At 72.0% G+C, this 57,143-nt stretch carries 48 protein-coding genes, 8 tRNA genes, 1 other RNA gene and 1 pseudogene; 35 read left to right on the plus strand and 23 right to left on the minus strand.

The features are described from left to right. Window positions 1-262 precede the first annotated feature (262 nt). Window positions 263-613 carry a metallopeptidase family protein gene (locus ACTT8P_RS18010; protein ID WP_442832676.1) on the plus strand — a complete coding sequence of 117 codons (351 nt, stop codon included), beginning with the start codon at window positions 263-265 and terminating at the stop codon, window positions 611-613. A gap of 58 nt (window positions 614-671) precedes the next feature. Here ACTT8P_RS18010 and ACTT8P_RS18015 read toward each other — a convergent pair whose 3' ends face one another. Next, complete coding sequence (locus ACTT8P_RS18015; protein ID WP_442832677.1) at window positions 672-1,022, minus strand: metallopeptidase family protein; 351 nt, start codon at window positions 1,020-1,022, stop codon at window positions 672-674. 97 nt (window positions 1,023-1,119) lie between these two features. On the opposite strand from ACTT8P_RS18015, the gene ACTT8P_RS18020 reads away from it, so the two are divergent. From ACTT8P_RS18020 to ACTT8P_RS18035, 4 genes are all read left to right on the plus strand, one after another. Next, window positions 1,120-2,658 (plus strand): metallophosphoesterase family protein, encoded by a 1,539-nt coding sequence (locus ACTT8P_RS18020; RefSeq protein ID WP_442832678.1) that lies wholly within the window; start codon window positions 1,120-1,122, stop codon window positions 2,656-2,658. Between the two features lie 80 nt (window positions 2,659-2,738). After that, window positions 2,739-2,811: transfer RNA gene (locus ACTT8P_RS18025), tRNA-Glu, on the plus strand. Window positions 2,812-2,847: 36 nt separating this feature from the next. Beyond that, window positions 2,848-2,922: transfer RNA gene (locus ACTT8P_RS18030), tRNA-Asp, on the plus strand. 36 nt (window positions 2,923-2,958) lie between these two features. Next, a tRNA-Phe gene (locus tag ACTT8P_RS18035) sits at window positions 2,959-3,032 on the plus strand. An 89-nt stretch (window positions 3,033-3,121) separates the two neighbouring features. Here the strand turns inward: ACTT8P_RS18035 and ACTT8P_RS18040 are convergent. Then, entirely contained in the window at window positions 3,122-3,973 is an 852-nt protein-coding gene (locus ACTT8P_RS18040; protein WP_442832679.1) for a helix-turn-helix transcriptional regulator, read from the minus strand. 87 nt (window positions 3,974-4,060) lie between these two features. Between ACTT8P_RS18040 and ACTT8P_RS18045 the strand changes: the two genes are divergently transcribed. From ACTT8P_RS18045 to ACTT8P_RS18065, 5 genes are all read left to right on the plus strand, one after another. After that, window positions 4,061-4,873 (plus strand): SDR family NAD(P)-dependent oxidoreductase, encoded by an 813-nt coding sequence (locus ACTT8P_RS18045; RefSeq protein ID WP_442832680.1) that lies wholly within the window; start codon window positions 4,061-4,063, stop codon window positions 4,871-4,873. A gap of 26 nt (window positions 4,874-4,899) precedes the next feature. Continuing rightward, complete coding sequence (locus ACTT8P_RS18050) at window positions 4,900-5,574, plus strand: histone deacetylase (protein WP_442832681.1); 675 nt, start codon at window positions 4,900-4,902, stop codon at window positions 5,572-5,574. Window positions 5,575-5,628: 54 nt separating this feature from the next. After that, window positions 5,629-9,582, plus strand: a complete 3,954-nt coding sequence (gene hrpA, locus ACTT8P_RS18055) for an ATP-dependent RNA helicase HrpA (protein WP_442832682.1) — start codon at window positions 5,629-5,631, stop codon at window positions 9,580-9,582. 106 nt (window positions 9,583-9,688) lie between these two features. Further along, a tRNA-Asp gene (locus ACTT8P_RS18060) sits at window positions 9,689-9,763 on the plus strand. 264 nt (window positions 9,764-10,027) lie between these two features. After that, window positions 10,028-10,219, plus strand: a complete 192-nt coding sequence (locus tag ACTT8P_RS18065) for a DUF6274 family protein (RefSeq protein WP_442832683.1) — start codon at window positions 10,028-10,030, stop codon at window positions 10,217-10,219. Window positions 10,220-10,661: 442 nt separating this feature from the next. On the opposite strand, the gene bldC is transcribed toward ACTT8P_RS18065, so the two are convergent. Together bldC and ACTT8P_RS18075 are read right to left on the minus strand one after the other, a co-directional pair. After that, window positions 10,662-10,868: a developmental transcriptional regulator BldC gene (gene bldC / locus ACTT8P_RS18070; protein WP_003949541.1), complete on the minus strand. Its 207-nt coding sequence runs from the start codon at window positions 10,866-10,868 to the stop codon at window positions 10,662-10,664. Between the two features lie 533 nt (window positions 10,869-11,401). Then, window positions 11,402-12,253, minus strand: a complete 852-nt coding sequence (locus tag ACTT8P_RS18075; protein ID WP_442832684.1) for a hypothetical protein — start codon at window positions 12,251-12,253, stop codon at window positions 11,402-11,404. Between the two features lie 220 nt (window positions 12,254-12,473). Here ACTT8P_RS18075 and ACTT8P_RS18080 point away from each other — a divergent pair, with 220 nt between their 5' ends. Both ACTT8P_RS18080 and ACTT8P_RS18085 read left to right on the plus strand, forming a co-directional pair. Then, window positions 12,474-13,568 carry a Leu/Phe/Val dehydrogenase gene (locus ACTT8P_RS18080; RefSeq protein ID WP_442832685.1) on the plus strand — a complete coding sequence of 365 codons (1,095 nt, stop codon included), beginning with the start codon at window positions 12,474-12,476 and terminating at the stop codon, window positions 13,566-13,568. Window positions 13,569-13,866: 298 nt separating this feature from the next. Then, on the plus strand, window positions 13,867-14,124 hold the full coding sequence (locus tag ACTT8P_RS18085; protein WP_361166265.1) for a DUF3073 domain-containing protein: 258 nt from the start codon (window positions 13,867-13,869) through the stop codon (window positions 14,122-14,124). Between the two features lie 102 nt (window positions 14,125-14,226). Here the strand turns inward: ACTT8P_RS18085 and purM are convergent, their stop codons facing one another. The 9 genes from purM to purS form a co-directional block, all read right to left on the minus strand. After that, entirely contained in the window at window positions 14,227-15,294 is a 1,068-nt protein-coding gene (gene purM, locus ACTT8P_RS18090; RefSeq protein ID WP_442832686.1) for a phosphoribosylformylglycinamidine cyclo-ligase, read from the minus strand. A gap of 47 nt (window positions 15,295-15,341) precedes the next feature. Next, entirely contained in the window at window positions 15,342-16,868 is a 1,527-nt protein-coding gene (gene purF / locus ACTT8P_RS18095; protein ID WP_442832687.1) for an amidophosphoribosyltransferase, read from the minus strand. A 62-nt stretch (window positions 16,869-16,930) separates the two neighbouring features. Then, window positions 16,931-17,716, minus strand: coding sequence for an META domain-containing protein (locus tag ACTT8P_RS18100; protein ID WP_442832688.1), 786 nt, complete (start codon window positions 17,714-17,716; stop codon window positions 16,931-16,933). A 36-nt stretch (window positions 17,717-17,752) separates the two neighbouring features. Further along, on the minus strand, window positions 17,753-18,553 hold the full coding sequence (locus ACTT8P_RS18105; RefSeq protein WP_442832689.1) for a sterol carrier family protein: 801 nt from the start codon (window positions 18,551-18,553) through the stop codon (window positions 17,753-17,755). 35 nt (window positions 18,554-18,588) lie between these two features. Next, entirely contained in the window at window positions 18,589-20,586 is a 1,998-nt protein-coding gene (locus ACTT8P_RS18110; RefSeq protein WP_442832690.1) for a caspase, EACC1-associated type, read from the minus strand. Continuing rightward, on the minus strand, window positions 20,583-20,948 hold the full coding sequence (locus tag ACTT8P_RS18115; protein WP_442832691.1) for an effector-associated constant component EACC1: 366 nt from the start codon (window positions 20,946-20,948) through the stop codon (window positions 20,583-20,585). Before ACTT8P_RS18115 ends, ACTT8P_RS18110 begins: the two co-directional genes overlap by 4 nt. Before the next feature lie 161 nt (window positions 20,949-21,109). Next, entirely contained in the window at window positions 21,110-23,446 is a 2,337-nt protein-coding gene (gene purL, locus ACTT8P_RS18120; RefSeq protein WP_442832692.1) for a phosphoribosylformylglycinamidine synthase subunit PurL, read from the minus strand. Further along, window positions 23,443-24,147 (minus strand): phosphoribosylformylglycinamidine synthase subunit PurQ, encoded by a 705-nt coding sequence (gene purQ, locus ACTT8P_RS18125; protein ID WP_442832693.1) that lies wholly within the window; start codon window positions 24,145-24,147, stop codon window positions 23,443-23,445. Before purQ ends, purL begins: the two co-directional genes overlap by 4 nt. Then, window positions 24,144-24,416, minus strand: a complete 273-nt coding sequence (purS, locus tag ACTT8P_RS18130; protein WP_361166293.1) for a phosphoribosylformylglycinamidine synthase subunit PurS — start codon at window positions 24,414-24,416, stop codon at window positions 24,144-24,146. Before purS ends, purQ begins: the two co-directional genes overlap by 4 nt. 348 nt (window positions 24,417-24,764) lie before the next feature. On the opposite strand from purS, the gene ACTT8P_RS18135 reads away from it, so the two are divergent. The 8 genes from ACTT8P_RS18135 to ACTT8P_RS18170 all read left to right on the plus strand — a co-directional run bounded on the left by ACTT8P_RS18135 (window position 24,765) and on the right by ACTT8P_RS18170 (window position 29,449). After that, window positions 24,765-25,082, plus strand: coding sequence for a histone-like nucleoid-structuring protein Lsr2 (locus ACTT8P_RS18135; RefSeq protein WP_442832694.1), 318 nt, complete (start codon window positions 24,765-24,767; stop codon window positions 25,080-25,082). 135 nt (window positions 25,083-25,217) lie between these two features. Next, window positions 25,218-25,289: transfer RNA gene (locus ACTT8P_RS18140), tRNA-Gly, on the plus strand. A gap of 80 nt (window positions 25,290-25,369) precedes the next feature. Further along, window positions 25,370-25,442 (plus strand) — tRNA-Gly (locus ACTT8P_RS18145). Window positions 25,443-25,595: 153 nt separating this feature from the next. Continuing rightward, a complete protein-coding gene (locus ACTT8P_RS18150) occupies window positions 25,596-26,567 on the plus strand; it encodes an ABC transporter ATP-binding protein (RefSeq protein ID WP_442832695.1) in 972 nt (323 codons plus the stop codon). Next, window positions 26,564-27,352 (plus strand): ABC transporter permease, encoded by a 789-nt coding sequence (locus ACTT8P_RS18155; RefSeq protein WP_442832696.1) that lies wholly within the window; start codon window positions 26,564-26,566, stop codon window positions 27,350-27,352. Before ACTT8P_RS18150 ends, ACTT8P_RS18155 begins: the two co-directional genes overlap by 4 nt. An 85-nt stretch (window positions 27,353-27,437) precedes the next feature. Then, entirely contained in the window at window positions 27,438-28,727 is a 1,290-nt protein-coding gene (locus ACTT8P_RS18160) for a sensor histidine kinase (protein ID WP_442832697.1), read from the plus strand. A gap of 14 nt (window positions 28,728-28,741) precedes the next feature. Then, complete coding sequence (locus tag ACTT8P_RS18165) at window positions 28,742-29,344, plus strand: response regulator (protein ID WP_442832723.1); 603 nt, start codon at window positions 28,742-28,744, stop codon at window positions 29,342-29,344. A 29-nt stretch (window positions 29,345-29,373) separates the two neighbouring features. Next, window positions 29,374-29,449 (plus strand) — tRNA-Gly (locus ACTT8P_RS18170). A gap of 95 nt (window positions 29,450-29,544) precedes the next feature. On the opposite strand, the gene ACTT8P_RS18175 is transcribed toward ACTT8P_RS18170, so the two are convergent. The 6 genes from ACTT8P_RS18175 to ffs all read right to left on the minus strand — a co-directional run bounded on the left by ACTT8P_RS18175 (window position 29,545) and on the right by ffs (window position 38,459). Beyond that, window positions 29,545-30,444, minus strand: coding sequence for a phosphoribosylaminoimidazolesuccinocarboxamide synthase (locus ACTT8P_RS18175; RefSeq protein ID WP_442832698.1), 900 nt, complete (start codon window positions 30,442-30,444; stop codon window positions 29,545-29,547). 89 nt (window positions 30,445-30,533) lie between these two features. Then, window positions 30,534-32,087 carry a N,N-dimethylformamidase beta subunit family domain-containing protein gene (locus ACTT8P_RS18180; RefSeq protein ID WP_442832699.1) on the minus strand — a complete coding sequence of 518 codons (1,554 nt, stop codon included), beginning with the start codon at window positions 32,085-32,087 and terminating at the stop codon, window positions 30,534-30,536. 267 nt (window positions 32,088-32,354) lie between these two features. Further along, window positions 32,355-34,229 (minus strand): hypothetical protein, encoded by a 1,875-nt coding sequence (locus ACTT8P_RS18185; RefSeq protein ID WP_442832700.1) that lies wholly within the window; start codon window positions 34,227-34,229, stop codon window positions 32,355-32,357. A 290-nt stretch (window positions 34,230-34,519) separates the two neighbouring features. Further along, window positions 34,520-35,773, minus strand: coding sequence for a phosphoribosylamine--glycine ligase (gene purD, locus ACTT8P_RS18190; protein WP_442832701.1), 1,254 nt, complete (start codon window positions 35,771-35,773; stop codon window positions 34,520-34,522). A 194-nt stretch (window positions 35,774-35,967) separates the two neighbouring features. Beyond that, a complete protein-coding gene (locus ACTT8P_RS18195; RefSeq protein WP_442832702.1) occupies window positions 35,968-38,295 on the minus strand; it encodes a DNA polymerase III subunit gamma and tau in 2,328 nt (775 codons plus the stop codon). Window positions 38,296-38,364: 69 nt separating this feature from the next. Beyond that, an RNA gene (ffs, locus tag ACTT8P_RS18200) (signal recognition particle sRNA small type) lies at window positions 38,365-38,459 on the minus strand. A gap of 73 nt (window positions 38,460-38,532) precedes the next feature. Here ffs and ACTT8P_RS18205 point away from each other — a divergent pair. From ACTT8P_RS18205 to ACTT8P_RS18250, 10 genes and pseudogenes are all read left to right on the plus strand, one after another. Further along, window positions 38,533-38,620, plus strand: a tRNA-Ser gene (locus ACTT8P_RS18205). A gap of 619 nt (window positions 38,621-39,239) precedes the next feature. Continuing rightward, window positions 39,240-39,518, plus strand: coding sequence for a type II toxin-antitoxin system Phd/YefM family antitoxin (locus tag ACTT8P_RS18210; RefSeq protein WP_442832703.1), 279 nt, complete (start codon window positions 39,240-39,242; stop codon window positions 39,516-39,518). Continuing rightward, complete coding sequence (locus ACTT8P_RS18215) at window positions 39,515-39,781, plus strand: Txe/YoeB family addiction module toxin (RefSeq protein ID WP_442832704.1); 267 nt, start codon at window positions 39,515-39,517, stop codon at window positions 39,779-39,781. Before ACTT8P_RS18210 ends, ACTT8P_RS18215 begins: the two co-directional genes overlap by 4 nt. A gap of 661 nt (window positions 39,782-40,442) precedes the next feature. Next, window positions 40,443-40,768 (plus strand): annotated as a pseudogene (locus ACTT8P_RS18220) (IS5/IS1182 family transposase); the annotation flags it as partial. Window positions 40,769-41,244: 476 nt separating this feature from the next. Continuing rightward, window positions 41,245-41,694, plus strand: coding sequence for a hypothetical protein (locus tag ACTT8P_RS18225; RefSeq protein ID WP_442832705.1), 450 nt, complete (start codon window positions 41,245-41,247; stop codon window positions 41,692-41,694). Window positions 41,695-41,769: 75 nt separating this feature from the next. Continuing rightward, window positions 41,770-43,278 carry an ABC1 kinase family protein gene (locus ACTT8P_RS18230; RefSeq protein WP_442832706.1) on the plus strand — a complete coding sequence of 503 codons (1,509 nt, stop codon included), beginning with the start codon at window positions 41,770-41,772 and terminating at the stop codon, window positions 43,276-43,278. A 53-nt stretch (window positions 43,279-43,331) separates the two neighbouring features. Beyond that, complete coding sequence (locus tag ACTT8P_RS18235; RefSeq protein ID WP_442832707.1) at window positions 43,332-44,411, plus strand: polyprenyl synthetase family protein; 1,080 nt, start codon at window positions 43,332-43,334, stop codon at window positions 44,409-44,411. Between the two features lie 62 nt (window positions 44,412-44,473). Then, window positions 44,474-45,562 (plus strand): terpene synthase family protein, encoded by a 1,089-nt coding sequence (locus ACTT8P_RS18240; protein ID WP_442832708.1) that lies wholly within the window; start codon window positions 44,474-44,476, stop codon window positions 45,560-45,562. Window positions 45,563-45,865: 303 nt separating this feature from the next. After that, window positions 45,866-48,292, plus strand: a complete 2,427-nt coding sequence (locus ACTT8P_RS18245) for a helicase-associated domain-containing protein (RefSeq protein WP_442832724.1) — start codon at window positions 45,866-45,868, stop codon at window positions 48,290-48,292. Window positions 48,293-48,543: 251 nt separating this feature from the next. After that, the gene (locus ACTT8P_RS18250; RefSeq protein WP_442832709.1) at window positions 48,544-49,284 is read left to right on the plus strand and encodes an ANTAR domain-containing response regulator; all 741 of its coding nucleotides are present in this window, start codon (window positions 48,544-48,546) and stop codon (window positions 49,282-49,284) included. 38 nt (window positions 49,285-49,322) lie between these two features. Here ACTT8P_RS18250 and ACTT8P_RS18255 read toward each other — a convergent pair whose 3' ends face one another. From ACTT8P_RS18255 to ACTT8P_RS18265, 3 genes are all read right to left on the minus strand, one after another. Beyond that, on the minus strand, window positions 49,323-51,185 hold the full coding sequence (locus tag ACTT8P_RS18255) for a copper resistance CopC/CopD family protein (protein ID WP_442832710.1): 1,863 nt from the start codon (window positions 51,183-51,185) through the stop codon (window positions 49,323-49,325). A 185-nt stretch (window positions 51,186-51,370) separates the two neighbouring features. Beyond that, window positions 51,371-52,135 carry an SDR family NAD(P)-dependent oxidoreductase gene (locus ACTT8P_RS18260; protein WP_442832711.1) on the minus strand — a complete coding sequence of 255 codons (765 nt, stop codon included), beginning with the start codon at window positions 52,133-52,135 and terminating at the stop codon, window positions 51,371-51,373. Further along, window positions 52,132-52,623 carry a cupin domain-containing protein gene (locus ACTT8P_RS18265; RefSeq protein ID WP_442832712.1) on the minus strand — a complete coding sequence of 164 codons (492 nt, stop codon included), beginning with the start codon at window positions 52,621-52,623 and terminating at the stop codon, window positions 52,132-52,134. The genes ACTT8P_RS18260 and ACTT8P_RS18265 overlap by 4 nt, the downstream gene beginning before the upstream one ends. Before the next feature lie 500 nt (window positions 52,624-53,123). On the opposite strand from ACTT8P_RS18265, the gene ACTT8P_RS18270 reads away from it, so the two are divergent. The 5 genes from ACTT8P_RS18270 (at window position 53,124) to ACTT8P_RS18290 (ending at window position 55,755) form a co-directional block, all read left to right on the plus strand. Beyond that, a complete protein-coding gene (locus tag ACTT8P_RS18270; protein ID WP_442832713.1) occupies window positions 53,124-53,735 on the plus strand; it encodes an HhH-GPD-type base excision DNA repair protein in 612 nt (203 codons plus the stop codon). Window positions 53,736-53,838: 103 nt separating this feature from the next. Then, window positions 53,839-54,204, plus strand: coding sequence for a hypothetical protein (locus ACTT8P_RS18275; protein ID WP_442832714.1), 366 nt, complete (start codon window positions 53,839-53,841; stop codon window positions 54,202-54,204). A gap of 71 nt (window positions 54,205-54,275) precedes the next feature. Beyond that, window positions 54,276-54,416: a hypothetical protein gene (locus ACTT8P_RS18280; protein WP_442832715.1), complete on the plus strand. Its 141-nt coding sequence runs from the start codon at window positions 54,276-54,278 to the stop codon at window positions 54,414-54,416. Between the two features lie 202 nt (window positions 54,417-54,618). Beyond that, window positions 54,619-54,915, plus strand: coding sequence for a type II toxin-antitoxin system VapB family antitoxin (locus ACTT8P_RS18285; RefSeq protein WP_003999914.1), 297 nt, complete (start codon window positions 54,619-54,621; stop codon window positions 54,913-54,915). A gap of 177 nt (window positions 54,916-55,092) precedes the next feature. Next, entirely contained in the window at window positions 55,093-55,755 is a 663-nt protein-coding gene (locus tag ACTT8P_RS18290) for a LytR C-terminal domain-containing protein (protein ID WP_442832725.1), read from the plus strand. Between the two features lie 22 nt (window positions 55,756-55,777). Here the strand turns inward: ACTT8P_RS18290 and upp are convergent, their stop codons facing one another. After that, entirely contained in the window at window positions 55,778-56,413 is a 636-nt protein-coding gene (gene upp / locus ACTT8P_RS18295) for a uracil phosphoribosyltransferase (RefSeq protein WP_442832716.1), read from the minus strand. Window positions 56,414-57,143 lie beyond the last annotated feature (730 nt).

A 57,143-nucleotide genomic window follows, 5' to 3' on the forward strand; every position in this document is an offset into this window, starting at 1 on the left:
CACCGCACGACGGCGGAGTTCAAGCGGGTAACGGGAAGGTCGTGCCATGACCCGATCCTTTCATGGAATCGAGTCTCTATCGAACCCGGAACGGTTCAAGTACGAGCCAGGACACGGCCAGGGACCTACCGGCCATCCGGGCCAACTGGTACTCACCAGCGGCCGGGACGGCTAGGACGGCTGAGCCCTGTCTGTGGGCACGGCGGAAGGCCAGGACTCCGTAAGTCCTCCGATTGCGTGACCTCTCACGGACAATGGCCCTGTGCTGGAGATGACGCGTGACAGGTTCGAAGAACTGGTGAGTGAGGCCCTGGACCAGATCCCGCCGGAGCTGGCGCGGGTGATGGACAACGTGGCCGTGTTCGTCGAGGACGAACCGCCCGCCGACGACCCGGAGCTACTGGGCCTGTACGAGGGGACCCCGCTCACGGAACGCGGGGAGTGGTACGCGGGGGTCCTCCCGGACCGGATCACGATCTACCGGGGCCCGACATTGCGCTACTGCGAAACGCCGGAAGCAGTGGTGCACGAGGTGGCCGTGACGGTCGTCCACGAGGTGGCCCACCACTTCGGAATTGAGGACGCGCGGCTCCACGAACTGGGCTGGGGCTGACTTCTGGGCGTCCCCAGACGCCCACCAACCCACCCCTGACCTGCGGCGATACCAGGCCCTACGGGCGCGTCGCTCCGACTAGCTGAAGATCAGCAAAAGAGGTGTACGACGAGGTATCCTGCACGACGGTCACCTCGGTCTCCGCGACCACGTCCTCCCGGTTCTCGCACATCCGCAGCGTCGGCCCCCGGTAGACGGTGATCCGGTCCGGCAGCACCCCCGCGTACCACTCCCCCCGCTCGGTCAGCGGCGTCCCCTCGTAGAGCCCGAGCAGCTCGGGATCGTCCGCCGGCGGCTCGTCCTCCACGAACACCGCGACGTTGTCCATCAGCCGCGTCAGCTCCGGCGGGATCCGGTCCAGCGCCTCGGCGACCAGTTCCTCGAACTCCTCGCGCGTCATCTCCAGCACAGCCCCATTGTCCGGTACGGCTGTCGCGTACGACACAGCCGCGCGCGAGCCGCGCGGCGTCCGCATATCCCCCGGCGGGCCTGGGCATACGCGACCAATGGCCCGCGTCACCGCCGCTGTCCTGCACCTCGTCCACCGCGCCCGCCCCGTCAGGAAACCCGTCCGGGGACCCACCACCGTCGAGCTGACGCCCCGGCCGCACCCCTGGACCCGCGCGCTGGGCCTGGTCGCCGTCGTGCTGCTCGGCGCCTGGCTCGGCCTGCTGGTCGTGGGCAACGTCCGCACGCCGGTCGGGCCGATGAACACGACGATGACCCTGCGCCCCTCCCTCACCGGCGGCACGAAGATCAACATCTCGCCGCTGGGCGCCCTGGAGCTCGACAGCCACGTCGCCCCGGCCCGCCTGGACGTCAACGTCGACCAGCTCGACCCGGAGCGCGCCCAGGCCCTGGTCGACCACCCCGAACGGCTCTCCGGCCTCCAGGACGAGGTGGCCGACGACGTCGCGCACGGCACCCTCGACCTGGCCGTGCGCTCCGGCGTCGCGGTCGTCTCCGGCGCCACCGCCCTCGGCCTCGCCGTCTACCGCCGTCCGCGCCGCGCGCTGACCGCCGGCGGCCTCGCCCTCGCCCTGCTGCTGGCGTCCGGCGGCACCGCGTACGCGACCTGGAAACCGGACTCCGTCCTGGAACCGAGGTTCTCCGGCCTGCTCTCCTCGGCCCCGTCCCTGGTCGGCGACGCGCGCTCGATCGTCACCGAGTTCGACATCTACCAGAAGGAGCTGGCCCGCCTGGTGACGAACGTGACCAAGCTCTACGACGTCACCTCCACGCTCCCCGCCTACCAGCCGGACCCGACCACGATCCGCGTCCTGCACGTCTCCGACATCCACCTCAACCCGGCGAGCTGGAAGATCATCGCCTCGCTGGTGGAGCAGTACCGGGTGAATGTGATCGTCGACTCGGGCGACACGATGGACCACGGCACGGCCGCGGAGAACGGCTTCCTGGACCCGGTCGAGGACCTCGGCGCCCCCTACGTCTGGGTGCGCGGCAACCACGACTCGATGGAGACCCAGCGCTATCTGGCGGGCCTGAAGAACGTGCACGTCCTGGACGACGGCCGGGCCCGGACCGTGGCGGGCCTGCGCTTCGCCGGCATCGGCGACCCCCAGTTCACCCCGGACCGCTCGACCCGGCCCGGCGCCGAGGCGTCCCAGGAACTGGCCGGCGCCCGGCTCGCCTCCGCCCTGCGCGACCAGCGCACGGCCGGCACCCCGGTGGACATCGCCCTCGCCCATGAACCGTCCGCCGCCCGCGAGGTGGACGGCGAGGTGCCGCTGGTGCTGGCCGGGCACGTGCACCACGAGGAGATGGAGGTCATGAAGTACGGCACCCGGCTGCGCATCGAGGGCTCCACGGGCGGCAGCGGCCTGCGCGCGGTGGAGGGCACGTACCCCGACCCGATCCAGGCGTCGATCCTCTACTTCGACCGCGACTCCCGCCGCCTCCAGGCCTGGGACGAGATCAAGCTGGGCGGCCTGGGCCTGACCACGGCCGAGGTCAGCCGCCACCTCCCGAAGGAGAACCAGCCGGGCGCCTCGCCCTCACCCGCCCCCGCGACCCCCTCCCCGTAAACCGTTTTGGCGATCCCTCCCGCCATCACCTATGCTTCTCACGTCCCCGACGCGCTGAGAAGCGCCCAGGCGGGCCGATAGCCCTCATCGTCTAGCGGCCTAGGACGCCGCCCTTTCAAGGCGGTAGCACGGGTTCGAATCCCGTTGGGGGCACGCAAGATCGTGTGCGACACTGTCGTACACACGCTTGGTCCTGTGGAGCAGTTTGGAGTGCTCGCCACCCTGTCAAGGTGGAGGCCGCGGGTTCAAATCCCGTCAGGACCGCCGAGGTACATGTGGATGTTTCACGTGAAACCTCGTGGCTGGGTAGCTCAGTTGGTACGAGCGTCCGCCTGAAAAGCGGAAGGTCGCCGGTTCGACCCCGGCCCCAGCCACCGCCGCCCTGACCAGGGCAGGAGCCTCTCTCCCCGCACTGCGGGAGAGAGGCTCCTTCGTGTTCAGTGCGCGTGTTCTACGCGCATGTTCAACGCGGTACGTCCATCCGCTGTGTCCCCACCACCGACAGCAGCCGCAGGGTCTCCTCCGCCGGGGAGCCGGGGTCGGCCGTGTAGAGGACGACGTGCTGGTCGTGGTCGGTGATGTCCAAGACGTCGCAGTTGACGGTGACGGGGCCGACCAGCGGGTGGTTGATGGTCTTGCGCAGGGTCGGGATGGCGCGTACCTCGTGATCGGCCCAGAGGCGGGCGAACTCCGGGCTGCCGGCGAGCAGATCGTCCACCAGCGCGGCCACCTCGGGGTCGTCCGGGTAGCGGGCGGACACGGCGCGCAGGTGGCGGGCGGCGGCGTGCGAGAACGCCTCCGGGTCGGACAGGCTGTACCGCTCCCGGCTCCCGTCCGCAGGGCCGAGGAAGGCGCGGCGGACCAGGTTGCGCTCCGGGCGGGGCACGGCGGAGAAGTCCTCCAGCAGGGCGGCCGCCAGGTCGTTCCAGGCGATCACCTCGTAGGTCGCGGACAGCACCAGCGCCGCGGACCCGGGCAGCCGCCGGATGAGGTCGAGGATGCTCTGCCGCACCTCGCGGGAGGGCCCCGGCGGCGGGCCGGGCGGGGCGCCGGCCAGGTGGTGGAGGTGGTCACGCTCGGCGTCCGACAGCCGCAGCGCACGGGCCAGGCCGGCCAGCACCTCGCGCGAGGGCCGCGGGCCGCGGGCCTGTTCCAGCCGGGTGTAGTACTCGGTCGAGATGTACGCCAGCTGCGCCACCTCCTCGCGGCGCAGCCCCGGGGTGCGGCGGCGCGGCCCGGCGGGCAGTCCCACGTCGGCCGGGGCGATCCGCTCGCGTCTGCCGCGCAGGAAGTCGGCCAGCTCTCGTCGGTCCATGCCCCCAGTGTGCGCGGCTGCCGGGCGGCCGAGCCAGGTACCGCCGGTGCCTGGATGGGCTCCGCCGACCGGCGCAGGCTCGTCCCCATGGACAACTCACCCAGCACAGCCGGCACCGTCAACACCGACCACCAGGGCCAGGGCCTGCTGCGCGGCAAGGTCGCCCTCGTCACCGGCGCCGGACGCGGCATCGGGGCCGCCGCGGCGCGGCTGTTCGCCCGGGAGGGCGCCCGGGTGCTGCTCGCGGCCCGGACCGAGGCGCAGCTCAAGGCGGTGACCGAGGAGATCCGGGCGGCCGGCGGCACCGCCGGCCACGTGGTGTGCGACCTGGCCGACGCGACGAGCGTGCGGGCCGCCGTGGACCGCGCCGTCGACCTGTACGGCCGGCTCGACGTGGCCTTCAACAACGGCGCGACCGCCACCCCGCCCGGGCCGATGGACCAGGCCACCGAGGCCGACTTCGACCAGCTCTACGCGGTGAATCTCAGGGGCGTCTGGCTCGCCATGGCCGCCGAGGTCGCCGCCATCCGGGCCACCGCCGGTACCGGCGCCCTCGTCAACACCTCCTCCGTCGGCAGCCTGCGCGGCAACCCCGCGCTGCCCGCCTACGGCGCGATGAAGCGCGCGGTCAACAGCCTCACCGAGTCCGCGGCCGTCACGTACGGCCCGGAGGGCATCCGGGTCAACGCCATCGCCCCCGGCACCACGCTCACCGAGATGATCCGGGACTGGGACGAGCGGTCCCCCGGCATCGTCGACCAGCTCAACGCGCGCACCCCGCTGCGCCGCGCCGCCTCCTCCGACGAGGTCGCCGAGGCCGCCGCCTGGCTGCTCAGCGACCGCGCCTCCTACGTCACCGGCACGGTCCTCCCGGTGGACGGCGGCATGCACGCGGCCTGAGCGGGCCGGCCGGGTAGGCACCCGGCATGACGAAAGCCCTGCGCAGCATCGACCCGGCCCTGCCGCGCGACCGGCGTCCGGAGCTGGTCTGGTACACGTCGTACGGGTCCAACACCCACCTCGGCCGGCTCTCCGCCTACCTCGAGGGCGGGTGCCCGCCCGGTGCGGGCCGGTCCTACCCGGGCTGCCGGAACCCGGCGCCGCCCGCCCGCTCCCTGCCCGTCGAGCTGACCGGCGCGATGTACTTCGCCACCCGGTCGCCGGTGTGGCGGGGCGGCCGGGCCTTCTACGACCCCGGCGCGGACGGCCGGGTGCTGGCCCGGGCGCATCTGGTCACCGTCGAGCAGTTCGCCGACATCGCCGCCCAGGAGATGTACCGGGAGCCCGGCGGGGACGCCCTCGACCTGACCGAGGTGCTGACCCGGGGGCGGGCCGTGCTCGGGGACGGGCGGTACGAGACGCTGGTCTGCGCCGGGCAGCTCGACGGCCTGCCCGCCCTGACCTTCACCGCTCCCTGGGGTCTGCACGACGTGCCGTGGCTCGCCCCCTCCCTGCCCTACCTGCGGTTTCTCACCGCCGGGCTGCTCTGTGCCGGGGCCTGGGACGTGCCGGCCGTCGCCGGGTACGTCGCCGCCTGCCCCGGCGCGCGGGGCCACTGGTCGGCGGCGGAGCTGACCGCGCTGCTGGGGGCGCGGCCGTGACGGCGACAAATACGTTCGCCACTCTTTTGGCCGGGATGAGATCCTGGACTCCGTATGTCTACGCACCCCGCCCCCGCCCTCGGCGCCCTCGCCCCCCGTCTGACCGAGCTGTCGCTGCGCGACGCGCACCGGCTCGGCCGCAGGCTGGAAGGCGCGCGGAAGATCCGCAAGCCGGAGGCCCGCGCCGCCGTCCTCGCCGAGATCGAGGCGGAGGTCGACCGGGCCGAGCAGCGCATCGCCACCCGCCGCGCCCACCTGCCCACCGTCACCTATCCCGAGCAACTGCCCGTCAGCCGGCGACGGGACGCGATCGCGGACGCCATCCGGGATCACCAGGTCGTCATCGTCGCCGGTGAGACCGGGTCCGGGAAGACCACCCAGATCCCGAAGATCTGTCTCGACCTCGGCCGCGGGGTCAAGGGCATGATCGGGCACACCCAGCCACGCCGGCTCGCCGCCCGCACGGTCGCCGAGCGGGTCGCCGACGAGCTGGACACCCCGCTCGGCGAGGCCGTCGGCTGGAAGGTCCGCTTCACCGACCAGGTGAACCCGGACGCCACCTTCGTCAAGCTGATGACGGACGGCATCCTGCTCGCCGAGATCCAGACCGACCGCGAGCTGCGCGCCTACGACACGATCATCATCGACGAGGCGCACGAGCGGTCCCTCAACATCGACTTCCTGCTGGGGTACCTGGCGCAGCTGCTGCCCAAGCGGCCCGACCTCAAGGTCGTCATCACCTCCGCGACCATCGACCCGGAGCGCTTCTCCCGGCACTTCGGCAACGCGCCGATCATCGAGGTCAGCGGGCGTACGTACCCGGTCGAGGTGCGCTACCGCCCGCTGCTGGAGGAGGAGTCCGAGGACGCCGACCGGGACCAGATCACCGCGATCACCGACGCCGTCGAGGAGCTGATGGGCGAGGGGAAGGGCGACATCCTCGTCTTCCTCTCCGGCGAGCGGGAGATCCGGGACACCGCCGACGCGCTGGAAAAGAAGAAGTACCGCTTCACCGAAGTACTCCCGCTCTACGCCCGGCTCTCGCACGCCGAGCAGCACCGGGTGTTCCAGCGGCCCGCGGCAGGCACAGCGCGCAGGATCGTGCTGGCGACCAACGTCGCCGAGACCTCGCTGACCGTCCCCGGCATCAAGTACGTCATCGACCCCGGCTTCGCCCGGATCTCCCGCTACAGCCACCGCACCAAGGTCCAGCGGCTGCCCATCGAGCCGGTCTCGCAGGCCAGCGCCAACCAGCGCAAGGGGCGCTGCGGGCGGACCAGCGACGGCATCTGCATCCGGCTGTACAGCGAGGACGACTTCCTGGCCCGGCCGGAGTTCACCGACGCGGAGATCCTGCGGACCAATCTCGCCTCCGTCATCCTGCAGATGACCGCGGCGGACCTCGGCGACATCGAGAAGTTCCCCTTCATCGACCCGCCGGACCACCGCAACATCCGCGACGGTGTGCAGCTGCTCCAGGAGCTGGGCGCGCTCGACCCGGCGCAGAAGGACCCGCGCAAGCGGCTCACCGACACCGGCCGCAAGCTGGCCCAGCTCCCGGTCGACCCGCGGCTGGCCCGGATGGTCCTGGAGGCCGACAAGAACGGCTGTGCCCGCGAGGTCATGGTGATAGCCGCCGCGCTCTCCATCCAGGACCCGCGCGAGCGCCCCTCCGACAAGCAGACCCAGGCCGACCAGCAGCACGCCCGCTTCCGCGACGAGACCAGCGACTTCCTGGCCTTCCTCAACCTCTGGCGCTACCTGCGCGAACAGCAGAAGGAGCGCGGTTCCTCGGCCTTCCGCCGGATGTGCAAGCAGGAGTTCCTCAACTTCCTGCGCATCCGCGAATGGCAGGACATCTACACGCAGTTGCGCACGGTCGCCAAGCAGATGGGCATCCACCTCAACGAGGACGACGCGCCCGGCGACCGCGTCCATGTCTCCCTCCTCGCGGGCCTGCTCTCCCACGTCGGCATGAAGGACGTGAAGGAGGGCGCGAAGAACGAGTACGTCGGCGCCCGCAACGCCAAGTTCGCGATCTTCCCCGGCTCGGCGCTGTTCAAGAAGCCGCCGCGGTTCGTGATGTCGGCCGAGCTGGTGGAGACCAGCCGGCTGTGGGCCCGGGTCAACGCCAGGATCGAGCCCGAGTGGGTCGAGCCGCTCGCCGGGCACCTGCTGAAGCGCACGTACAGCGAACCGCACTGGGAGAAGGACCAGGCGGCGGTGATGGCGTACGAGAAGGTCACGCTGTACGGCGTACCGATCGTCGCGCAGCGGAAGGTGAACTACGGGCGGATCGACCCCGAGGTCAGCCGCGAGCTGTTCATCCGCAACGCGCTGGTCGAGGGCGACTGGCGCACCCACCACAAGTTCTTCGCCGACAACCGCAGGCTGCTCACCGAGGTCGAGGAGCTGGAGCACCGCGCCCGGCGCCGGGACATCCTCGTCGACGACGAGACGCTCTTCGACTTCTACGACCAGCGGGTGCCCGAACACGTCGTCTCCGGCGCGCACTTCGACTCCTGGTGGAAGCACAAGCACCGCGAGCAGCCCGACTTCCTCGACTTCGAGCGCGAGATGCTCATCAACGAGAAGGCGGGCGCGGTCACCAAGGACGACTATCCGGACACCTGGCGGCAGGGGCCGCTGAAGTTCCGGGTGACGTACCAGTTCGAGCCGGGCGCGGACGCCGACGGCGTGACCGTGCACATCCCGCTCCAGGTGCTCAACCAGGTCACCGACGAGGGCTTCGAGTGGCAGATCCCGGGCCTGCGGGACCAGGTGGTCACCGAGCTGATCCGGTCGCTGCCCAAGCCGATCCGGCGCAATTACGTGCCGGCCCCGGACTACGCCCACAAGTTCCTCCAGCGGGCGGTGCCGTTGCAGGAGCCGCTGACCACGACCATGGCGCGCGAGCTGAAGCGGATGGTCGGCGTGCCCTTCGAGGCCGAGGACTTCGACTGGGACCGGGTCCCCGACCATCTGAAGATCACCTTCCGGATCGTCGACGAACGGCGCCGGAAGCTGGCCGAGGACAAGGACCTCCAGGCGCTGAAGCTGCGGCTGCGGCCCAAGGCGCGCAAGGCCCTCTCGCAGGCCGCCGCCGCGACCGCCGAGCGGCAGGGCGGCGAGTCCCTGGAGCGCACCGGCCTGACCGACTGGACGATCGGCACGCTCAGCCGCGTCTTCGAGACCCGCCGCGCCGGACAGCCGGTGAAGGCGTACCCGGCCCTCGTGGACGACGGCGACACGGTCTCCGTCCGCCTCTTCGACACCGAGGACGAGCAGGCGCAGGCGATGTGGAAGGGCACCCGGCGGCTGATCCTGCGCAACATTCCGGTCAACCCCGCGAAGTTCGCTTCCGAAAAGCTCACCAACCAGCAGAAGCTGGGGCTGTCGGCGAACCCGCACGGCTCGATCCAGGCCCTGTTCGACGACTGCGCGATGGCGGCGGCGGACCGGCTGATGGCCGACTTCGGCGGGCCGGCCTGGGACGAGGAGTCCTACCGGAAGCTGTACGACAAGGTCCGCGCGGAGATCGTCGACACGACCGTCCGCGCGGTCGGGCAGGTGCAGCAGGTGCTGGCCGCCTGGGGGGCCGCCGAACGCCGTCTGAAGGCCGCCCGCAGCCCCGCGCTGCTGGCCAACCTCCAGGACGTACGGGGGCAGCTGGACGCCCTGGTGAAGCCGGGGTTCGTGACGGAGGCCGGCCTGCGGCGGCTGCCGGACCTGATGCGGTACCTGATCGCGGTGGACCGGCGGCTCCAGCAGATGCCGACGGGGGTCCAGCGGGACACGTCCCGGATGGCGAAGGTGCACGAGATGCGGGACGAGTACGCGTGGCTGCTGGAGCAGTTGCCGCCGGGGCGGCCGGTGCCGCAGCAGGTCCTGGACATCCGGTGGATGATCGAGGAGCTGCGGGTCAGCTACTTCGCGCACGCGCTGGGCACGGCGTACCCGGTCTCCGACAAGCGGATCGTGAAGGCGATCGACGCGGCGGCGCCGTGACGGGGCCGTGACGGGGCCTCTACGGAGGGTGAGTTCGACCAGGACACTCACCCTCCTGTACAGTCTCATCTCGCGACGCAAGAGCAAGTGAGGCGCCGCGAAACCTGGTCCTGTGGAGCAGCTTGGAGTGCTCGCCACCCTGTCAAGGTGGAGGCCGCGGGTTCAAATCCCGTCAGGACCGCAGTGAAGCCCCGCACCAACTGGTGCGGGGTTTTTTTCTCCCTCACCCCTCGCCACCCTGTCAAGATGGAGGCCGCGCCCGCGGCGCAGCCGCAGTCGGGTACAGCAAATCCCGTCAGGACCGCAGTAAAAAGAGGCCCGCGCCTACAGCGCGGGCCTCTTTCGCGCGCCCGTGTCGCCCAAGGCGCCCTTGACGCCGCCCCCTTCGCCGGATACCCCGGAAGAAGCAGGGCCCGTTCCCCGTGTGGCCCACCGGAGGTGGCGTATGGCGGCATCGGCGCGGCACGAGACCCGGGCGTTGCTCCGGGCGCATCTGGCGGCCGCCTCGCCCTACGGTCATCTGACGCGCCACTGCCCGGTCTGCCACCGTCTGCTGCGGCTGGCGATGGATTCCGCCCCGCAGTCGCCGACGGGCCGTCAGGAGGGCGCGCAGCGCGCCCCCGCCCCCGGCGTATGACCGGCCGCCGGCGCCAACGTCCTTGTGTCCGGGGGCCGATGGGAACCCACCCCTCCTCTAGCGCACATATGCCACCGCCAACAACCCGCTCGGCATGTGACGGGTGTCACCGTACTCATTTCTGAAACGGTGACGCTTACACCTCTCCTACAACTGGTCAATTTAATATGTGCAATTGTACCGACCTGAGGAGTCCTTCACAGCCGATCCGACAGCCCCGCCCAGACTCCGACAAGGCCGCTCACAGAACCCCGCGTCGGCCCTCACCCCGCCTGTCACCAGGCACAAAAAAGATCGCGCTGGACCCGGCGGAGTCCAGCGCGATCGACGACACATGGGGCACGGGATCTGTTGGGGCAGATCCCCGCGTCGTGTGGAGCTGTTGGGCCCGGACGCCGTAGCAGGTGGGGGGACCTGCCGTGCTGTCCGGTTATGCGGTGGTTCAGGCCTCGCTGCGCTGCTGCGGGATGCCCGCGAGCAGTGCGCGGACCTCAGCCTCGCGGTAACGGCGGTGTCCGCCGAGCGTGCGGATCGACGTGAGCTTGCCGGCCTTCGCCCAGCGCGTGACCGTCTTCGGGTCGACGCGGAACATGGTGGCGACCTCGGCGGGGGTCAGCAGCGGCTCGGCATCAGGGGTGCGAGCGGTCATGAGCGGCCTCCTCGGGAGAACCGAACCATCTCGGTTCTTTCCTCTAAATTCTGCACCTTGACCCGCGTTGCCCGAAATGGCGGACGCGAGTCGAGTCGGTTATAGGACGAACGGCTTGTCCTCGGCACTACAACTACACCATCTGTCCAGCCACGTCGGCCAAACCGATGGAATTGCCCTCCCAGGTGTTCATCAGCGACGGATGCCGATGGACCATGCCATAGCGGACAGTCACGCCGGTGTGACGATCAGTCACACCGGCGATCAGGGGTCACTAGACCCCCCAAAGCACGCATTGCCGAGAATCCGCCCACAGTGCACCACAGCGGGACGGACGGAGCCCTCCCCGGACTCCTTGTCCTATTTTGGCACGAGGAGGGGCAAGCGACGCAAGGGTGGAGTACGTGCGGTCCGTCACGCTTGAGTCATACGCCCGGATCGGGACTTACGTCCCACGCCGAGATGACGACGAGAAGAACCGGGGATCACCCGGAGTGAGTGACGAAACCCCAAAACGGGCGTCACGTCAAACGTCAGTTCGCAGAGCGCCGGTCCCGGACCGCCCGCCACCGCTCCACCAGCCGCCCGTACGCGGCCCCCGCGGTCGCCCCGTCGCCGTGCCGCAGCGCGTCGATGCCCTCGGCGACGTCCGCCGCGGAGTGGTCGGCCGCCAGCGCCCCGGGCGGCACCGCGTGCACCAGGCCGCCGTAGTCCAGCTCCACCACGGAGCGCGGATGGAACTCCTCCAGCCAGCGCCCCACGTCCACCAGACCGTCGATCAGCGGCCCCTCGTCCATCGCCTCCCGCAGCGCCCGCAGCCCGCGCGCCACCCGGCGCCGGGCCTGCACCATCGGCGTGCGGTAGCGCAGCACCGGCGCCGCCTCGGGCGGATCGCCGCCGCCCTCGTCGTACTCCCGCTCCTCGTCGGCGACGAGCACGAACCAGTTGATCGGCACCTGCCAGGTGGCCGTGCGGATCCACGGGCGGGCGTCGGGGTTGCGCTCCAGCCAGCGGTCGTAGTCCTGGGCCGCCTGGCGGCGCAGCAGCGCCGGCAGCAGGGCGTCCAGGACCGGCTCGGGAAAGTCCTCCGGCAGCTCCTCCAGGGCCTGCCAGCCGCGCAGCCGGGTGCGCCAGGGGCAGACGCAGACCACGCCGTCGGACTCCAGCACGAACGCGTCCGCGCTCTCGTGCACCGACACCGGCACCGGCGGGGTGGGCAGCAGGTCGGCCAGTGAACGGCGCAGCTCGTCCTGGTACGAGGGCAGGTCGGTCCGGCGGGCGTACCGCGACCAGTGGCCGCGCTCCGGCTCGGGGAAGGCGGCCAGCGGCTCGTACACGCGCAAGTACGCCGCGTACGGGACGATCAGCGAGGACACCTTGGGCACGCCTGCTCCCTCCCCCGCGCACCGCCGGGAAAACCTGCCGGGCCCGGTCGCCCACGCGCGCGGAATGCTCGGAAGATCGTCCCACGGCCGTACTCCGTGCGGAGGTGATCCTCAGCACTGTGCGGCGGGCGGGCCTCGGCAGGCCCTAATCTCGTGCCCAGTCCCGCCCACCCGTCCGGGACCGCCTCCACCAGCCGCTACTTACTCAGGAGTCACCACCGTGACCGACGTAACCGGCGCGCCTGCTGATGTACTGCACACCCTGTTCCACTCGGACCAGGGCGGTCATGAGCAAGTCGTGCTCTGCCAGGACCGGGCCACCGGTCTCAAGGCCGTCATCGCCGTCCACTCCACCGCCCTGGGCCCCGCGCTCGGCGGCACCCGCTTCTACCCGTACCCGACGGAGGCGGCGGCGGTCGCCGACGCGCTGAACCTCGCCCGCGGGATGTCCTACAAGAACGCCATGGCCGGGCTGGACCACGGCGGCGGCAAGGCCGTGATCATCGGCGACCCGGAGCTGGTCAAGACCGAGGAACTGCTGCTCGCGTACGGCCGGTTCGTGGCCTCGCTCGGCGGGCGCTACGTCACCGCCTGCGACGTCGGCACGTACGTGGCGGACATGGATGTCGTCGCGCGCGAGTGCCGCTGGACCACCGGGCGCTCCCCGGAGCACGGCGGGGCCGGCGACTCCTCCGTGCTCACCGCCTTCGGCGTCTACCAGGGGATGCGGGCCGCCGCCCAGCACCTGTGGGGCGACCCGTCGCTGCGGGACCGGACGGTGGGCATCGCGGGCGTCGGCAAGGTCGGCCGCCATCTGGTCGGCCATCTGCTGGCCGAGGGCGCCCGGGTGGTGATCACGGACGTGCGGGAGGCGGCCGTGCGGCGGATCGCCGACGAGCACCCGGCGGTCCGGGTGGTCGCCGACACCGAGGCGCTGATCCGGGTCGAGGGCCTGGACGTCTACGCCCCCTGCGCGCTCGGCGGCGCGCTCAGCGACAGCTCGGTGCCGGTGCTCACCGCCCAGGTGGTCTGCGGGGCCGCCAACAACCAGCTCTCCCACCCCGGTGTGGAGAAGGACCTCGCGGACCGCGGCATCCTCTACGCGCCGGACTACGTGGTGAACGCCGGCGGCGTCATCCAGGTCGCCGACGAGCTGCACGGCTTCGACTTCGACCGGTGCAGGGCGAAGGCCGCGGGCATCTACGACACCACGCTCGCCATATTCGCACGTGCGAAGGAGGACGGGATTCCGCCGGCCGCGGCGGCCGACCGGATCGCCGAGCAGCGGATCGCCGGGGCCCGCGGCCGGGGCTGACCGGACGGGTCCCGGAGGGGGCGGGCGGTACCCGCCGGGGCCCGGTTGGAGAGAACTCTCACTTCTACCGGCGGGTCGACCGTCCAGAAGTGGTTAAAATCGCCGTTGACCAGCGAGGACGGGGCGCCTCGAAGGACTCGGACGCGGGCCCGTCCTGCGGGCGACGTACCGTATGGGCGTGGGCTCAGGTACCGTGGAAGCCCTACGGACCGGTCTCTCTGCGGAGAGCCCGTTCCGGACCATGAACGCGTGTCAAGACTCTGGGGCCGTCGAGCCCCGTCGTTGAGGGGGTCGAGCCATGGGGCGCGGCCGGGCCAAGGCCAAGCAGACGAAGGTCGCCCGCCAGCTGAAGTACAACAGCGGTGGGACTGATCTCTCCCGCCTGGCCGAGGAGCTGGGCGCATCGACGTCGAGTCCGCAACCGCCTAACGGCGAGCGGTTCGAGGACGATGAGCAGGACGACGACGATTTGTACTCCCGGTACGCCGACCTCTATGAGGACGACGACGAGGGAGACGAGGACGGACAGTCCTCACAGCAGCGTCGCGGCGCTTGACCTTGTACTGAACATTGGCCCGGTCGGTGACCTCTGTCACCGACCGGCTTCTGTGCTGTCCGCCGGGTTCACCTCGTGGCCCGGCGGTTCTCAGCCTGTTACTCAGACCGCGTAGTCACCGACCAGCGCGGCGCCGTCGGCGTGCTCGCCACGCCCGGTGATCTCGCCGGCCACCCAGGCGTCCACGCCGCGGTCGGCCAGGGTCGTCAGGGCCACGTCCGCGGCCTCCTGCGGCACGATCGCGATCATGCCGACGCCCATGTTCAGCGTCTTCTCCAGCTCCAGGCGCTGCACCCGGCCGGTCCGGCCGACCAGGTCGAAGATCGCGCCCGGGGTCCAGGTGGAGCGGTCCACGGTCGCGTGCAGACCGTCCGGGATCACCCGGGCCAGGTTGGCGGCGAGGCCGCCGCCGGTGATGTGGCTGAAGGCGTGCACGTCGGTGGTGCGGGTGAGGGCCAGGCAGTCCAGCGAGTAGATCTTCGTCGGCTCCAGGAGTTCCTCGCCGAGGGTGCGGCCGAGGTCGTCGTGGTGCGCGTCCAGGGCCAGACCGGCCTGGTTCAGCAGGACGTGGCGGACGAGTGAGTACCCGTTCGAGTGAAGCCCGGAGGCGGCCAGGGCGATCACCGCGTCGCCCTCGCGGATCCGGTCCGGGCCGAGCAGCCGGTCGGCCTCCACGACGCCCGTACCGGCGCCGGCCACGTCGAAGTCGTCCGGGCCCAGCAGGCCGGGGTGCTCGGCGGTCTCGCCGCCGACCAGGGCGCAGCCGGCCAGCACACAGCCCTCGGCGATGCCCTTGACGATCGCGGCGACCCGCTCGGGGTGCACCTTGCCGACGCAGATGTAGTCGGTCATGAACAGCGGCTCGGCGCCGCACACCACGATGTCGTCCATGACCATGGCGACCAGGTCGTGGCCGATGGTGTCGTAGACGCCGAGCTGCCGGGCGATGTCGACCTTGGTGCCGACGCCGTCGGTGGCGGAGGCGAGCAGCGGGCGCTCGTACTTCTTCAGGGCGGAGGCGTCGAAGAGGCCGGCGAAGCCGCCGAGGCCGCCGAGCACCTCGGGGCGCCGGGTCTTCTTGACCCATTCCTTCATGAGTTCGACGGCGCGGTCGCCCGCCTCGATGTCTACGCCCGCGGCCGCGTAGCTGGCACCAGTTGTGTCAGGCATGACGATAAGAACCTTTGTGTCGTACGGCAGGTGGTGCGGACGGACGGCTACGGGCGACGGATGGCGTCGGTGGCGGCCGTACCGGCGGGCCCGGCGGCCAGCTCGGTCTCCAGGAGCTGCTTGCCGAGCAGCTCGGGGTCGGGCAGCTCCATCGGGTACTCGCCGTCGAAGCAGGCGCGGCACAGGTTGGGCTTGGCGATGGTGGTCGCCTCGATCATGCCGTCGATGGAGATGTACGCCAGCGAGTCGGCGCCCATGGAGGTGGCGATCTCGTCGACGCTCATGCCGTTGGCGATGAGCTCGGCGCGGGTGGCGAAGTCGATGCCGAAGAAGCAGGGCCACTTCACCGGCGGGGAGGAGATCCGGATGTGCACCTCGGCGGCGCCGGCCTCGCGGAGCATGCGGACCAGGGCCCGCTGGGTGTTGCCGCGCACGATGGAGTCGTCGACGACGACCAGCCGCTTGCCCTTGATGACTTCCTTCAGGGGGTTCAGCTTCAGCCGGATGCCGAGCTGGCGGATGGTCTGCGAGGGCTGGATGAACGTACGTCCGACGTAGGCGTTCTTCACCAGACCGGCGCCGAACGGGATGCCGGACGCCTCGGCGTAGCCGATCGCGGCGGGGGTGCCGGACTCCGGGGTCGCTATGACCAGGTCGGCGTCGGCGGGGGCTTCCTTGGCCAGTTTGCGGCCCATCTCCACGCGGGAGAGGTACACGTTCCGGCCGGCGATGTCGGTGTCCGGGCGGGCCAGGTAGACGTACTCGAAGACACAGCCCTTGGGCTTCGCGTCCGCGAATCGGGAGGAGCGCAGGCCCTTCTCGTCGATGGCGACGAACTCGCCCGGCTCGATCTCGCGGACGTAGGAGGCACCGCAGATGTCGAGGGCGGCGGACTCGGAGGCGACCACCCAGCCGCGCTCCAGGCGGCCGAGGACCAGCGGGCGGATGCCCTGCGGGTCGCGGGCGGCGTAGAGGGTGCCCTCGTCCATGAAGACCAGGGAGAAGGCGCCGCGCACCTGGGGCAGGACCGCGTGCGCGGCCGCCTCGATGGTCAGCGGCTTGCCGTCGTCGTCGGCCTGGGCCGCGAGCAGCGCGGTGAGCAGGTCGGTGTCGTTGGTCGCCGCGACGCGCGGCGAGCGGCCCTCCTGCTTGGGCAGGTCGGCGACCATCTCGGCGAGCTGGGCGGTGTTGACGAGGTTGCCGTTGTGACCGAGCGCGATCGAGCCGTGCGCGGTGGCCCGGAACGTCGGCTGGGCGTTCTCCCACACGGAGGCGCCGGTGGTCGAGTAGCGGGCGTGTCCGACCGCGATGTGACCCTGGAGCGAACCGAGTGAGGTCTCGTCGAAGACCTGGGAAACCAGGCCCATGTCCTTGAAGACGAGGATCTGGGAGCCGTTGCTGACCGCGATTCCCGCGGATTCCTGGCCCCGATGCTGGAGGGCGTAGAGCCCGAAGTACGTGAGCTTGGCGACCTCTTCGCCGGGAGCCCAGACACCGAAGACGCCGCATGCGTCCTGGGGGCCCTTCTCGCCGGGAAGCAGATCGTGATTGAGTCGACCGTCACCACGTGGCACGTCTTCGAGTGTAGGCGAGACCGGCGGCTGAGCCGAATGGGGGAGCCTGCCGCCACCGTGCGTCACCGGTCGGCGGCGGCCCGTACGGTCGTGCCGTTTTCGCTGGTCAGGGTGAGGGTCTGCTGGTCGATCCGATAGTCGATCCGGCGGCCGAAAAGTCCTGCCAGGCGCTTCTCGGTGGCCATGAGTGAGTCTTCGCACATCATTCGGGTGGTGGTGGGCGCGCCCACGGTGATATGCCCGTCGCGGACCGTGGCCTTCGCCCGGACCCGGTTGCAGCCGAGGCTGCCGGTGACGGTGCCCGCCTCCCGGTCGAAGGTGAGGTGCGCGCGGCCGGCCGTGTCCGGGGCGGTGATCCGCCAGGTGGTGCCGTCCAGGGCGGTGTCCTGCCGCTCGCTGAGCCGGACGGTGTCGCCGTCGGCGGTGGTGAGGGTCAGCCGGCCGTCGTCGACCTCGGTGCTGAGGGGGCCGGCGGTGAGGGTGCGGGCGAGGGTCCGCTCGTCCCGTACGGAGTGGTCCGCGCAGGCCATCGCGGTGGCCTCGGCGTCGCTCAGCCGGACCCGGTCGCCGTCGACGGACGCCTTGGCGTGGAAGTCGTTGCAGCCGTAGCTGCCCTCGGCCGTGCCGTCGGCGCCGATGGTCAGGTGGGCGCCGGCCGGGAGCGGGCGTTTCTCGCCGTCGGCGGTGACGCTGTCGACGCTCCAGCGGACGCCGGTGATCCGGTCGGCGGCGGTCTCGGTCGCGGCCGGGGCGCCGCCGCCGTCCGCCTGCTCGGCGCCGCAGGCCGCCGCGAGCGGGAGGAGCGCGGCGGCCACCATCGTGGTCGTGTGTCGCTTCAGCCTGTACATGACCGTTCGACGGGCGGGCGGAGGAACCGGTTCCCGTCAGCTGAGGACCGGCAGCAGAGCGGCGAGGTCGGCCCGCTCGCCGCTCGCCCGCACCTTCCCGCCGCTGACCGCGTCCGCCCAGGCCAGCCGCCCGGTGGCGAGCCGGAGCCAGCTGAGCGGGTCGGTCTCGACCACGTTGGGCGGGGTGCCCCGGGTGTGCCGGGGGCCCTCGACGCACTGCACGACGGCGTACGGCGGCACCCGCACCTCGGTCGCGCCGCCGGGCGCCTTGACGGCGAGCGCGTCGGCCAGCAGCCGGGTGGCGGTGGCCAGCGCCTGCCGGTCGAAGGGGAGGTCGAGGCCGGGTACGGCGGCGTTCAGGTCGTCGGTGTGCACGACCAGTTCGACGGTGCGGGTGACCAGGTAGTCGTCGAGCGGCAGGGCGCCCGCGTTGGTCTGGAGGAGCCGGCCGCCGGGGTGCGCGGCGAGCAGGGCGCGCAGGCTGTCGTCGACGCCGGCGAGGTAGCCGTCGAGGTCGGGGTGGTCGGCGGCGAGCCGCCGGGTGAAGTCGGCGATCGCGGCCGCCTTGCCGCCGGTGGCGAACGCCCACTCGGTGACCTGGACGTCCTGCTTCGGCGGGGCCGGCCGGTCCAGGGCGCGGTGCACGGCGGTGAGCGCCATGCCGAGGTGCGCGACCAGCTCCCGTACGGTCCAGTCACCGAGCCGGGTCGGCCGTGCGAGCTGCTCGGGGGTGAGGTCGCGGACCGCTTCCCGGACGGTGCCGAACTGGGCGTGGACGGCGGCGCGGGTGCGGGCGGGGTCGTAGCTGCGGGGGCGTTTCCTGGACGTCGTCGGCATGGGAGTGAGCCTATGCGCGGGGTTTCGCGGGGCGGCTACGGTTTCAGGCGCAGGGCGAGCGAGTAGAGGCGGGTGATCTGGTCGCCGCTGCCGTTGTCGTCGGAGACCAGGTACAGCGGGCGCCAGCCCTGGTACTCGCCGGTGGTCCACTCCTTGCCCACGGCCATCCCCTCCACGTTGTCGACCAGCGGGTTGCCGGGTTTGGAGCCGGGGGCGGCGACCGCGCCGGGGCCGCCGGACGGGCAGGCGGACAGGGTGAGGACCGGCGTCGCGTGGGTGAAGACGTCCGCGGGGACGTCGAAGAGGGAGTCGTCCTCGCTCACGTCGCGGGCGCCGTCGAGGGAGACCTGGACGACCCGGATGGAGCTGCCGAGGTCGGAGGTGTACTCGCGTTCCAGGGCGAGCAGGTTTCCGGCGTTGTCGAGGGCGGCCAGTTCCACCAGGTTCATCCCGTCGCCGGCCAGATAGCCGTACTGCTCGTCCGGCTGGTAGGTGCCGCCGGGGGTCCCGGTGTAGCGCAGGATGCGGATCTGGGGGCGGCCGCGCTGGTCGCCGTCGGCGGCCAGCGGCGCCTCCCAGCCGGCGTAGAGGTGCTTGCCGTCCGGGGAGATGGTGAGCGACTCGAGGCCGCGGCCGGACTGGGCACTGCCGTCCGGCCAGTACCGCAGCTCCTTCGGGATCGGGAAGTCCTTGCCGAGCTGCTGGCCGGTGGCGATGTCGAAGCGGCGGATCGCCGGGGCGTCCTCGGAGGCGACCAGCGCGGTCTTTCCGCCCTGCTCGATGACGAGGCCCTCGCCGTCGGGCAGGTTCTTGGGGAACTGGGTGCCGTCCGGGCGGCGCAGGGTGTGCGCGGTGCCGGCGACCGGGTTCAGGTCGAAGGGGGTGCCGAGGCGGACCGGGAAGAGCAGGCCGGGGTCGTTGTCGGCGAGGGCGAACGCCTCGACGCCGCTCTCGCTCTCGGCGGTGAGGGCGAGGGCGGACAGGCCCTCGATCTCCTCGTAGTCGACGTTCTTCTTGTCCAGTGCGTCGGAGTGGTCGAGGAGGACCGCGCGGGGCACCGGGGCGTTGGTGGGATGGCCGCCGCACTTGCCGGCCGCGGCCGCGGGGTGCGCGGTGTGCCACCAGTCGACGGCACCGGGTGCGCCGAGCCCGACGGCGAGCCCGGCCGTCGCGGCGGCCAGTGTCCACAGCAGGACGCGGAGCCGGCTGGGCGGGGGCTCGGGGGCGGGCCGCGGGGTCAGCGGCGGCAGCACCGCCACGTTGCGGGCGAAGTCCAGCCCGCCGACGCCGTTGCGGTCCTCGTCCTGCGGTTCCTGCGGCACTTTGAGCTTCATGTCCGCGATGCGCTGCTTCACCGCCTGGAAGAGCGCGTGCAGGCTCAGCATCTCGGGGCCGTCCGGCACCCCCTGCCGCAGTACGTCCACGAACGCCCCGGTGAAGACCGTGGCGTGCTTCGGGTTCGGGGCGTGCGAGGGGCGGTCCTTCGGGGCGGAGGTCATGACGTACGAGCCGGTGATGTCGTGCAGCGTGCCCAGCGCCATCTCGCTCAGGTCGTCCGCGCCGCCCATCTCGGTGAGGACCTTGCCGCTGAAGCAGCAGTCGAGCAGCAGCACGTGGTGCTTGACGGTCGCCCCGCTGCCGATGGCCCGGTTGACGTCGCCGGCCCGCACGCACTTGTCCGGCCGGTCCTCCTCGGACTCGGGCAGGGTGAGCAGGAGCTGGGTCTCCCGGCGGTCGATGAGGCCGTGGCCCGCGTAGTAGACGATCAGCGTGTCCTCGGCCTTGCCGGCCGCCTCGTAGATCGGGTCGGTCAGCTCGGCTCCGGTGGCCGGGTTCTCGACCGTGCGGACCCGGTCCTCGGCGATGCCCCAGATCTCCGGGTCGATGAGCGCGGCCCGCAGCGCGGTGAGGTTGTGGCGGACGCTGCGCAGCTCGGCGAGGTGCGTGTACTCGTCCACGCCGATCAGTACGACGTAGGTGCGGTCGGGGTCGATGCGGCCGCGCGGGGCGGCGGCGGGGCCGGCCGTGGTCACGCCTGCGCCTCATCGGACTCGTCCGGGACCTCGCCGCGCAGCCTGCGCACCAGGTCCTCGACCTCGGCCGGGTCGGCGCCGACGACCTGGACGGTGACCGCGGGCGGCGTACTCTGCCCGCGGCTTCGCCGCCAGGCCAGGTACGACAGCGGCAGCTGGAGGACGCCGGCCGCGCTGGAGACCACCGCGAAGATCAGCTCCAGCTCCGGACTCATCCGGCCCGGGGTGTCGGCGAGGACCGGCTCCAGCGCGACGTGGCCGCGCAGCGCCCGGTCGTCGGTGAGCCAGCCGAGCAGTGACCGCAGTTCCTGTTCCTGATCGGGTCCGTCCGCCTGGAACCTGATCCGCAACCGCTCACCCATCGGCCCCCACCCAGGTGTTTCCGTCGCACGCACGCCTTCAGGTTGGCACAACCACCGTGCCCGGCAGGACGATTCAGGAAACCCGGACGGCACAGACGAAAACAGGCCACCGTTCCGGTCCCTCGCGGGGGCCCGGAACGGTGGCCCGACCGGCCTCGGCGTTATGCCAGCAGCGCCGGGATGGTGCCCTCGTGCGCCTCGCGCAGCTCGGTCAGCGGCAGCGCGAACTCGCCCTGGACCTCGACCGCGTCCCCGTCCACGACCCCGACCCGGGTGGCGGGCAGGCCGCGCGCGCCGCACATGTCGGTGAAGCGCAGCTCCTCCGAGCGCGGCACGGCGACGACCGCCCGGCCGGCCGACTCGGAGAACAGGAACGTGAAGGCGTCCAGACCGTCCGGTACGACGAGCCGGGCGCCCTTGCCGCCCAGCAGCGCCGACTCCACGACCGCCTGGACCAGACCGCCGTCCGACAGGTCGTGCGCCGAGTCGATCATGCCGTCCCGGGAGGCGGAGATCAGGATCTCGGCGAGCAGCCGCTCGCGCTCCAGGTCGACCTTGGGCGGCAGGCCGCCGAGGTGGTCGTGGATCACCTGGGACCAGGCCGAGCCGCCGAACTCCTCGGCCGTGTCGCCGAGTAGGTAGAGCAGCTGGCCGTCCTCCTGGAAGGCGACCGGGGTGCGGCGGGCCACGTCGTCGATGACGCCGAGGACGGCCACCACCGGGGTGGGGTGGATGGCGGCCTCGCCGGTCTGGTTGTAGAGCGAGACGTTGCCGCCGGTCACCGGGGTGCCGAGCTGCTGGCAGCCGTCCGCGAGGCCCCGGATGGCCTCCGCGAACTGCCACATGACGGCCGGGTCCTCGGGCGAGCCGAAGTTCAGGCAGTCGGAGACGGCGAGCGGCTTGGCGCCGGTCGTGGCGACGTTGCGGTACGCCTCCGCCAGCGCGAGCTGGGCGCCGGTGTACGGGTCGAGCTTGGCGTACCGGCCGTTGCCGTCCGTGGCGATGGCGACGCCGAGGCCGGTCTCCTCGTCGACGCGGATCATGCCGGAGTCCTCGGGCTGGGCGAGGACGGTGTTGCCCTGCACGAAGTGGTCGTACTGCTGGGTGATCCACTTCTTGCTGGCCTGGTTGGGGGACGAGACCAGCTTCAGGACCTGGTCCTTCAGCTCCTCGCCGGTCCCCGGCCGGGGCAGCTTGCCCGCGTCGTCGGCCTGGAGGGCGTCCTGCCAGTCGGGGCGGGCGTAGGGGCGCTCGTAGACCGGGCCGTCGTGCGCGACGGTGCGCGGGTCGACGTCGACGATCTTGCCGCCGTGCCAGAAGATCTCCAGCCGGTCGCCGTCGGTCACTTCCCCGATGACGGTGGCGATGACGTCCCACTTGTCGCAGATCTCCAGGAAGCGGTCGACCTTCGCCGGCTCCACGACCGCGCACATCCGCTCCTGCGACTCGCTCATGAGGATCTCCTCGGGCGAGAGCGTGGAGTCGCGCAGCGGTACGTCGTCCAGGGTGACGCGCATCCCGCCGGAGCCGTTGGAGGCCAGCTCGGAGGTGGCGCAGGACAGACCGGCCGCGCCGAGGTCCTGGATGCCGACGACGAGCTTCTCGGCGAACGCCTCCAGGGTGCACTCGATGAGCAGCTTCTCCTGGAAGGGGTCGCCGACCTGGACGGCGGGGCGCTTGGAGGGCTTGCCCGTGCCATCGGCACTATTGGAATCAGTGTCGAAGGTCTCGCTCGCCAGGATGGAGGCGCCGCCGATGCCGTCGCCGCCGGTGCGGGCCCCGTAGAGGATGACCTTGTTGCCGGCGCCGGACGCCTTGGCGAGGTGGATGTCCTCGTGTCGCATGACGCCGATGGCACCGGCGTTGACCAGCGGATTGCCCTGGTAGCAGGCGTCGAAGACGACCTCGCCGCCGATGTTGGGCAGGCCCAGGCAGTTGCCGTAGCCGCCGATGCCGGCCACGACGCCGGGCAGCACGCGCCTGGTGTCGGGGTGGTCGGCGGCGCCGAACCGCAGCGGGTCGACGACCGCGACCGGGCGGGCGCCCATCGCGATGATGTCGCGGACGATGCCGCCGACGCCGGTGGCCGCGCCCTGGTAGGGCTCGACGTAGGAGGGGTGGTTGTGCGACTCGACCTTGAAGGTCACGGCGTAACCCTGGCCGACGTCCACGACGCCCGCGTTCTCCCCGATGCCGACGAGCATCGCGTCGCTCTGCGGGGCCTTCTCGCCGAACTGGCGGAGGTGGACCTTCGAGGACTTGTACGAGCAGTGCTCGGACCACATCACCGAGTACATGGCGAGTTCGGCGCCGGTGGGACGGCGGCCGAGGATCTCGACGACCCGCTCGTACTCGTCCTTCTTCAGGCCCAGTTCGGCCCAGGGCAGCTCGACGTCGGGGGTCGCGGCCGCGTGCTCGACCGTGTCCAGAGTTCTAGGGGCGGCCCGCAGGGCCTCGTTTGAGGGCGGCGGTGGGAGACGGGAGGGCGTCCGGCTCATGCGTTGACCAGCTTCTTGAGGATCGAGGTGAAGAACGGGAGGCCGTCGGTGCGGCCGGTGCCGATCAGCGGCTCGACGGCGTGCTCGGGGTGCGGCATCAGGCCGACGACGTTGCCGGCCGCGTTGGTGATGCCGGCGATGTCGTTGAGCGAGCCGTTCGGGTTTCCGTATCCGTCAGCGGCTTCGCCGCGGGCCAGATAGCGGAAGGCGACGCGGCCCTCGCCCTCCAGCTCGTCCAGCGTGCGCTGGTCGGCGACGTACCGCCCGTCCATGTTCTTCAGCGGGATGCTGATCTCCTGGCCGGCGGTGTAGTCGCTGGTCCAGGAGGTCTCGGCGTTCTCCACCCGCAGCTTCTGGTCACGACAGATGAAGTGCAGGTGGTCGTTGCCGAGCATGCCGCCGGGCAGCAGGTGCGCCTCGGTGAGGATCTGGAAGCCGTTGCAGATGCCGAGCACCGGCAGTCCGGCCTTCGCCTCTTCGATGAGGGTGTCCATCACCGGCGAGAAGCGGGCGATCGCCCCGGCGCGCAGATAGTCGCCGTAGGAGAAACCGCCGCACAGCACCACGGCGTCGACCTGCTTGAGGTCCTTGTCCTTGTGCCAGAGCGCCACGGGCTCGGCGCCCGCGACCCGGATCGCACGCTGCGTGTCCCGGTCGTCGAGGCTGCCGGGGAAAGTGACGACGCCAATACGAGCGGTCACTTCGCGACTCCCGCGACTTCCGCCGCTTCCTCGACCCGGACGGTGAAGTCCTCGATCACGGTGTTGGCGAGGAAGGATTCCGCAAGATCGTGGATGCGGGCGAGGGCGGCCTCGTCGAGGGGACCGTCCACTTCCAGTTCGAAACGCTTTCCCTGGCGGACGTCCGAGATCCCTTCGAAACCCAGTCGCGGCAGTGCACGCTGCACCGCCTGGCCCTGGGGGTCGAGGATCTCCGGCTTGAGCATGACGTCGACTACGACGCGTGCCACTGGCACTCCCGGTGGTGTGGTGCTGAGCAGGTTCCTTCAGCCTACCTGGTTTAAGCTGCCAGAATTTCTACGCGGGTAGAGTTGTAGGAATCTACGTGAGCCCTGTCACGATTGCGCATCAGCGGGGGGCCGGGTGAAAAGCTTCGGGAAAGATCGCGCCGTACACCCGGACAGCTATTGCGCGACAGACACGCGGAAAGTTTTAGTCGGGCTTCCTTTGCAATGCCGAGCACTGTACAAATGAAATGTCATTAGCCGATACTTTGCCCAATTACAGGCGAACAGTCGGCATCTCCCGGGCGTCCTGGCACGTCAGTGTGGAGATGCCGCACGAAGGGACCGATATTCGTGGCGCAGCGTGTCGTGGTCACTTACTTCGACGACATCGACGGCTCGGAAGCGGCGGAGACGATCGCCTTCGGACTCGACGGCAAGATGTACGAGATCGACCTGAACGAAGCCAATGCCAGGAAACTCCGGGATGCCCTGGAGCCGTACGTGGAGGCCGGCCGCAAGCGGTCGCGGTCCGGCCGGACCTACCGGCAGACGGAGGTCGCCCCCGACCCGGCGGCCGTCCGGGCCTGGGCCCAGGCCAACCGGATGGAGGTGCCGGCCCGGGGCCGCATCCCCAAGAGGGTGTACGAGGCGTTCGCCGCGGCCCGGTGAACCGCCGGTGAAGAGCGCCCGACGCGTGCTCAGCCGGCCCTCGCGGCAACCGACTTGCGCGACACCCCCGGCGATCAGCTAAAGTCTGGAGCACGCCGAGGGGCCGGGCCGGAAAAGCCCAGCTCACGAGGGCTTGCGGGTGTAGTTTAGTAGTAGAACATCCCCCTTCCAGGGGGAAGACGCAGTGTGCGATCCCTGTCACCCGCTCCGCACCGCCGTACCGGTCAGGCAAGTCGATCAGGTAGGCTGGTGCCCGCGCCGGTCAGTGAAAGCTGGTCGGATGCAATGCGGACGTAGCTCAGTTGGTAGAGCGCAACCTTGCCAAGGTTGAGGTCGCGAGTTCGAACCTCGTCGTCCGCTCGGGAATCAGGCCCCGGTCCTTCTGGACCGGGGTCTTTTTGTGTGCGGTCTCGTGCGCTTCAGGCCAAGTGCGGTGCCGCGTCTGACATTTGTCATGGCGAGTGATGACGGCGCGCACTGCCCCCGGGTCCGTTCCGCCGGAACCCTGGAGACATGGATGCGAACGAACACGAACACGTGATTGAGGTCACCGACCTGCGGCGTGTGTACGGGGGCGGGTTCGAGGCGGTGCGCGGCATCGGCTTCAGCGTGCGGCGCGGCGAGGTCTTCGCGCTGCTCGGCACCAACGGCGCCGGCAAGACGTCGACGGTGGAACTGCTGGAGGGCCTCGCGCCACCGTCCGGCGGGCGGATCCGGGTGCTCGGGCACGACCCGTACACCGAGCGGGCCGCCGTACGCCCCCGTACCGGAGTGATGCTCCAGGAGGGCGGCTTCCCCTCCGAGCTGACCGTCGCCGAGACCGCGCGGATGTGGGCGGGGTGCGTCAGCGGGGCCCGGCCGGAGGGTGAGGTGCTCGAACTGGTCGGACTCCAGGCCAAGTCCCGGACCCGGGTCAAACAGCTCTCCGGCGGCCAGCGGCGCCGGCTCGACCTGGCGCTGGCGCTGCTCGGCTCCCCCGAGGTGCTGTTCCTCGACGAGCCCACCACCGGACTGGACGCCGAAGGCCGCCGGGACACTTGGGAGTTGGTGAGCGCGCTGCGCGACGGCGGCACGACGGTGCTGCTGACCACGCACTACCTGGAGGAGGCCGAGCACCTCGCCGACCGGCTCGCGATCATGCACGAGGGCCGGATCGCTGCCACCGGCACCCCCGACGAGGTGACCGCGGCGCGGCCGTCCCGGATCTCCTTCGAACTGCCCGAGGGCTACTTCCCCGGCGATCTGCCACCGCTCGCCGAACTCGGCGTCAGCGCGCACGAGGTCGACGGCCGGCTCGTCCGGCTGCGCACCCACGAACTCCAGCGGGCCGCCACCGGACTGCTGCTGTGGGCCGACCGGGCCGGGGTGCGGCTGCGCCGCCTGGACGTGCGGTCCGCCTCCCTGGAGGAGGCGTTCCTCGGCATCGCCAAGGAAGCGGCGGCCGGTGCCACGGACGACCCGACGACGAAGGAGTACGCGGCATGAGCGTCGACACCCTCGACGGCACCACCACGCCCGCCCGGCGGATGACCGCCCTGGCCCGGGCCGAGCTGACCCTGCTCGGGCGGAGCAAGGGCACGCTGTTCGCGGCGGTGTTCGTGCCGCTGGTGCTGCCGTTCAGCGTGCGGCAGGCGGCCAAGGAGATGGACCTCGCCGGGGCCGGGCTGACCACCGGCACCGTCGTGCTGCCCGCCGCGATCGGCTTCTCCCTGGTGTTCGCCGTGTACTCGGCGCTGGTCGGCGTCTTCGTCGTACGGCGCGAGGAACTCGTCCTCAAGCGGCTGCGCACCGGCGAACTGCGGGACGCCGAGATCCTCGGCGGCTCGGCGCTGCCGTCCGTCCTCACCGGGCTGGTGCAGACTCTGCTGCTCACGGCGGGCTGCTCGGTGCTGCTGGACCTGTCCGCGCCGTCCGCGCCGCTGCTGGCCGTCGTCGGGCTGCTGCTGGGCCTGGTGATGTGCGCGGCGCTCGCCACGCTCACCGCGAGCTTCACCCGGACCGGCGAGAGCGCCCAGGTCACGCCGCTGCCGCTGACCTTCGTCTCGATGATGGCCTCCGGCATGTTCGTCCCGCTGGAGCTGCTCCCGGACAAGGTGGCCGCCGTGTGCGAACTGCTGCCGCTGACCCCGGTCATCACCCTGATCCGCGGCGGCTGGACCGGCGACCTGTCGGCCGGCGAGGCACTGGGCGCGGTGACGACGGCGGTGGCCTGGACCGTGTTCGCGGTGTTTGCTGTACGCCGGTGGTTCCGCTGGGAACCGCGGCGCTGAGACGGAGCGCGGTGAGACACGCGAGACACCGCGGGATACGGCGCGATACAGCGCGATACGGCGGGGGATGAAGGGAAGCGGAGCGATGCGCGGGCCGGGTGGCTGGTGGGGGCGGAAGACCACGCCGGCGAAGGTGGAGACGTACACGCGGTGGTCGTTCCACTTCTTCGGGGTGATCGAGATCACCGTGGTCGGGCTGGCCTCCTTCGCGCAGGTGGACGCCGGGCTGGCGAGCGCGCTGACGCTGACGGTCGTCGCCCACGTCGCGCTCTGCATGCTGACCGCCTCCCGGGCGCTGGACTGGACCCGTGGTCGGCGGGCCCGGCCGGTGGGGCTGCTGTGGGCGCTCGGCGCCCTCACCGCCGCGCTGGCGGCCGGCGCGCTGCTCTACGTGGAACTCGGGTCCGGCGACGACGCCGTCGCCACCGCGGTGGGCGGTGACTTCGGAGTGCTGGTGACCTTCGGCGTCGGCATCATGGCGCTCGGGATGGCCGGCCGACGGCAGGTGAGCTGGCTGGTCGGCGGTTTCGCGGCGGGCTCCGGTGCGGTGGCCCTGCTGCTGGGCGCGCCCGCGGCCGCGGCGCTGGTCACGACCGTCAGTGTGCTGTTCGGCACCAGCTTCCTCGCGCTCACCTCGTTCTTCTCCGTGTGGCTGCTCAACGCCGTCTACGCGCTCGACGAGGCCCGCGAGACCCGGGCCCGGCTGGCGGTCGCCGAGGAACGGCTGCGGTTCGGCCGGGACCTGCACGACGTGATCGGGCGCAACCTCGCCGTCATCGCGCTCAAGAGCGAACTGGCCGTCCAGCTGACCCGGCGCGAACGCCCCGAGGCCGTGGACCAGATGATCGAGGTGCAGCGCATCGCCCGGGAGTCGCAGCGGGAGGTGCGGGCTGTCGTACGGGGTTACCGGGAGGCCGACCTGAACGCCGAACTCACCGGCGCCCGGGGGGTGCTGGACGCCGCGGGCATCCGCTGCGAGGTGACCGGCGAGACGGCCGGGCTGCCCGACCGGGTGCAGTCGGCGCTCGGCTGGGTGGTGCGCGAGGCCACCACCAACGTACTGCGACACGGGGCGGCGGAACGGTGCGCCGTGACGGTTCGGACGACCGGAGAGCGAGTGGTACTGACCGTGGAGAACGACGGCGCCGGCGAGACGGCGGGGGAACGGATCGGCGGACGGGGCGGCGGGCGCGGCGGCTCGGGGCTGGCCGGACTGCGGGAACGGCTGACCGCGGTGGACGGGACGCTGACGGCGGGGCGCGCCGAGGGCGGCTTGTTCCGGGTGGTGGCGGAGGTGCCGTTGGGGGCTGGTAGTACGGGGGGTGCTGGTAGTACGGACGGTACGGATGGGGCCGGGCTGGAGGTCGCGTCGTGAGTGACGCCGTACGGGTGCGGGTGCTGCTCGCCGACGACGAGCACCTCATCCGCGGGGCGCTGGCCGCCCTGCTGTCCCTGGAGGACGACCTGCTGGTGGTCGCCGAGGCGGCCACCGGTCCGGAGGCGCTGGCGATGGCCCGGGCGCACGAGCCCGATGTGGCGGTCCTGGACCTCCAGATGCCGGGCGCGGACGGTGTGAGGGTCGCCACATCGCTGCGGACCGAGCTGCCCGGCTGCAAGGTGCTGATCGTGACCAGTCACGGCCGGCCCGGACATCTGAAGCGGGCGCTGGCCGCCGGGGTGCGCGGGTTCGTGCCGAAGACCGTCAGCGCCCAGCGGCTCGCCGAGATCATCCGCACGGTGCAGGCCGGAAACCGCTACGTCGACCCGGAGTTGGCGGCCGACGCGATCTCCGCCGGGGACTCGCCGCTGACCGCCCGCGAGGCCGAGGTGCTGGAGCTGGCCGCCGATGGGGCGCCGGTCGCCGAGATCGCCGAACGGGCCGCGCTCGCCGAGGGGACCGTACGGAACTACCTGTCGTCGGCGGCGACGAAACTCGGGGCGGAGAACCGGCACACCGCGGTGCGTCTCGCCCGCGAGCGAGGTTGGGTATAGTGGTGCTCGCACCGCAGCGCGGAGCACAGGCGAACGTAGCTCAGTTGGTAGAGCGCAACCTTGCCAAGGTTGAGGTCGCGAGTTCGAACCTCGTCGTTCGCTCCAGTTTCATCACATGGTTCGCGTGATGTGAGAAAGCCCCCGGTTTCGGCCGGGGGCTTTCTTCGTGTTCTTCCCGGGTTCTTCCGGTGGTCCGGTGCTCAGGACCAGCTGAGGCCCGTCAGCCGCTCGTACGCCTCGATGTACTTGGCACGGGTCGCGTCCACCACCCGCTGCGGCAGCGCCGGCGGCGGCTGCTCGCTCTTGCGGTCCCAGCCGGACTCGGCCGAGGTCAGCCAGTCGCGGACGTACTGCTTGTCGTACGACGGCTGCGCCCGGCCCGGCTGCCATGTCTCGGCCGGCCAGAAGCGGGAGGAGTCCGGGGTGAGGACCTCGTCGGCGAGGATCAGCTCCTCCCCCTCGAAGCCGAACTCGAACTTGGTGTCGGCCAGGATGATGCCCCGGTCGCGGGCGATGTCCCGGGCCCGGGAGTACACCGCGAGGGTCGCCTGCCGCAGCCGGGCGGCGGTGTCGGCGCCGACCTGGCGGGCGACCTCCTCGTAGGAGACGTTCTCGTCGTGCTCGCCGACCTCGGCCTTGGTGGCCGGGGTGAAGATCGGGGCGGGCAGCTCCGAGCCGTCGACCAGGCCCTCGGGCAGGGCGAGGCCGCAGACGGTCCGGGACTCGTCGTACTCGACCAGGCCGGAGCCGGTGAGGTAGCCGCGCGCCACGCACTCCACCGGAATCATGTTCAGCGACTTGCAGACCAGCGCGCGGCCCGCCCAGTCGGCGGGGGCGCCGGCCGGCAGTTCGGTGCTCAGCACATGGCTGGGTACGAGGTCGGCGAGCTGGTCGAACCACCACAGGGAGAGCTGGGTGAGGACCCGGCCCTTGTCGGGGATCTCGGTGGGCAGTACCCAGTCGTAGGCGGAGATGCGGTCGCTGGCGACCATCACGAGGTCGCCCGCCTCGTTGCGGTACAGCTCGCGCACCTTGCCGGTGTGCAGGTGCACCAGGCCCGGAACCTCAAGCGGCTCGGGCTTTTCGACGAATCCGGACACGGTTCCTCCCCGTGGTTCTGTCCAATGCCTCCGCATTCTCCCGTACGGCGGGGCGAGCGGAGACAGGGGGGCGGTGACTGCGGCGCGGATCATTCCCGTTTGCAGATGCGGTCCATCAGGTTGGCGGTGGCGCGCTGGATACGGGGGTCGACGTGGCCGGGGCGGTCCAGGGCCGGGGACCAGGCGAACGTTCCGGACGCGAACACCCAGGCGCCGGACGACGCCCGGTACAGGGATGTCTCCTGGTGCCGCGGGGCTCCGTCGGCGTCCTGGTACGGGGAGTGCGCGAGCAGCACCCGCTCGTCGTACGGGGGCAGCGGGGCGCGGGGGAAGTAGCGGTCGGCCTCGCCCGCGACCAGGTGCTCGATCCCGTCGCCCTCGTGTGCGCCGGTGGCCTCCCACAGCCAGTGGTCGGAGTTGCGGACGATCAGCGGGTGCGGCTCGGGGACCCGGCCCGCGTACTGGATGCCGAGTATCTCCTGCTCGGGGCGGTCGATCTCGCGCCACAGCACCGGTTTGCCGGGGCCCTTGCGTTTGCGGCAGGTGAGCAGGCGGTCGGGGACGCCGGACGGCGACGGGGACAGCTCCACCTGCCAGTACATGGTGTTGGCGGAGAGGAAGACCAGCGACGTGCCCTGCTCGCGGGCGAGTTCGGTGGTGCGGCGCATGGCGGTCGACCAGTACTCGTCGTGACCGGGGAAGACCAGGCCCCGGTAGCGGGTCGGGTCGACGCGGCCGGCGTGCAGGTCGCCGGCGTCGGCGTAGGCGAGGTCGTAGCCGTAGCGCTCGGCGAAGCGGATGAAGTCGTAGGCGTGGCCGACGTGCAGGGGGAGGCCCGCGCCCGCGTACGGGCGGTCGAAGGAGACGGTCGTCGCGGCGTCGGCCTCGCCGAGCAGCCGGCCGTCCTTGTCCCAGGCGTGGTAGAGGCTGGCGCCGGTGCGGCCGTCCTCCGGGTACAGGTTGTACGCCTGCCAGGTGATGTCCGGCAGGAGCAGGAGCAGGTCGGCGGGGTGGTTGTCGCGGACGGTGAAGGGGACGTGCGAGCGGTAGCCGTCGGCGGTGGTGAGGACGGCGACGTACGCGCCGATGTTCCAGTACGTCGGGACCTGGAGGCGCCAGGACAGCCACCAGTGGTGGCAGGAGACCGTGCGGTCGGCGGTGAGCGGCGCGGGCTGGACGATGCCGGACAGCCGGGGGCTGCTGGTGATCTTGGCGGCGCCGTCGCCGCCGTAGTGGCCGATGCGGTAGACGTCCACGGAGAACTGCTGGGGCGGGTCGACGGTGATGTGGAAGTCGATGGCGTCGCCGGGCGCGACCGCGCCGGTGGAGGTGAAACCCTTGATCTGCCGGCGTACGTCGTCGGCGGAGCGGGGGCGGCCGTCGCCGGAGTGGCGGGGCGGTTTTCCGGTTGCTCCGGTTGTTCCGGTCGTTCCGGTGGTCCCGGTCGTTCCGGTCGTTCCGGTCGTTCTGGTGCGGGTGTTCTGGACGGGATCCTGGTCCACGTACCAGGGGACGATCTGACCGCTGTCGCCGAAGTACGTCTCGCCGCCGCGCAGCCACGGCACCGGTCCCAGTCCGAAGGGGTCCGTCACGGCGTGCGCGAGTGCTCCGGATTCCCATCGGCGGATCTGCTCGGACCCCATGGGTCATTCCCCTCCCTCTTGCCCCCGTGGTCGTGCGTATGACGTACGCGATTGCCATGTGCGCGATCGGTCCCAGCACATCACATTTCGCACGCAGGCTGTCACGGTTCGTTGCGAACTGAGCCAAAGTGGAATTAGGGGGTCCGGAATGGTGGGGAGGGGGTGGTGGGGCCGGTGGGGCCGGTGGGGCCGACGGCGGGTTGCGGGGGGTTGCGGGGGGGGTGGGGGGTCCGGGGAGGTGGGGGTGAGTCGTGCGGGGAGGGTGGCTCAGACCAGGCGGACGGGCTTCTCCGGGCGTATGCCCTGGTCGGTCAGCCACGCGCGCAGAGGGGCCGGATCGCCGGTCTCGACGAGGGCGAGGATGCGGGGGGCCAGATCGGCGGCGCGCTCGCCGCGGATCAGCAGGGACGGGCCGTCCAGCCAGTCCAGGCCGGGGACCGCGCCCGCGGTGTCCATCGCCGCGCAGCACACCATCGCCGTGACGTGATCGGTGAGGATCTCGCGGCCGGTGCGCGGGGGGCGCAGCGGGAGGAGGGGAAGGGGGCGGTCGTCCCAGAGGACGGAGTCGTTTGGCCGGCTTCCCGAGGTGGGCGAGGTGGGCGAGGTGGCTGTGGTTTCCTCGCGGGCCAGCTCGGCGGTGAGTCCGGCGGCGAGAGCGGCGCCGCGGGCGGTGGTGCCGGCCAGGTCTTCGTCGTCGTCCGGGAAGGGCGGCGCGGCGACGGGCGACGGGCTCGGGGTGGGGTTCGGGGTGGGATGCGTGGGCTGCGCGGGGTCCTTGAGCTCCGTGAGATCCGTGAGGTCCGTGAGGTGGTCCAGGACGCGGGCCAGGGTGGGGCCGTCGGTGTCCGGGCCGGTGCCGTCGGCGGTGCGGCGGACGCCGAGGGAGTCCAGGACGCGGTGCAGGCGGGCCGCGTCGGTGCGCCAGGTGCGGTCGACGACCTCCTCCGGGTACTCGTGCCACTCCAGCGGCGCCCAGTCCGGGCCGGGCTCGGCGGGGCCGCCGTGGAAGAGACGGGCGGCGAGCAGCGAGGTCGCCTCGTCCATCGCACCGGGCTCTTCCAGCAGGTCACAGGCGGGTCGCTCACCCAGCCGGGAGGCGAAGCCCTCGGCCAGCCGGTCCCGCCGGGACAGCTCGGTCAGCGCGGCGACGACGCCGGCGTCCAGCCGGGTGGGCCAGCGGCCGGTCCGCCAGGCGGGCAGCGCCACCCGGGTCAGCAGCCGGTCCCAGCCCGCGTAGGCCAGGCCGACCTGTTCCTGGGCGACGATCCGCAGTCCGTAGTCCACCGCTTGGGCGCGCTCGGCGGCGGCCGTCGCGACGCCGCGCTCCATCTCGGCGGCGTGCGTACGGCAACTGCGCAGCAGCAGCCGGGCCGCCCAGCCGAGGCCGGCCCGCGCACTGCGGGACAGCGCGTGCCGTCCCGGCTCCGAGGCCACTGCCACCGCCGCGTCCAGGCCCCGTACGAAGCGCCGGGCGGCGGCTATGTCGGGGTGCGCGGACGGTCCCGTACCGGCGACGACCGGGGCGAGGACCGCGCGCAGCTCACCGACCCGCATCCACCACAGGAAGGGGGAGCCGATGACGAGGACGGGGGCGGTGGATGCGGTCGGGGAGGTGGTCGGGGTGGTGGTCGGGGTGGTGGTCGGGGTGGTGGTCGGGGAGGAGGCAGCGGTGGGGTCGGGGGACGAGGCGGTGCCGGCGCGATCCGCCGGGGGCGGGGGGCGGCCGTGCGCCCGGTGGGTGCGGTCCTCCAGCCAGCTGTCGCAGTCCGGGGTGAGCGCTATCGCGGACGGGGCGGGCACGTCGAGCCGGTTGGCGAGGTCGCGCACCATCCGGTACAGGTCCGGCGCCGACGCCTCGGCGATCGCGACCGTCGGGGTGACGGCCGGCCGCGCGCGGGCCACGACCGCGGCGACACCGGCGGCGGCGAGCAGAACGAGGACGGCGACCACGGTCACCGTCCAGCGGGCGGCGTCCCAACCCGCACCGACCAGATGGCCGGTGGAACCGCCCACCAGCAGGATCACCGCGGCGGCGGCCGGCAGCAGCGCGATGGCCAGGGCCCGGCTACGGACCCGCAGCACGGCCAGGGCCCGGGCCCGCGCGCCCTGCGCTCCCCGCTCCTCCACGCCCATGCCGCTCATGACCGGACCTCATCCCCTCACTGACCTGACGCGCCTGCCTGTGGTGCCGTTGCCGGTAGTGCTCACTCCCCCACTGTGGCACCCGCCACTGACATCGCAATGCGCGGTGGGCCAAGTGCCGGAATGCTTGCGCCGCACCCTAGTTGGGGGGTCGGGACCCGTCAGCCGTATGGGGCATCGGTCACTCGATGGAATGGCTTTGGGGAGAGGTGGATGACACACGGCAAGCGTCAGGCCCCGGCTCTCTGGAGAACCGGGGCCTGCTGGAACGCTGGCGGCGCGGTGCCGGGTTACGCCTCGGCGGCCGCCTTCGCCGCGATGTCCGTACGGTGCTGGGAGCCGTCGAGGCCGATGCGGGCGACGGCCCGGTAGGCGCGGTCACGGGCCTCGGTGAGGTCGGTGCCGGTGGCCGTGACGGACAGCACCCGGCCGCCGGCGCTGACGACGGCGTCGCCCTCGGTCCTGGTGCCGGCGTGCAGCACGTAGGCGTGCGGGGCGTCCTCGGCGGCGACCTGGTCGAGACCGGTGATCGGGTCGCCGGTTCGCGGGGTGCCGGGGTAGTTGTGCGAGGCGATGACGACGGTGACCGCGGCGTCGTCGCTCCAGCGCAGGGGTTCGAGGTCGGCGAGGTTGCCGGTGGCGGCGGCCATCAGCAGCCCGGCGAGCGGGGTGCGCAGCCGGGCCAGGACGACCTGGGTCTCGGGGTCGCCGAACCGGGCGTTGAACTCGATCACGCGGATGCCGCGCGAGGTGATCGCGAGCCCGGCGTAGAGGAGACCCGAGAAGGGGGTGCCGCGGCGGCGCATCTCGTCGACGGTCGGCTGGAGGACGGTGTGCACGACCTCGTCCACGAGCTTGGGGTCGGCCCACGGCAGCGGGGAGTAGGCGCCCATGCCGCCGGTGTTGGGACCCGCGTCGCCGTCGAGCGCGCGCTTGAAGTCCTGGGCGGGCTGGAGCGGCCGTACGTTGTCCCCGTCGGTGATGGCGAAGAGGGAGACCTCGGGGCCGTCGAGGAACTCCTCGATGACCACGCGGCCGCACGCGCGCGCGTGGGCCCGGGCGGCTTCGAGGTCGTCGGTGACGACGACGCCCTTGCCGGCGGCGAGACCGTCGTCCTTGACGACGTACGGGGCGCCGAAGGCGGCGAGGGCCGCGTCGGCCTCCTCCGGGGTGGTGCAGACGTAGGAGCGGGCCGTGGGCACGCCGGCGCCCGCCATGACGTCCTTGGCGAACGCCTTGGAGCCCTCCAGTCGCGCGGCCTCCTTGGAGGGGCCGAAGACCGGGATGCCGGCCTCGCGCACGGCGTCGGCGACTCCGGCGACCAGGGGCGCCTCCGGGCCGACCACGACCAGTTCGGCGCCGAGGCGCGTGGCGAGCGCGGTCACCGCCGTGCCGTCGAGCGCGTCGACCTGGTGCAGCTCGGCGACCTCGGCGATCCCGGCGTTGCCGGGGGCGCAGTGCAACGCCGTGACGTCGGGGTCGAGGGACAGGGAACGGCACAGGGCGTGTTCGCGGGCACCGCTGCCGATGACGAGGACCTTCACGGGGTCAGCCTAACGGGAGCGGGCGGGGGCGGATTGTGCGGGCCGCCGAGGGGGCGGAGGGTGGGGGTTCGTCGGATCCTCCGAGGATCGGGGGCTTCGGCGGGCGGGGTCCTCCGGGGGCCAGGGTCCTCCGGCGGCCGAGGTCCTCCGAGGGCATGCGGGGCTTACGGGTCCGCGTACATGCCCTCGCGCGCTCACTCGTTGGCGATCTCCTCCACCACCGTCGCTCCCAGCTCCCGGACGAGCAGTTCCTTGCCGGAGAGGGCCGACTCGTCGAGGTCGGGGTCGTCCTCCTCGGGGATGTCGTCCTCGATGGAGACCGGCGGTGGCTCGGGAGCCGGGGCCGGGGACTGGGGTGCGGGGGCGGGTCCCGCGGACGCCGAGGGCGGGGTGGAGGCGGAAGGTCCGGAGGAGCCGTAGGACCCGGAGGGCGCGGGTGCGGGTGAGGGCGCCGCCGGGCGCTGGGCAGGGGCGGGGGCGCCACCGCCGTAACCGCCACCGCCTCCATACCCGCCGCTGCCACCACCGGAGGGTCCGGACGGCGGCGGGGGCGGCGCCGAACCACCGGACGGGTCGACGACCGCCTCGATCTTCCACTGGACGTTGAACTGCTCGCTCAGAGCCTGCCGCAGTACGTCCTCGCTGCCGCTGCTGACGAAGTTGTCACGAGCACCGACGTTGACGAAGCCGAGCCGCAGGGACGTGCCGTCGAAGCCAGTGACCTGGGCGTTCTGACTGAGCAGGATCCAGGTGAACCGGCGGCGGTTTTTGACCGCCTCCAGGATGTTCGGCCACAGGGTGCGGGGGTCGAGACCGCCGGGCGCCGAGAAGGCGGCGCCGGGGGCGGACTGGGCAGGTGCCGGGGCAGGGGCGGGGGCGGGAGCCGGTGTGGGTGCGGCGGCTGGAGTCGGGCCCGGGGGGGTGTCGCCGGGGCCGGCCGGGGCCGACGGTGTCGCCGTCGGCCAGCCACCGGGACGCCGGCCGCCCCCTGCGGGAGTCGCGGTGGGCCAAGCACCGGGGGCGGAGGACTGGGCGGAAGCGGCCGGAGTAGGAGGAGTAGGAGTCGGCGCCGGTGCCGGTGCCGGTGCAGGAGCAGGAGTAGGCGCGGGAGCAGAAGCTGACGCAGCCGCAGCCGCAGCCGCGGGCGCAGATCCGCCAAGGTCAGGCCCGTCACCGGAACCACTCCCCTGACCCTCGGCCGCCGCGGGCGCCCCCGGCCCCCGCACCGCCGCCCGGGCCGCGGCGGCACCGCCACCCGGCGGCACAGGCGCGGCACCCGCGTGGGCAGGGCCGTGAGCTTGGCCATGGACCTCGGGCCCCGGCACATACGCGGCGGCCGGCAACCCTGCCCCCGACGAGAAGTTCACCCCCCGCTCGATACGGTCCAGCCGGGCCATCACCGACCGCTCGTCGCCGTACGCGGCCGGCAGCAGCACGCGCGCGCAGATCAGTTCCAGCTGGAGCCGCGGCGAGGTGGCGCCGCGCATCTCGGTGAGCCCCTCGTTGACGAGGTCAGCGGCGCGGCTCAGCTCGGCGGCGCCGAAGGACCGCGCCTGGGCCTGCATCCGCTCGACGACATCGGCCGGGGCGTCGATGAGCCCCTTCTCGGCGGCGTCGGGCACGGCGGCGAGGATCACCAGGTCCCGCAACCGCTCCAGCAGGTCGGCCACGAACCGCCGCGGGTCGTTGCCGCCTTCGATGACCCGGTCCACGACCTCGAAGGCCGCGGCGCCCTCCCCCGAGGCGAACGCCTCGACCACGGAGTCGAGCAGCGAGCCGTCCGTGTACCCGAGCAGCGCCGTCGCCATGGCGTACGTCACACCGTCCGCGCCGGCCCCGGCCAGCAACTGGTCCATGACGGACATGGAGTCACGCACGGACCCCGCACCGGCCCGCACGACCAGCGGAAGCACCCCGTCCTCGACCGGGATGTCCTCCTTGCCGCACACCTCGGCGAGGTAGTCCCGCAGGGTGCCGGGCGGCACCAGCCGGAAAGGATAGTGATGGGTCCGCGACCGGATGGTGCCGATGACCTTCTCGGGCTCGGTGGTCGCGAAGATGAACTTGAGATGCTCCGGCGGTTCCTCGACGACCTTGAGCAGCGCGTTGAAACCGGCCGACGTGACCATGTGGGCCTCGTCGATGATGTAGATCTTGTACCGGCTGCCGGCGGGCCCGAAGAACGCCTTTTCCCGCAGGTCACGCGCGTCGTCGACACCACCGTGCGAGGCGGCGTCGATCTCGATGACGTCGATCGAACCCGGCCCGTTGCGCGCGAGGTCCTGGCAGGACTGACAGGTGCCGCAGGGGGTGGGCGTCGGCCCCTGCTCGCAGTTCAGACACCGCGCCAGGATGCGGGCGCTGGTCGTCTTGCCGCAGCCGCGCGGACCGCTGAACAGGTACGCGTGATTGACCCGGTTGTTCCGCAGCGCCTGCTGCAACGGGTCGGTGACATGCCCCTGCCCGATGACCTCCGCGAAGGTCTCCGGGCGGTAGCGGCGGTAGAGCGCGAGAGACGACACGCATACGAGGTTATAGGCGACGACTGACAACCGGCCCGGCCCCGGGAATCCCCGGGAACCCCTGGGAACGCAGACGCCCCCCACGCACCCGCCAGAGCCAACCTACCCTTGCTGCCTTCCGGCCCTGGGGGAGTTCAGTCAGATAGCGCCGCGTGAGGGGCTGCGCCCAGCGTACCTGATCGCGCACCCCAGGAACGAGTTCGCAAGCACCCTTCGACGTCATGTAATGTCTCCAGCGGAGGATTCGCCTAGAGGCCTAGGGCGCACGCTTGGAAAGCGTGTTGGGGGCAACCCCTCACGAGTTCGAATCTCGTATCCTCCGCCAGTGCCTCACCGGGCACGATGTCGAAGGGCCCCACCGTTCGCGGTGGGGCCCTTCGACGTGCGCCGCGCAACCGGCAAGGCCGTGGGGCCTGTGTAGCTCCACCTGCGTTCTGTGGGGCCCTTGTGCTGCTGTCCAGGCTCGTCCGGACAGGGCCGCCTCGAACGCTTCGCCGCAGGCAGGGACAGCTGCGACCTTCACGGGCCCCTATGAACATTCGGGCAGCGTTGGGGCACCCTCACGGGTTCGAAGCTCGTATTTTCCGCAGCCGCCTGACCAGGTCAGCGGGCGATGCGCATCGTCGCCCTCGACTGCAGAGCCCTGTCCCTGGCCGTGCGAGGCAACCGCGGAATGATCGCCTGGCTCGGCCTCGCGGCAGAAGGCGAGGCGGAAGTGGTAACGGATCCCACACCCGGTCGGGGCGTTCGACCGGGAGAATCACGGAGAAGCCCTGGAGCCGAGTGCTCTCCCGCCTTGAAGTCGCCGGCATCGGGAAGGACGAAAACCACCGGGCACGGCGGCTCCTGGCGGACAACGAGCTGCACGGCCACAGACGCGGCCGACCGGCCTTTGGCAATCACCTCACCCTCCAGGAGCAATAACGTACGCTATTCTGTACGCCATGAGGACGATGAGCGCGACCGAGCTGCGCGGAAACCTCGCTGCCGCACTTGATTCCGTCGAGAATGACGCCGAGGAACTCGTCATCACCCGAGCCGGCCACGAACCGTTGGTCGTAGTCTCCCTGGCCGAGTACGCCTCCCTCCGCGAGACCGACTACCTGCTGCGCTCTCCCGCCAACGCCGACCACCTGCGCGAGTCCCTCCGGGAGTACCAGGAGGGCCGCAGCCAGGCCCGCGAACTGATCGACCCCGAGGACCTCACCGAGCGGTCCCCATGAAGATCCAGTGCACCGAGGGCGGCTGGAGCGACTACCTGTCCTGGCAGGTGGACGACCGCCGTCTCCTCAAGCGCATCAACCAACTGATCGACGACATCCGGCGCAACGGCCACGAGGGCATCGGAAAGCCTGAGCCGCTGCGCCACGAGCTCGCCGGGGCCTGGTCCCGCCGGATCGACCAGGAACACCGCCTGGTCTACGTCCTCGATGAGCAGGCCGACACCGTGTGCGTCCTTGCCTGCCGCTATCATTACCGCAAGTAACAGCCCTTCGCCTGACGCGGGAGCAGTCACCCGCCCCCCAGCTCCCACCACCTCGGTCTTCGAGTCGTCCCCGCACAGGGGAGGTCCCGCACCGTGTTCAGCCCGGACGGGACTGCCATGGGGTCCCCGCGCAGCCGGGAGTGGTCACCCACCAGAGGCATCACGCTGATCCTCACCCCGGCCAAGGCGGTGGCCACGCGCCGTGCTCCCGTTGCAGGCCTCGACCAGGGCGGGGCCGAGGGTTGCAGTTGGCGTTGCATTCGTGGTCGTGCAAGGGCGTCCATACGCGTGATCCACCGTCACGGGACCACATGCCAGGACGACCACGAACCCTCCGGAACCCCCGCACGAACAGTAGGAAAGCGTGTTGGGGGCAACCCCTCACGAGTTCGAAACGTCGACCAGGAGCACCGCGAGATCTTCGCCGCGTTCCTTCAGCAGGGCCTCGTGGAGCCGCTCCGAGATCCCCTGCTTCCGCCACCGCGGGCGCACCATCACCTCGGACACGGCGTAGGTCGCGGTGTATTCGTTGACTCGGCGCTGAAGGAAGACGTTCGTTCCCGGCGTACCTCGCCGAACTCATCGGGTCGGCCGGCGAAGTCATCACGGTGGACATCGACCCCGCCGTCACCGATCGCGCGTCCCGGGGGTCATCGCCATCGGCCGATCCGTGCCCGGCAACCGCAACGACCTCAAGGCGGGGGAGTTGCCAGGCGCCAAGGCCGCCGTCGGCCGCACCGCGGCGTACCCGGCCAGGCTGGCCTTCTGGCCTTCTGGCCTTCTGGCCTGGAAAGGGATTCACAACCGCTCACACGCAAGGTCCGCGCCCGCGTCGAGCATGCCTTCGCCCGCATGAAGATCTGGAAGAACCTCCGCGACTGCCGCCTGAAAGGCGACGGCGTCCACCACGCCATGCTCGACGTAAGCCGCCTACCCAAGCAGGTCAACGAGCACGCCGTAGATCATTTATGGGACACCGCCCAATAATCTACACACGGAATCCCCCCCTTCTGCACTCCGGACTTTCTTTCCAGGCGACATCCGCAATTACGGAGGCGTTTTTCTCGACAATGCGGTGAGCCTATTTTCAGCAGAGTGAAAGTCAGCCTTGACGTGCTGGCTCGTACGACTGTCACCTACCGCCGCGCTCTTTGCGGGCGCTCTTTGCGGGTGACGGCGTGCGACGGCGCGTGAACCCTTCGGAAAATGCGCTTCACTCGAATGAATGAACCGGTCACAGAGCGGTGTTCCTGGTTGTTCCGACCGGCCAGACTGAGAGCAGTCGAAAAACCGCTCTGAATTCTTCTCTGGAGTGGGTGCGGTCGTGGATCTCATATTCCTGGACCCACGCGAACATTCCCTCTTGCTGTTTTCCAGAAAGGGTCCATCGTATGTCTCGTCGGCGTTCCCGTGCGTCTTTCAGTCATGCATTGCGCGATATCGCACGTGCCGCGGAGGATCTCGTGGACGACGGTCTCGACAGAGCCGGCGACTTCGAGGACGGACTGCGCAGTTCCGTCAGCCGGGCGTTGGACGACGACCGTAATGACCGTCGCGACTGCCACCACGACCACGACCGGGGCGGGCACCGCAGTCGTCAGAACGGGGCCGGGGACGGATCGTGGCGGCGGTCCGGTCCGGATGAGGCAGAGCCCTATGCGTCCGGGCCCCGGCAGGGCCCGCGTCGGCGCACGGACGACGAGCCCTCCGCCGAGGACTGGAACGAGCTCTCGGCGCTGCGGGACCAGCTGAACGTACTCCGAGAACGGCTGGATGCGCGCGCGGAGGAGGGGGACGGTCCCGGTAGCCGGGGCCGGGTCCCGAGTGCCCGCGGGGCGGAGGACTTCGACAGCCTGAAGGACGAGCTGGCGCGTCTGAGCGACCGGGTCGAGCGCATCCGCGATGCGCGCTGACCGCCCGTTCCCCGGCCCACGACGCTATGCCGCCGGGCCGGGGACCACGAGCTGCCCGGCAGGGGAGCGCGCCAGGTGAGTACGGGCCGAGGGCGAGTGCTGATGCGGGTGCTCGCCCACCTGGTCCGGCAGGAAGCGGCGCTCGCCGTCACCTCCGCCGGCCGGGCCGACGAGGGGGCTCTGCGCCGGGCCCGCAATGTCCGGCGGGCACTGGAGAGCCTGGGGCCGTTCTATGTGAAGGTCGGCCAGATGCTGGCCACCCGGCCCGACATCGTGACCCCGCAGATGATCGATGAGTTCGAGAAGCTGCAGGACGGGGCCTCGCCCGCACCGTTCAGTGACTTCGAGCCGGTGCTCCGTGAGGAGCTGGGGCCGGGGTGGGCCGGGCGGTTCCGTGACTTCGACACCGAGCGTCCCTTGGGCACCGCGTCGCTCGCCCAGGTGTACCGGGCGGAACTGCCCGGCGGGCGGCCGGTGGCGGTGAAGATCCAGCGCCCTGGCGTGCGGGAGACGGTCGAGGCGGACATGCGGCTCATGGGCTCCCTGTCCCGCTTCGCCTCCCGTCGGTCCTGGCGTTTCAACGAGGTCATCGACGTCGAGGCCATGCTCAGTGTGGTCTTCGACGCGATGCGGCCCGAACTCGACTTCGTGGCGGAAGCCCGGAACATGACCGAGGCGGCCAAGGTGGCCGAGGACTTCGATCATGTGGCCGTGCCCGAGGTCGTCGAGGCCACCGAACGGGTCCTGGTGCAGGGTCTCGCGCCGGGGAAGCCGATCCGGGAAGCCGACAGAGACCGGTTCGACCCCGAGGAGCGCAAGGCCATCGGCCAGGACCTGCTCGCCTTCATGTACCGGGGCTACTTCGTCGACCGCATCTTCCACGCGGACCCGCACCCGGGGAATATCTTCGTCGAACCAGGCCACCCGGCCACCCTGATCGACTGGGGAATGGTCGGACGCATCGACCGGCCCATGAGCACCAGCATCCTGCTGCTCCTGCTCAACCTGGCGATGAACGACGGGGCGGGGACCGCACGGGCCTGGGTCGACATGGGCAGCGCCACCTCATGGGCGAACACCGCGGCGTTCGCCGGCGACATGGCCTCGCTGGTACCGCAGATCGCCACGGCCTCCCTGGAGGAACTCAACTTCGGAGTCACCCTCACCGCCGTGCTGCAGCACTCCACCCGGCGCGGCATCCGCACCAGCCCCATGATCTCCATCCTGGGCAAGTCCTTCGCCAACATCGAAGGCTCCATCCGGCACCTGAGCCCGGAGCTGTCCTTGATCGATGTCTTCTCCGAGGAGCTCAGTGGAATCGTCACCGACCTGGTCAAGGAATCGCTCTCGCCGAAGCATGCGGTCCGCACCGCCCTGGAAGTGATCACCGCCGGTGGCTCCGCCCCCCAGCAACTGCGGGGCATCACCAGGGACCTGTCCAACCAGGACCTGACCATGCGGATGAACCTCACCGGCTCCCGCTCGTCCACCCGCTCCTCCTCCAGCCTGCGCAAAGGCGCGGCAGAAGTGTCCCTCGCGCTCGCCACCACGATGCTCTGGAACCACTACGCCAAGGACCGCTGACCAGCGTTTCACCGCCGCGTCCGCCGGCTGTCCGCAGGGAGGAAGCACCCCCCGTGAGTACCGACCTCGCCCCCACCCTCGACCTCGACGCCCTGCGCGAGCGGATCGACACCGCCCTGGCGCAGGGCCTGCGCAGCCCGTCGGCCGCGGTCCCCGCCCCACGGGGCCGGGCCGGCGAGCTGACCCGGGCCCTGACCGACTTCGTCCTCGCACCCGGCAAACGCATCCGGCCCCTGCTGTGCGTCCTCGGCTGGCACGCCGCCGACGGCGGCGACGGGGACGGCGAGGAGACCCTGTGGCGCACGGCGGCGAGCCTGGAGGTCTTCCACGCCTTCGCCCTGATCCACGACGACATCATCGACGGCAGCCCCACCCGCCGGGGCCGGCCCAGCGCCCACCGCTACTTCGCCGGACGCCACCGTTCCAGACCGGACGCGGACGCCTTCGGCACGCACGCCGCCATCCTCCTCGGCGACCTGGCCCTCATCTGCTCCAACTCCTTCATCCACACGGCCGGCCTGACCGCCCGGCAGCGCGACACGGTGCTGCCGTTGCTCGACGCCATGCGCGGTGAGGTGCTGCTCGGCCAGCACATGGACCTGATGGCCACCGGACGGCCCACCGACGACGTGGAAGAGGCCATGACCATCGCCCGCCTGAAGACCGCCAAGTACACCGTCGAACGTCCCCTGCACCTGGGCGCCGCCTTGGCCGGCGCCGGCCCGGATCTGCTGGCCCGGTGCTCCGCCTACGCACTCCCCCTCGGAGAGGCGTTCCAGCTGCGCGACGACCTGCTCGGAGTCTTCGGCGACCCCGCCGTGACCGGCAAACCCGTCCATGACGACCTCCGTTCGGGCAAGGCCACCGTACTCATGGCCCTCGCCACCCGGCGTGCCACACCCGAGCAGCGCGGCACGCTCGAAGCGCTGGTCGGCCGGGCGGACCTGGACGAGGACGGCGCCGCCCACATCCGGCACGTCCTCCAGCACACCGGCGCCCGCGACACCGTCGAAAACATGATCACCACCCGGCACGAGCAAGCCCTGCGCGCCCTCGACACCAGTGCGTTCGCCCCGGAGACCGCCGCCGCCCTGCGGAAGATCGCAGCCCGCGCCGCCGTCCGCACCGCCTGACCACCTGACCGCATCCGCCGCACGGCACCGCGGCCGTCGCCGCGGCGAAAGGAGGAGAACCGGTGACCGGCACCGCCGTCGATACCGCACCCTTCTACTGCCCCATCGAGTCCGCCGTCCATCCCGAGGCCGAGGAGGCCGAGCGCCGCGCCCTGGCCTGGCTCAGCCACAGCGGCCTGTGCCGCACCCCGGCCGACCTGGCCCGCTGCGCCGGCAGCCGCAGCGCCGAGTTCTACGCCCGGTTCGCACCCAACGCCGACCTGGACCGGCTGTGGCCAGCCTCCCTGTGGGTGTACTGGGGATTCGCCTTCGACGACGCCCGGTGCGACGAAGGCCCGCTCGCCACCGACCCCGCCGCGTTCGCCACCATGGCCTACTCCGTCCAGCGCGCCTTGGAAACACCCGGCCCCCTGCACTGCGCAGACCCCTACGCCGCCGCCCTGCACGAGATCGGGGAACTGTTCCGGGCAGCCGCCGGACCCGTCCAGAACCGCCGCTTCGAGCAGGCCCACCGCGGCTGGCTCACCGGCGTCCAGTGGCAGATCGGCAACCGGGCCACCGGCCGCATGCCCGACCTCGACGCGTACCTCACCATGCGTCTGCACTCGGCCGGCGGCGAACCCACCTACGCGATGCTGGAGATCGCCAACGGCCTCGACGTGCCCGACCGGGAAATGGACTCACCCGCGGTCCGCGCCCTGACCGAGATGGCCATCCTGGTCGCGAGCCTCGACAACGACCGGCACTCCTACACCAAGGAGACCGAGCACTGCCCCACCGAACAGAACGCCGTCAACGTCTTCCAAGTCCACCACGGCTGCTCGCTGCGCCAGGCCCGCGACGAGACCATCGCCCTGCGCGACGCCGTACTGGAGCGGTTCCTGGTCCTGCGCGACCGGGTCACCCCCCGCGCCGGCGCGTCCCTGCGCCACTACCTCACCGACCTCGGGCACGGCATCCGCGGCAACATCGAATGGGCACTGCGCGTACCGCGCTACCACGCCCCGGACGGAACCGCCCGCACCGCCCCGGCGCACATCCCGGCCCAGGCATCGGCCGACCACTGGGCCGACGCACCCCGCTCCGGCAGCCACGACCCCCGGCGGCTGCCGTCCGTCGCGTGGTGGTGGAGCGACGACCTCGTCCTGTGAGCGGACGGGCAGGTCCGCCGGGCCGTCACTCCGGTGTGGCGTTGCATCGGATGCCCGCCGCCTGCACAACCTCACCCTCGCCGGATGACGAGGGACTCACGCGGGCCAACGAACACGCCGTAGACACAGATGCCGTCGGCTCGGCTCGTCGGGTTGGGCCCGGCGGGGAGATGCCGTGGACTCTGTCTTCGTACGGCATACGCGGATCAGGGAACTGCGCCATCCTTGACCATGGCGCCGAAGCGGCTTCGGCCCGCCTGTGACGTTTCCCGTCAGTCGAGGTGCACTCTCATGAAGTCCCGCTTGAAGTCCCGATCTACGCTTACGACCTGGCTGAGCGAACTCGACCGTTCTCGCCTGGCACGCGTACTCACCCTGCGGAAGGACGCGGCCTCCGCTCCGGAACCACGCTCGGTGGGGGAACTGGCGGATCGTCTCCAACGTCCGGGGTCCGTGGCACTCGTCCTGCCGCAACTCGCACTGCCGTGCCTGCAGGCCGCCGAGGCGCTGGCAGCCCTGGGGGCGCGGGCGACCCGCGACAGCTTCGCGGAGTTGCTCGGTTCGACATCCCCTGCGGCGGTGCACGCACTGGACGCGACGCTGGAGGCGCTGTCGGATCGGGCGCTCGTGTGGCACGACGGCGACGGGGCACTCCGCATGTCTACGCCCTTGCGGCAGGCGTGGAGCACGCCCCTGGGACTTGACGCGCCGCTGGAGGAGTTGCTGGCCGGCATCACCTCAGAGGAACTGCGCGGCATCCTGACGGTCCTGGGTGTCAAGGCCCCTGGCACCAAGCAGCAGCGACTCGCGGCTCTGCTGGAGCATCACAGTGCCGCGGAACGGGTCGCCGCGCTGGTGGCGGGAGCACCGGCGGCCACACGGAAGTTGCTTGAGGAGAGCGCCAGGTCCACGCCACGTCAGTCGCCGTTCGTCGGGTTCGGTGCTCCTGGCCGCGATCTCCAGCCGGGCGCCCGTTGGGCACTCGACCGCGGGCTTCTGTTCCAGGACCGTCACCGGTACGGGCCCGTCCGGATGCCGGTCGAGGTGGCCTTGGCTCTGCGGGGCCCCGATTGGCACGCTCCGTTCGACCCTCTGCCGCCCCTGCCGCAGTTGGTGCCCGTCACCTCCTCGGAGGTGGAGCGGGAGGCCGCGGCGGCAGCCGGCGCGTTCGCGGCCCGTGCCGCCTCCGTTCTTTCGGCGTGCGCGACCGCTCCACCGGCCCGGCTGAAGTCGGGCGGGATCGGCGCGCGTGAACTGGCCCGGCTCGGCAAGGTCGCCCAGGCGGAGGACGCCGTCGTACGCATCGCCCTGGAGACCGCGTACGCCGCCGGGCTGCTGGCCCGCGACGGCGATCGCGTACTCCCCACCGAGGCGTACGACACCTGGGCCGAGCAGGAGCCCGCGGAACAACTCGCCGTACTGCTCCGGGCATGGCGGGACCTGCCGCTCACCCCCACCCGGGCGCGCGACGAAGACGACAAGTCGCTTCCCGCGCTCGCCGGTGCGCCTGCCTGCGGCGGCTGTCTGCAAGCCCGCCACGGGCTGTTCACCGCGGCGGCGGGGCTCCCGGCAGGACAGGGTGTGAAGGTCGCTTCGGAGCTGGGGCCGCTCGTGGCCTGGCACCGTCCGCTCGCCGACGACGCCTCGCCCGAGGACACGGCACCGTTCGGCACCGTGATCCGCGAAGGCGAACTGCTGGGCGTGCTGGCACGGGGGGCACTGTCCCCGCTCGGTGCCCACCTGGCGGCCCACGCCGACGAAGAACTCGACAGCACGGCCCTGCGGCTGCTGCCCCCCGCGACCACGACGGCCCGGATCGGCGCCGACCTCACCGCCGTCGTCACCGGCACCCCCTCCGCGCGCCTCTCGGCGCTGCTGGATTCGACGGCCGACCGGGAGACCAGTGGCACGGCGTCGGTATGGCGCTTCAGTGCCGGCAGTGTCCGCCGGGCCCTGGACGCCGGCCGTACCCCGGACGGCATCGCAGCCGACCTGGCCGGTAGCTCCGCCACGGCCCTGCCACAGCCGCTGACCTATCTCATCGCCGACACCGCGCGAGGTCATGGACGGGTGCGCATCGCCCCCGCGGCCTGTGTCATCCACGGCGACGAACCCGCGCTCCTGGCCGAACTCGCCGCCCACCGCGCACTGGCCAAGCTCGCCCTGCGGCAGCTCGCCCCGACGGTCCTGGTCAGCGGCAGTCCACCCGCGACGACTCTCGCCGCGATCCGCGCCGCGGGTTACGCCCCGGTCGCCGAGACCGCCGGGGGGACGGTACGCATCGAGAAGCAGCTGCCGCGGAGGGCCGCCGCCGTCCCGCCGCCGCGAGGGCAGGTCGGGCGGCGCGGCCCCCGGAACACCGCGACTCGCGCCTCGGATCTGCCCACCGACACCGGGATGGACGTCCTGGCCGACCGACTGCTCAAGGCCCTGCCGACGGCACCGGAACCGGACCCGTTCGGCAGCGGGGTGCCTTTCGCGACGGACACCGAGGAGATTGTCGCCGGATACGCGAAGCACCTGTCGTACAGCGACGTCCGCCAGGTCGCCCATGCCATCGACACGGGTACGGCCATCACGGTCGAGTACGTCGCCGCCTCGGGCAACCGGACCGTACGGACCCTCAGCGACCTGCAACTCGACCCGCCCTGCCTCGACGCCTGGTGCCACCTGCGCGAAGCGGAACGCGTCTTCACACTCTCCCGCATCCATGGCGTGATGCCCGCGTAGGACTCGACGACCAAGGCCGGGTGCCCGGGGACCCGGGCACCGGTTGAATCGACCCTAGGACGGCCGGGACGCGAGCGGGGCGGCCTTGTGGGGAGAAGCGCTTTCCCCACCAACGGGTTCCCTCATTCGGGTGTGATTTCGTGAAATGGGTTGCCGAATGAACCGCACGCCTCCCCCAGCTTTCCCCGGTATGGGGAGAAGAGGGCCGAAGCGGTGCCTCCGGCCCGCCCCGCGGCGTAGCGTGAAGTGCCATGACGTCCGAACAACGGCTGGCCGACGCGTTCCTGGCCCTGGCCGGCGGCACCGAGGCCGGTCCCCTGGACGTGTCCAGGACGCTCACGGCCCTGGCCCATCGCGCCCCCGCCCTGCTCGGCGTGCGCGCCGCGGCCGTGGTGTTCGAGCCCGCCGGCCCGGCCCCGGCGTTGGTGGCGGGCTCGGACCCCGAGGTGTCCCGCCTCGAACAGGATGCCGTGGACTGGCGCGAGGGTCCCGGCCTCGAATGCCGCCGCGTCTCCGGTCTCCGCCCGGCGCCGGAGGCCCTCGACAGCGAGGTCGGCCGGCGGCGCTGGCCGCGCTACGCCGCACGGGCCACGCGACTGGGCCACACCCACGTCCTGGCCCTCCCCCTGCGTACCCGCCCCGCGGCGGGCGGCGCCCTGGTCCTGCTGACCGACGCCCCGCGGTCCCTCACCCCGGACGCGGTGGCCCTCGGCACCTCGCTCGCCGACTTCACCGCCGTCACACTGGAGCGGGCCCGCGAGGCCGACCGCAGCCGGACGCTCACCAGCCAGCTGGAGCAGGCGCTGACCGGCCGCGTCGTCATCGAACAGGCCAAGGGGGTCCTCGGCACCCTCCTGGGGCTCTCCCCGGACGACGCGTTCGACATCCTGCGCAAGCACGCCCGTACGCGTCGGCGGTCGGTGCGGGACGTGGCCCGCGAGGTGGTCGAGGGGCACGCCGACCCGGAGCTGACCGGCCGGCCCGTCGCCTGACGGCAAGTCATGTCCGGCTCCGGACGCCACCGCGGCGGCTACGGCGTGACCCGGGCCCGTCCCGTCCCGGTCGTCTGGTCCACGTCCGACACCCGCACCGTCGCCCGCATCGTCCAGGTGCCGGGGAGCGGGAGGGTGACGGAGTTGGCGCTCCAGTAGCCGCCCCGGTCGGTCAGCCCCGCGTCAATGGGGCCGATGTCCCGGTCGGGGAGGGAGAAGGAGAGCCGCAGTTCGGGTACGGCGGTCAGACCGCCGTCGGCGCCGAAGACCACGGCCTGCACCGCGTTCTCGCCGGTGCGGCCGGGGTCCAGGGTGATCTGGACGGTTCCCCGGCCGCCCGGGGTGCCGACGTCGAACGGGACCGTGGTGAGGGACGCGGGGTTCGGCGCGGCCACCGGGCCGGCTCCGGCCGACCCGGCCGCCCCGGCCGCCCCGCCGCCGGTCCGGCCGGGCGAGGTGCCGGTGAGCACGGTGGTGATCAGCAGCACGCCGGCGGCGATCAGTGTCTCGGCGCACACTGACCGGCGCAGGGGGCGGTGGGGGGTGGGGGGTGGTTGGGGGTCGTCGGGGGTGAGGGCGGGGGTGGGGGCGGGGGTGGGAGCAAGGATCCGTACGGGAGCAGAGGCCCCAGAAACAGACGCGAGGGCGGGAACAGAGGCAGGGCCCGGACCCGACGCAAGCCCGGAGCCGGCCGCAGGGCTCACCGCATCCCCCCGTCCCCCCGCCGCCCCCACCATCCGCCGCGTCCACCGGCGTGACACCCCGGCCGCCGCCAGCAGCAGGAGCACCGCGGCCCCCTTGGCCAGCAGCAGCCTGCCGTACGGTGTGCCGGTGAGGGCCGGCCAGGAGCCGAGGCCGCGCCAGGACTGGTAGACGCCGGTCACGGTCAGGACCGCCACCGAGGCCAGGGCCAGCCGGGAGAACCGGGCGACGACGGCGGCCGGGAGGGCCGGTCCGGTCGGGGTGCGGCGCAGCAGCGTGAGCAGGGCCGCGAGGCCGCCCAGCCAGCAGGCCGTCGCCAGCAGGTGCAGTACCGCCGACGTGAGCGCCACCGGAACCTGGCTGCCGGCCGCCGCGTGCTCGGCACCGGCCCAGGTCAGCGCGAGTACGACGGCCAGCGCGGCGCCCGCCGCACACGCCCCGCGCCCCGCCCCGCCGCCGGGCCGCAGCAGCCGGGCCGCCAGGAACGCGGCCGCCCCGAGCAGCACCAGCCGGGCCAGCAGCAGCGCCCCCGGCCGGGTGGTCAGAGTGTGGCCGAGGACGCCGGGGTCGACGGCGGCGCCCGGGCCGGTGCCCGCCTCGTAGGGGCCGCGCAGCAGCAGGAGGGCGACGGTGGCCGCCAGCAGGGCCCACCAGCCCGTCGCCGCCAGGGGACGCAGCCGTCCGGCATCCGGCGGACGGCACAGCACGACGAACGCCGCCGTGCCGACGAGCAGGGCGCCCGCGAGATAGGCGAGGTAGCGGGCGGCGGTGTGCAGGGCGCCGGTGAGCGGGTCCTCGGCCGGACCGGGGTCCGCGGCCGTGGCGGAGGGCCGGCCCACGGAGAAGGTGAACGCGCCGGAGACCGGGTGACTGTCGGCGGACACCACCCGCCAGGCCACCGTGTACGTGCCCGCGCCGAGCCGGTCCGGGCGGGGAAAGGAAACGCGGGCCGTCTCGGACCGGTCGTCCGCGCGGCCCGCCGCCCCGACGCGGACCCGGTGGCCGTCGGGGCCGAGGACGCGGAAGGAGTCGTCGCGCAGGCCGACGGACTCGCTGAACGTCAGGGTGAGGTGCCGGGGGGCGCGCTCGAGGACGGTTCCGTCGGCGGGGTCGGTGGCGGTGAGGGCGGCGTGGGCGGACGCCGGTCCGGCGCCGAGGAGGAAGAGGACGAACAGGACCAGCACGGTGCCGAGCAGCACCAGCCCCTGAACTCCGCGACGCCCTCCCTGAACTCCGCGACGCCCTCCGTGAATTCGACGACGCCCTCCGTGTTCACGGTGTTCACGTTTCCCGCCACCCCTCACGCCACCACCCCGTCGTGCGACTCACCGGCTCGGGGATACGTACGGACGCGAGGGGCCATGTGCTCACCGGGACGGGACGATCACCAGGACGGACGCGCCGACACCCCGCCGTCCACCACCAGGTCGTGCCCGGTGACGAAGGAGGCCAGCCGGGAGGCGAGGAACACGCAGGCGTCGCCGACGTCCTCCGGGCGGCCGAGCCGGCCCGCGGGCACCGCGTCCAGCCAGCGCCGTACGCCCTCGGGCCAGGCCCCGGCCAGGCCGTCCCGGTCGGTCAGGCCGGGGGAGACGGTGTTGACGCGGATGCCCCACCGGCCGTACTCCAGGGCCGCCGCGCGGGCGTGCAGGACGACCGCCGCCTTGGCCGCGCCGTAGTGGGCGTGGCCGGGGGCGGTGGCGCGTGCCTCGATGGAGGCGATGTGGGTGACGGTGCCGCCGGTGCCGGTACGGCGCATCACCTCCGCCGCGGCCTGCGTACAGGCGAAGACGCTGGTCAGGTCGGTGTCCACCACCGTCCGCCACTCGGCCGCCGTCATCCCGGGCAGGTCCCGCACCGGCTGTACGGCGGCGTTGTTGACGAGTGCGTCCAGCCGTCCGCCGCCCCAGTCGGCGGCCTCCTCGACCAGGTGCCGACAGGCGTCCTCGTCGGTGAGGTCGGCCCGCAGCACGACCGCCCGACCGCCGCGTTCACGCACCCGGGCGGCCACCTCGCCGGCTGCCGCCACCGACGTACGGCAGTGCAGCGCGACCGCCGCGCCCTCCTCTGCGAGGCGCAGCGCGATGCCCCGGCCGATACCGCCGCCCGCGCCCGTGACCAGGGCCGTCTGTCCGTCAAGGAGGTTCATGGGCGGCAGAGTTCCATGATCCGGGCCGCCTCGGCCGGGTAGCGCGCGGTCAGTTCCCCGGCGTCGCCGTGCTCGTAGTCCGGGTAGCTGAAGCCGGGCGCCATCGTGCAGCCGAAGAGGGTCCAGGCGCCGCCGGCCGCGACCCGGCCGCCCATCCAGGTGCCGGCCGGGACGGTGAGCTGGACCTGCTGGCCGCCCAGCACGTCCGGTCCCAGGACCGCCGTACGGGCGCTGCCGTCGGGTTCGAGGAGGAGCAGATGGAGGGGGTCGCCGAGGTAGTGGTGCCAGATCTCGTCGGCGGGCAGGCGGTGCAGGGCGGAGAAGTCGCCGGGGCGGGCGGTCAGCAGCGCGACGATCGCGGTGCCGGCCGGGCGGCCGTCGGGACGTTCCGGCCCGGCCCAGGTACGCCGGAACAGGCCGCCCTCGCGCGGGATCGGCTCCAGCCCGTAGTGCGCGGCGAGTTCCTCGGGGGTCGGCGGACTGCTCATCCGCGGCAGCGTACGCCCGCCGGGCGACTGCCGCCCTCTTCGACGAGCCGGTCGGCCAGTTGCCACCGGCTCTTCCGACGAACCGGTCGGCGGTGGCCGCCGTGGCCGTCTCCGCGACGGCGACGCGCCGTACAGCCGTACAGCCGTACAGCCGTACAGCCGTACGGTCGTACAGCCGTACGGTCGTACGGTCGATGCCGTACAGCGGCTCGGCGCGCGGCGGCCGGCCGAGGGCGGCCCGACGCGCGGGGCCGGCGCGAGGCAGGGCAGGAACAGCTCGGGGTACGCGTGTGGCGTGGCCGGCGCGGCGGAGGCGGACTCGGCCACCGGCCGCCGGCCGCCGTACGACGGCGGAACGCACCGCCGTGCACGCGTCGTCGCCGGGAATCGTCGGCGCGCAGGTGCGGGACGCCCCGGGTCGCACGGTGGATCCCGACGCTCACCCCGCCCCACCACCTGCCGGGCGCGCGGCCCGGGACCCGACGCGCGATCATCGGTTCATGGACGTCACCCTGCACCTCGCCCAGGACCCGGAGGCCGACGAGCTGCTCGGCCGCAGCCCGCTCGCCGCGCTGGTCGGGATGCTGCTGGACCAGCAGATTCCGATGGAGTGGGCGTTCAAGGGCCCCGCCACCATCGCCCGCCGGATGGGCGCGGACGACCTGGACGCGCACGACATCGCCGCGTACGACCCGGAGGAGTTCGCCGCGCTGCTCGCCGCGAAACCGGCGGTGCACCGCTACCCCGGCTCGATGGCGGGCCGCGTCCAGCAGCTGTGCCGCTATCTCGTGGAGCACTACGACGGCGCCGCCGACGGCGTCTGGCAGGACGCCGGCGACGGCCGCGAGCTGCTCCGCCGCCTCCAGGACCTGCCCGGGTTCGGCAGACAGAAGGCGCAGATCTTCCTCGCCCTGCTCGGCAAGCAGCTCGGCGTCCGCCCGGACGGCTGGCGCGAGGCGGCGGGCCCCTACGGCGAACCGACCGCCTTCCGCTCGGTCGCCGACATCACGGGCCCGGAGTCGCTGGCCAAGGTCCGCGCGCACAAGCAGGAGATGAAGGCGGCGGCGAAGGCCGCCAAGGGAAAGCAGGGAGAAGTAAGCAGGGGGAAGTAAGCAGGGAGAAGTAGGAGGAGGAAGCAGAAGCCGCCGTCCGGACTCGTCCCCGACCGGCCCCCTCCGACGTGCGCCCCCGCCCCGCCCGTCGCCAGCATGAACCATGGCCGAGTCACCGAGCGGCTCCCGTCCGCCGTCGCCCGCCGCCCGCCGGCGCGCCTGGGCGCGCGTACTGGTGCTGCTGCTCGCCCTGCTCGTACCCGGCACGTACGCACAGGCGCAGGCCGGGCCGCCCGCCGCGGTGACCGGCGACACCGGCGGCGGTACGGCGGCCGAGTACGACCTGCTCGACTCCGCCCTGCGGGCACCCGCCCGCGCCACCCGCCGCGGTGCCGCGCCCCGGCGCCCGGCACCGCGGCCCCCGCGCACGCCGCGGCCGACCGCTTCCCCCGCCGCCCGGTGCGCCGCGCCCGCACTCCCGCCACCGTCCTTCCGGCACCCTGCGCGCTCCGTCGTCCTGCGCTGCTGACCGGCCCGGCCACCCGCCCCCGCCGGCCAGCACCCCGCACACGACGTACGACGCACGGACCGAGGAAACCCATGCTCAAAGACCCTTACGCCGTCCTGCGCGCCCTCCTGCGCGCGGAGGCCAGCCGCAACAACCCCAGCCCCGAGCCCCGACCCGCACCGACCACCTCCCAGGTACGGAAGCACCCCGCACCGGAGCGTGACCGCGGCTGACCGCACGGTCGACCGGCGGCGGGGGACGACCACCCCCGCCGCCGCCCGCCGCCGCCACCCCGCCGCCCGGCGCCGATGTCCGGCGCCGATGTCCCGTTTCCCGCGTTTCCCCGCTTTGTGCCGCCTTTGCTCCGGCTTTTTCAGTCCCCGCACTCCGCCTCCATGGCTGCGCCCGGAACGTCTGGGCCGGTAGGCTTTCCGTGTGATCTTCAAGCGCATCGGAAACGGCCGGCCGTACCCCGACCACGGCCGGGAGAGCACCCGGCAGTGGGCGGACGTCGCACCGCGCCCGGTCCGCCTCGATCAGCTCGTGACGACCAAGGGCCAGCTCGACCTGGAGACCCTGCTCGCCGAGGACTCCACCTTCTACGGCGACCTCTTCGCGCACGTCGTGAAGTGGCAGGGCGACCTCTACCTGGAGGACGGCCTGCACCGCGCGGTGCGCGCCGCGCTCCAGCAGCGCCAGGTGCTGCACGCCCGCGTTCTCGAGCTCGACTGACGCCCCGGCCGGCGCCCGCCGCTGTCCCGCCGCCGCCCCGCCGAGGTCCCGCCAGGCGCCGCTTGGCCCTTTCGGGTTGCATTCGGATATCGCCCCGCGCCGTCGAATGATCATCTAGTAGGCATTGCCGTCGGTGCGCACTACGCTGCGTTCATGAGCATGCTGACTCCCCCCGGCATGGGCGGCAAGTACCGGATCACGGGTGACAAATACCCGCGGATGCGGCGTCCCCGGCGGCGCGGCAGGCTCGCTTTCCTCGCCGTCGCCTGCGTCGCCGCCCTCGGCCTGATCGGCTGGGGCACCTGGCAGCTCGTCGACGTCTTCACCGGCGACGACGAGGCGGCGGCCGCCGCCGGCACCAGGTCGGGCCGCTGCACCGCGGCCGACACCGCCGGTGACTCCGGCCATGACTCCACCCGTGACTCCTCGGGCACGAACGTTTCGTCCTCCCCCGCGGCCGTGCCCAAGCCCGGCACGGTCACCGTCAACGTCCTCAACGCCACCACCCGCAGCGGCCTCGCCAAGGAGACCGCCGACGAACTGAAGAAGCGCGGCTTCCGGATCGGCGACGTGGGCAACGCGCCCGCGAAGTACGACAAGAAGGTCGCCGGCACCGGCGTCCTGCTCGGTCCCGCCGCCGCCCTGAAGACCACACTGCCGGTACTCGGCACCCAGCTGCCGGCCGCCGAGCGGCGCACCGAGGCGGCCCGCAAGGGCGCCTCGGTCGACCTCATCATCGGCGACAAGTTCACGGGACTGGCGAAGAAGGCGCAGGCCGACACGGCCCTGGCCGCGTTGAACGCGCCGCAGCCCTCCCCGAGCGCCGGGAAGGGCTGCTGACGGAAAGAGCGCGGCGCGGCGGTTACTCGGCCGCGCCGTACATCCGGTCGCCCGCGTCGCCGAGGCCCGGCACGATGTAGCCGTGCTCGTTGAGGCGCTGGTCGACCGAGGCCGTCACGACGGTCACCGGGGTGCCGGCCAGCTCGCGCTCCATGACCTCGACGCCCTCGGGGGCGGCCAGCAGCACCACGGCGGTCACGTCGTCGGCGCCGCGCCGCATCAGCTCCTTGATCGCGGCGACCAGGGTGCCGCCGGTGGCCAGCATCGGGTCGAGGACGTAGACCTGACGGCCGGAGAGGTCGTCCGGCATGCGGGTGGCGTAGGTGGACGCCTGGAGCGTCTCCTCGTTGCGCACCATGCCCAGGAAGCCCACCTCGGCGGTGGGTAGCAGCCGGACCATGCCGTCGAGCATGCCGAGACCGGCCCGCAGGATCGGCACCACCAGCGGGCGCGGGTAGGAGAGCTTGACGCCGGTGGTCTGCTCGACCGGCGTCTGGATGTCGACCTGTTCGGTCCGCACGTCGCGGGTGGCCTCGTAGGCGAGCAGGGTGACCAGCTCGTCGGCGAGCCGACGGAAGGTGGCGGAGTCGGTGCGCCGGTCGCGCAGCGTGGTGAGCTTGTGGGCGACCAGGGGGTGGTCGACGACGTGGAGACGCATGTCCCCCACAGTAACCGGGCCCCGCGTCGAACCGTCCGGACGGGGGAAGACGGAAGGGGACGGACGCGGGGTGATGAGACAGTGCCTGACCGGGAATTCCACGACACGCCGTCCCTCGGTGAGCCACCACGGGCCGCACGGAGGGAACCACGGAGGGAACCACGCAGCGAACCACGCAGCGAACCACGGAGGGAACCACCGAGGGAACAGAGCCGGGCGACGGCCCCGGCTCCCGCTCCGGCTCCCGCTCCGGCTCCCGCCCCGGCCCCCGCCCCGGACGCCGAGCGGCGGCGGCGTCGGGAGCGGTTCCTGCGGGAACTGCGCGAGGCCCGGGAACTGCGGGACCGGGTGCAGCCGCGCCGGGCCCGGACCGCCCGGCTGCGCCGGGCCATGCGGATGCGCACGTTCCGCTGGTAGCCCGCCCGGCCCTGATGTCCTGAGCCGGGAAGATCGCGCGCCGCGCCGGTGTTGCTCCCGTGCGGGCGTGCGCGGACGCCACGGCAAAGCCGCGTACGATCCGCAAGTGGCGGCGACGAGTGTGCTGGTGGGCCCCTCGTGACGCGGTTCCGGCGTGCTCATGGACGGGATCGCGGCGCGGACGGACCCACGATCAAAACAGCCGGACACAGGGAGCCGAAGACGTCCCCTGACGGCCATGTTTCTGCCACGATTCCGAGTGGGTGGGGCTCGGAGCCCGCTCCTTCCCCGCCCTGGACCTCCGCCGGGGGGA

Source organism: Streptomyces sp. JW3 (assembly GCF_052216785.1).
In the GTDB taxonomy this organism is placed as follows: Bacteria; Actinomycetota; Actinomycetes; order Streptomycetales; family Streptomycetaceae; genus Streptomyces.

Coding starts and splice junctions, on each gene's coding strand:
- ACTT8P_RS18275 (WP_442832714.1), top strand. CDS start 53,839: ATGGCCGAGTCACCGAGCGGCTCCCGTCCGCCGTCGCCCGCCGCCCGC.
- ACTT8P_RS18180 (WP_442832699.1), bottom strand. CDS start 32,087: ATGGGGTCCGAGCAGATCCGCCGATGGGAATCCGGAGCACTCGCGCAC.
- ACTT8P_RS18020 (WP_442832678.1), top strand. CDS start 1,120: ATGGCCCGCGTCACCGCCGCTGTCCTGCACCTCGTCCACCGCGCCCGC.
- ACTT8P_RS18150 (WP_442832695.1), top strand. CDS start 25,596: ATGGATGCGAACGAACACGAACACGTGATTGAGGTCACCGACCTGCGG.
- ACTT8P_RS18105 (WP_442832689.1), bottom strand. CDS start 18,553: ATGCCGACGACGTCCAGGAAACGCCCCCGCAGCTACGACCCCGCCCGC.
- ACTT8P_RS18085 (WP_361166265.1), top strand. CDS start 13,867: ATGGGGCGCGGCCGGGCCAAGGCCAAGCAGACGAAGGTCGCCCGCCAG.
- ACTT8P_RS18260 (WP_442832711.1), bottom strand. CDS start 52,135: ATGAACCTCCTTGACGGACAGACGGCCCTGGTCACGGGCGCGGGCGGC.
- bldC (WP_003949541.1), bottom strand. CDS start 10,868: ATGACCGCTCGCACCCCTGATGCCGAGCCGCTGCTGACCCCCGCCGAG.
- ACTT8P_RS18155 (WP_442832696.1), top strand. CDS start 26,564: ATGAGCGTCGACACCCTCGACGGCACCACCACGCCCGCCCGGCGGATG.
- ACTT8P_RS18045 (WP_442832680.1), top strand. CDS start 4,061: ATGGACAACTCACCCAGCACAGCCGGCACCGTCAACACCGACCACCAG.
- ACTT8P_RS18270 (WP_442832713.1), top strand. CDS start 53,124: ATGGACGTCACCCTGCACCTCGCCCAGGACCCGGAGGCCGACGAGCTG.
- ACTT8P_RS18115 (WP_442832691.1), bottom strand. CDS start 20,948: ATGGGTGAGCGGTTGCGGATCAGGTTCCAGGCGGACGGACCCGATCAG.
- ACTT8P_RS18265 (WP_442832712.1), bottom strand. CDS start 52,623: ATGAGCAGTCCGCCGACCCCCGAGGAACTCGCCGCGCACTACGGGCTG.
- ACTT8P_RS18290 (WP_442832725.1), top strand. CDS start 55,093: ATGGGCGGCAAGTACCGGATCACGGGTGACAAATACCCGCGGATGCGG.
- upp (WP_442832716.1), bottom strand. CDS start 56,413: ATGCGTCTCCACGTCGTCGACCACCCCCTGGTCGCCCACAAGCTCACC.
- ACTT8P_RS18040 (WP_442832679.1), bottom strand. CDS start 3,973: ATGGACCGACGAGAGCTGGCCGACTTCCTGCGCGGCAGACGCGAGCGG.
- ACTT8P_RS18210 (WP_442832703.1), top strand. CDS start 39,240: ATGAGGACGATGAGCGCGACCGAGCTGCGCGGAAACCTCGCTGCCGCA.
- ACTT8P_RS18065 (WP_442832683.1), top strand. CDS start 10,028: ATGGCGGCATCGGCGCGGCACGAGACCCGGGCGTTGCTCCGGGCGCAT.
- ACTT8P_RS18050 (WP_442832681.1), top strand. CDS start 4,900: ATGACGAAAGCCCTGCGCAGCATCGACCCGGCCCTGCCGCGCGACCGG.
- ACTT8P_RS18215 (WP_442832704.1), top strand. CDS start 39,515: ATGAAGATCCAGTGCACCGAGGGCGGCTGGAGCGACTACCTGTCCTGG.
- hrpA (WP_442832682.1), top strand. CDS start 5,629: ATGTCTACGCACCCCGCCCCCGCCCTCGGCGCCCTCGCCCCCCGTCTG.
- ACTT8P_RS18280 (WP_442832715.1), top strand. CDS start 54,276: ATGCTCAAAGACCCTTACGCCGTCCTGCGCGCCCTCCTGCGCGCGGAG.
- ACTT8P_RS18100 (WP_442832688.1), bottom strand. CDS start 17,716: ATGTACAGGCTGAAGCGACACACGACCACGATGGTGGCCGCCGCGCTC.
- purL (WP_442832692.1), bottom strand. CDS start 23,446: ATGAGCCGGACGCCCTCCCGTCTCCCACCGCCGCCCTCAAACGAGGCC.
- ACTT8P_RS18160 (WP_442832697.1), top strand. CDS start 27,438: ATGCGCGGGCCGGGTGGCTGGTGGGGGCGGAAGACCACGCCGGCGAAG.
- ACTT8P_RS18250 (WP_442832709.1), top strand. CDS start 48,544: ATGACGTCCGAACAACGGCTGGCCGACGCGTTCCTGGCCCTGGCCGGC.
- ACTT8P_RS18185 (WP_442832700.1), bottom strand. CDS start 34,229: ATGAGCGGCATGGGCGTGGAGGAGCGGGGAGCGCAGGGCGCGCGGGCC.
- purM (WP_442832686.1), bottom strand. CDS start 15,294: ATGCCTGACACAACTGGTGCCAGCTACGCGGCCGCGGGCGTAGACATC.